At 29.6% G+C, this 57,671-nt stretch carries 50 protein-coding genes, 2 tRNA genes, 1 rRNA gene, 1 pseudogene and 1 other annotated feature (2 of these 55 cut by a window edge); of the genes and pseudogenes, 41 read left to right on the top strand and 13 right to left on the bottom strand.

Annotation, left to right across the window (positions count from 1 at the left end; genetic code table 11):
* From rrf to KPL44_RS16125, 4 genes are all read left to right on the top strand, one after another.
* Window positions 1–40 (top strand): 5S ribosomal RNA (rrf, locus tag KPL44_RS16140) (its annotated part extends 69 nt beyond the left edge of the window); the annotation flags it as partial.
* Between the two features lie 5 nt (window positions 41–45).
* Window positions 46–121: transfer RNA gene (locus KPL44_RS16135), tRNA-Phe, on the top strand.
* A gap of 6 nt (window positions 122–127) precedes the next feature.
* A tRNA-Cys gene (locus KPL44_RS16130) sits at window positions 128–202 on the top strand.
* A 341-nt stretch (window positions 203–543) separates the two neighbouring features.
* Complete coding sequence (locus tag KPL44_RS16125) at window positions 544–1,038, top strand: hypothetical protein (RefSeq protein ID WP_216252359.1); 495 nt, start codon at window positions 544–546, stop codon at window positions 1,036–1,038.
* 90 nt (window positions 1,039–1,128) lie between these two features.
* Here KPL44_RS16125 and KPL44_RS16120 read toward each other — a convergent pair whose 3' ends face one another.
* Complete coding sequence (locus tag KPL44_RS16120) at window positions 1,129–2,280, bottom strand: M20 family peptidase (protein ID WP_216252357.1); 1,152 nt, start codon at window positions 2,278–2,280, stop codon at window positions 1,129–1,131.
* Between the two features lie 379 nt (window positions 2,281–2,659).
* On the opposite strand from KPL44_RS16120, the gene KPL44_RS16115 reads away from it, so the two are divergent.
* From KPL44_RS16115 to KPL44_RS16075, 9 genes are all read left to right on the top strand, one after another.
* Complete coding sequence (locus tag KPL44_RS16115; protein WP_216105860.1) at window positions 2,660–2,872, top strand: sigma factor G inhibitor Gin; 213 nt, start codon at window positions 2,660–2,662, stop codon at window positions 2,870–2,872.
* The gene (locus tag KPL44_RS16110; protein WP_216252355.1) at window positions 2,851–4,299 is read left to right on the top strand and encodes an aminotransferase class I/II-fold pyridoxal phosphate-dependent enzyme; all 1,449 of its coding nucleotides are present in this window, start codon (window positions 2,851–2,853) and stop codon (window positions 4,297–4,299) included. The genes KPL44_RS16115 and KPL44_RS16110 overlap by 22 nt, the downstream gene beginning before the upstream one ends.
* A 39-nt stretch (window positions 4,300–4,338) precedes the next feature.
* A complete protein-coding gene (gene tmk, locus KPL44_RS16105) occupies window positions 4,339–4,959 on the top strand; it encodes a dTMP kinase (protein ID WP_216252353.1) in 621 nt (206 codons plus the stop codon).
* 15 nt (window positions 4,960–4,974) lie between these two features.
* A complete protein-coding gene (locus tag KPL44_RS16100; RefSeq protein ID WP_216147271.1) occupies window positions 4,975–5,304 on the top strand; it encodes a cyclic-di-AMP receptor in 330 nt (109 codons plus the stop codon).
* Window positions 5,305–5,361: 57 nt separating this feature from the next.
* Window positions 5,362–6,306: a DNA polymerase III subunit delta' gene (locus KPL44_RS16095; RefSeq protein ID WP_216252351.1), complete on the top strand. Its 945-nt coding sequence runs from the start codon at window positions 5,362–5,364 to the stop codon at window positions 6,304–6,306.
* A gap of 177 nt (window positions 6,307–6,483) precedes the next feature.
* Window positions 6,484–7,395 (top strand): PSP1 domain-containing protein, encoded by a 912-nt coding sequence (locus KPL44_RS16090; protein WP_216252350.1) that lies wholly within the window; start codon window positions 6,484–6,486, stop codon window positions 7,393–7,395.
* Window positions 7,396–7,406: 11 nt separating this feature from the next.
* A complete protein-coding gene (locus tag KPL44_RS16085) occupies window positions 7,407–7,610 on the top strand; it encodes a heavy-metal-associated domain-containing protein (protein ID WP_216252348.1) in 204 nt (67 codons plus the stop codon).
* Between the two features lie 138 nt (window positions 7,611–7,748).
* Window positions 7,749–8,009, top strand: coding sequence for a YkuS family protein (locus KPL44_RS16080; RefSeq protein WP_216252346.1), 261 nt, complete (start codon window positions 7,749–7,751; stop codon window positions 8,007–8,009).
* Window positions 8,010–8,227: 218 nt separating this feature from the next.
* Window positions 8,228–8,872 (top strand): LysM peptidoglycan-binding domain-containing protein, encoded by a 645-nt coding sequence (locus KPL44_RS16075; RefSeq protein ID WP_216252344.1) that lies wholly within the window; start codon window positions 8,228–8,230, stop codon window positions 8,870–8,872.
* A 98-nt stretch (window positions 8,873–8,970) separates the two neighbouring features.
* Here KPL44_RS16075 and KPL44_RS16070 read toward each other — a convergent pair whose 3' ends face one another.
* Entirely contained in the window at window positions 8,971–9,627 is a 657-nt protein-coding gene (locus tag KPL44_RS16070) for a type II toxin-antitoxin system VapC family toxin (protein ID WP_216252343.1), read from the bottom strand.
* Window positions 9,628–9,854: 227 nt separating this feature from the next.
* Here KPL44_RS16070 and KPL44_RS16065 point away from each other — a divergent pair, with 227 nt between their 5' ends.
* The 5 genes from KPL44_RS16065 to KPL44_RS16045 all read left to right on the top strand — a co-directional run bounded on the left by KPL44_RS16065 (window position 9,855) and on the right by KPL44_RS16045 (window position 14,752).
* A complete protein-coding gene (locus tag KPL44_RS16065; protein ID WP_216252341.1) occupies window positions 9,855–10,598 on the top strand; it encodes a tRNA1(Val) (adenine(37)-N6)-methyltransferase in 744 nt (247 codons plus the stop codon).
* A gap of 29 nt (window positions 10,599–10,627) precedes the next feature.
* Window positions 10,628–11,470, top strand: coding sequence for a 16S rRNA (cytidine(1402)-2'-O)-methyltransferase (rsmI, locus tag KPL44_RS16060; protein ID WP_216252339.1), 843 nt, complete (start codon window positions 10,628–10,630; stop codon window positions 11,468–11,470).
* A gap of 200 nt (window positions 11,471–11,670) precedes the next feature.
* Window positions 11,671–12,777, top strand: a complete 1,107-nt coding sequence (locus KPL44_RS16055; RefSeq protein ID WP_216252337.1) for a C40 family peptidase — start codon at window positions 11,671–11,673, stop codon at window positions 12,775–12,777.
* A gap of 607 nt (window positions 12,778–13,384) precedes the next feature.
* Entirely contained in the window at window positions 13,385–14,383 is a 999-nt protein-coding gene (argF, locus tag KPL44_RS16050; protein WP_253201809.1) for an ornithine carbamoyltransferase, read from the top strand.
* Window positions 14,384–14,545: 162 nt separating this feature from the next.
* Complete coding sequence (locus KPL44_RS16045; protein WP_216124677.1) at window positions 14,546–14,752, top strand: hypothetical protein; 207 nt, start codon at window positions 14,546–14,548, stop codon at window positions 14,750–14,752.
* 151 nt (window positions 14,753–14,903) lie between these two features.
* Here KPL44_RS16045 and ispF read toward each other — a convergent pair whose 3' ends face one another.
* The 3 genes from ispF to KPL44_RS16030 all read right to left on the bottom strand — a co-directional run bounded on the left by ispF (window position 14,904) and on the right by KPL44_RS16030 (window position 17,796).
* A complete protein-coding gene (ispF, locus tag KPL44_RS16040; RefSeq protein WP_216252335.1) occupies window positions 14,904–15,371 on the bottom strand; it encodes a 2-C-methyl-D-erythritol 2,4-cyclodiphosphate synthase in 468 nt (155 codons plus the stop codon).
* A 1,008-nt stretch (window positions 15,372–16,379) separates the two neighbouring features.
* Complete coding sequence (rluF, locus tag KPL44_RS16035) at window positions 16,380–17,165, bottom strand: 23S rRNA pseudouridine(2604) synthase RluF (protein ID WP_216252333.1); 786 nt, start codon at window positions 17,163–17,165, stop codon at window positions 16,380–16,382.
* 58 nt (window positions 17,166–17,223) lie between these two features.
* Window positions 17,224–17,796, bottom strand: coding sequence for an anti-sigma-I factor RsgI family protein (locus KPL44_RS16030; RefSeq protein ID WP_216252331.1), 573 nt, complete (start codon window positions 17,794–17,796; stop codon window positions 17,224–17,226).
* Between the two features lie 250 nt (window positions 17,797–18,046).
* Between KPL44_RS16030 and KPL44_RS16025 the strand changes: the two genes are divergently transcribed.
* Window positions 18,047–19,306 carry a GAF domain-containing sensor histidine kinase gene (locus tag KPL44_RS16025; RefSeq protein WP_216252329.1) on the top strand — a complete coding sequence of 420 codons (1,260 nt, stop codon included), beginning with the start codon at window positions 18,047–18,049 and terminating at the stop codon, window positions 19,304–19,306.
* An 88-nt stretch (window positions 19,307–19,394) separates the two neighbouring features.
* Here KPL44_RS16025 and cls read toward each other — a convergent pair whose 3' ends face one another.
* Window positions 19,395–20,849, bottom strand: a complete 1,455-nt coding sequence (cls, locus tag KPL44_RS16020) for a cardiolipin synthase (RefSeq protein ID WP_216252327.1) — start codon at window positions 20,847–20,849, stop codon at window positions 19,395–19,397.
* Window positions 20,850–21,164: 315 nt separating this feature from the next.
* Between cls and KPL44_RS16015 the strand changes: the two genes are divergently transcribed.
* On the top strand, window positions 21,165–22,703 hold the full coding sequence (locus tag KPL44_RS16015; protein WP_216252325.1) for a YiiX/YebB-like N1pC/P60 family cysteine hydrolase: 1,539 nt from the start codon (window positions 21,165–21,167) through the stop codon (window positions 22,701–22,703).
* A 135-nt stretch (window positions 22,704–22,838) separates the two neighbouring features.
* Window positions 22,839–23,576, top strand: coding sequence for a tRNA pseudouridine(38-40) synthase TruA (gene truA, locus KPL44_RS16010; RefSeq protein ID WP_216252324.1), 738 nt, complete (start codon window positions 22,839–22,841; stop codon window positions 23,574–23,576).
* A 93-nt stretch (window positions 23,577–23,669) separates the two neighbouring features.
* On the opposite strand, the gene KPL44_RS16005 is transcribed toward truA, so the two are convergent.
* Together KPL44_RS16005 and KPL44_RS16000 are read right to left on the bottom strand one after the other, a co-directional pair.
* Window positions 23,670–23,855: a hypothetical protein gene (locus KPL44_RS16005; protein ID WP_071610988.1), complete on the bottom strand. Its 186-nt coding sequence runs from the start codon at window positions 23,853–23,855 to the stop codon at window positions 23,670–23,672.
* Between the two features lie 109 nt (window positions 23,856–23,964).
* A complete protein-coding gene (locus tag KPL44_RS16000; RefSeq protein WP_216252315.1) occupies window positions 23,965–24,825 on the bottom strand; it encodes a putative ABC transporter permease in 861 nt (286 codons plus the stop codon).
* Window positions 24,826–24,995: 170 nt separating this feature from the next.
* On the opposite strand from KPL44_RS16000, the gene KPL44_RS15995 reads away from it, so the two are divergent.
* The 11 genes from KPL44_RS15995 (at window position 24,996) to KPL44_RS15945 (ending at window position 37,004) form a co-directional block, all read left to right on the top strand.
* Window positions 24,996–25,571: a nucleoside recognition domain-containing protein gene (locus tag KPL44_RS15995; RefSeq protein ID WP_216252314.1), complete on the top strand. Its 576-nt coding sequence runs from the start codon at window positions 24,996–24,998 to the stop codon at window positions 25,569–25,571.
* Window positions 25,572–25,642: 71 nt separating this feature from the next.
* The gene (locus KPL44_RS15990) at window positions 25,643–26,161 is read left to right on the top strand and encodes a spore maturation protein (RefSeq protein WP_216252371.1); all 519 of its coding nucleotides are present in this window, start codon (window positions 25,643–25,645) and stop codon (window positions 26,159–26,161) included.
* Window positions 26,162–26,659: 498 nt separating this feature from the next.
* Window positions 26,660–28,600, top strand: a complete 1,941-nt coding sequence (metG, locus tag KPL44_RS15985) for a methionine--tRNA ligase (protein ID WP_216252313.1) — start codon at window positions 26,660–26,662, stop codon at window positions 28,598–28,600.
* 47 nt (window positions 28,601–28,647) lie between these two features.
* Window positions 28,648–30,165 (top strand): DUF445 family protein, encoded by a 1,518-nt coding sequence (locus KPL44_RS15980; RefSeq protein WP_216252312.1) that lies wholly within the window; start codon window positions 28,648–28,650, stop codon window positions 30,163–30,165.
* A 207-nt stretch (window positions 30,166–30,372) separates the two neighbouring features.
* Window positions 30,373–31,140 carry a TatD family hydrolase gene (locus tag KPL44_RS15975; RefSeq protein WP_216252311.1) on the top strand — a complete coding sequence of 256 codons (768 nt, stop codon included), beginning with the start codon at window positions 30,373–30,375 and terminating at the stop codon, window positions 31,138–31,140.
* 281 nt (window positions 31,141–31,421) lie between these two features.
* Entirely contained in the window at window positions 31,422–32,462 is a 1,041-nt protein-coding gene (locus KPL44_RS15970; protein ID WP_216252310.1) for a 3D domain-containing protein, read from the top strand.
* A gap of 197 nt (window positions 32,463–32,659) precedes the next feature.
* Complete coding sequence (gene rnmV / locus KPL44_RS15965) at window positions 32,660–33,223, top strand: ribonuclease M5 (RefSeq protein WP_216252309.1); 564 nt, start codon at window positions 32,660–32,662, stop codon at window positions 33,221–33,223.
* Window positions 33,204–34,040, top strand: coding sequence for a 16S rRNA (adenine(1518)-N(6)/adenine(1519)-N(6))-dimethyltransferase RsmA (gene rsmA / locus KPL44_RS15960; RefSeq protein WP_216252308.1), 837 nt, complete (start codon window positions 33,204–33,206; stop codon window positions 34,038–34,040). Before rnmV ends, rsmA begins: the two co-directional genes overlap by 20 nt.
* A 77-nt stretch (window positions 34,041–34,117) precedes the next feature.
* A complete protein-coding gene (locus KPL44_RS15955) occupies window positions 34,118–35,383 on the top strand; it encodes a DUF7922 domain-containing protein (protein WP_216252304.1) in 1,266 nt (421 codons plus the stop codon).
* 109 nt (window positions 35,384–35,492) lie between these two features.
* The gene (locus KPL44_RS15950) at window positions 35,493–36,077 is read left to right on the top strand and encodes a PsbP-related protein (RefSeq protein WP_216252302.1); all 585 of its coding nucleotides are present in this window, start codon (window positions 35,493–35,495) and stop codon (window positions 36,075–36,077) included.
* 168 nt (window positions 36,078–36,245) lie between these two features.
* Window positions 36,246–37,004, top strand: coding sequence for a prolipoprotein diacylglyceryl transferase (locus KPL44_RS15945; RefSeq protein WP_216252300.1), 759 nt, complete (start codon window positions 36,246–36,248; stop codon window positions 37,002–37,004).
* Between the two features lie 61 nt (window positions 37,005–37,065).
* Here KPL44_RS15945 and KPL44_RS15940 read toward each other — a convergent pair whose 3' ends face one another.
* The 3 genes from KPL44_RS15940 to KPL44_RS15930 form a co-directional block, all read right to left on the bottom strand.
* Window positions 37,066–37,248 (bottom strand): hypothetical protein, encoded by a 183-nt coding sequence (locus tag KPL44_RS15940; RefSeq protein WP_253201808.1) that lies wholly within the window; start codon window positions 37,246–37,248, stop codon window positions 37,066–37,068.
* A 334-nt stretch (window positions 37,249–37,582) separates the two neighbouring features.
* A complete protein-coding gene (locus KPL44_RS15935; RefSeq protein WP_071611001.1) occupies window positions 37,583–37,783 on the bottom strand; it encodes a cold-shock protein in 201 nt (66 codons plus the stop codon).
* Between the two features lie 190 nt (window positions 37,784–37,973).
* The gene (locus KPL44_RS15930; RefSeq protein WP_216252298.1) at window positions 37,974–38,609 is read right to left on the bottom strand and encodes an MBL fold metallo-hydrolase; all 636 of its coding nucleotides are present in this window, start codon (window positions 38,607–38,609) and stop codon (window positions 37,974–37,976) included.
* Between the two features lie 244 nt (window positions 38,610–38,853).
* Between KPL44_RS15930 and KPL44_RS15925 the strand changes: the two genes are divergently transcribed.
* Complete coding sequence (locus KPL44_RS15925) at window positions 38,854–40,653, top strand: N-acetylmuramoyl-L-alanine amidase (RefSeq protein WP_216252297.1); 1,800 nt, start codon at window positions 38,854–38,856, stop codon at window positions 40,651–40,653.
* Between the two features lie 92 nt (window positions 40,654–40,745).
* Here KPL44_RS15925 and KPL44_RS15920 read toward each other — a convergent pair whose 3' ends face one another.
* Entirely contained in the window at window positions 40,746–42,644 is a 1,899-nt protein-coding gene (locus KPL44_RS15920) for a glutamine synthetase (protein ID WP_216252367.1), read from the bottom strand.
* Window positions 42,645–43,216: 572 nt separating this feature from the next.
* Window positions 43,217–43,435 (top strand) — a binding site (T-box leader).
* Window positions 43,436–43,566: 131 nt separating this feature from the next.
* On the opposite strand from KPL44_RS15920, the gene ileS reads away from it, so the two are divergent.
* From ileS to KPL44_RS15895, 5 genes are all read left to right on the top strand, one after another.
* The gene (gene ileS, locus KPL44_RS15915) at window positions 43,567–46,668 is read left to right on the top strand and encodes an isoleucine--tRNA ligase (protein WP_216252295.1); all 3,102 of its coding nucleotides are present in this window, start codon (window positions 43,567–43,569) and stop codon (window positions 46,666–46,668) included.
* A gap of 261 nt (window positions 46,669–46,929) precedes the next feature.
* Window positions 46,930–47,928: a LacI family DNA-binding transcriptional regulator gene (locus KPL44_RS15910; protein ID WP_071611006.1), complete on the top strand. Its 999-nt coding sequence runs from the start codon at window positions 46,930–46,932 to the stop codon at window positions 47,926–47,928.
* A 75-nt stretch (window positions 47,929–48,003) separates the two neighbouring features.
* Entirely contained in the window at window positions 48,004–52,083 is a 4,080-nt protein-coding gene (locus tag KPL44_RS15905) for an AAA domain-containing protein (RefSeq protein ID WP_216252294.1), read from the top strand.
* Between the two features lie 111 nt (window positions 52,084–52,194).
* On the top strand, window positions 52,195–52,629 hold the full coding sequence (locus tag KPL44_RS15900) for a HipA N-terminal domain-containing protein (protein ID WP_216252292.1): 435 nt from the start codon (window positions 52,195–52,197) through the stop codon (window positions 52,627–52,629).
* A 137-nt stretch (window positions 52,630–52,766) separates the two neighbouring features.
* Complete coding sequence (locus KPL44_RS15895) at window positions 52,767–53,834, top strand: mannose-1-phosphate guanylyltransferase (protein ID WP_216252290.1); 1,068 nt, start codon at window positions 52,767–52,769, stop codon at window positions 53,832–53,834.
* 177 nt (window positions 53,835–54,011) lie between these two features.
* Here the strand turns inward: KPL44_RS15895 and KPL44_RS15890 are convergent, their stop codons facing one another.
* Window positions 54,012–55,529, bottom strand: coding sequence for a lipopolysaccharide biosynthesis protein (locus KPL44_RS15890; protein WP_216252289.1), 1,518 nt, complete (start codon window positions 55,527–55,529; stop codon window positions 54,012–54,014).
* Window positions 55,530–55,955: 426 nt separating this feature from the next.
* On the opposite strand from KPL44_RS15890, the pseudogene KPL44_RS15885 reads away from it, so the two are divergent.
* The 3 genes and pseudogenes from KPL44_RS15885 to KPL44_RS15875 form a co-directional block, all read left to right on the top strand.
* A pseudogene (locus tag KPL44_RS15885) lies at window positions 55,956–56,222 on the top strand (hypothetical protein); the annotation flags it as partial.
* A 452-nt stretch (window positions 56,223–56,674) separates the two neighbouring features.
* Window positions 56,675–56,926, top strand: a complete 252-nt coding sequence (locus KPL44_RS15880) for a hypothetical protein (protein ID WP_216252285.1) — start codon at window positions 56,675–56,677, stop codon at window positions 56,924–56,926.
* A gap of 277 nt (window positions 56,927–57,203) precedes the next feature.
* A protein-coding gene (locus tag KPL44_RS15875) for a YfjL-like protein (RefSeq protein WP_216252283.1) crosses the window boundary here: on the top strand, window positions 57,204–57,671 show its 5' portion. 258 nt of this gene lie beyond the right edge of the window; 468 of the gene's 726 nt are visible here — the first part of the coding sequence; its start codon is at window positions 57,204–57,206; the stop codon falls past the right edge of the window.

Here is a 57,671-nt window from a genome sequence, read left to right as displayed (position 1 = left end):
TGCAGGGGTGACCTTGTGGAAGAGTAGGTTGTCGCCAGGTTACATGGCTAAATAGCTCAGTCGGTAGAGCAGAGGACTGAAAATCCTCGTGTCCCTGGTTCGATTCCGGGTTTAGCCACCAAGTTATGGCGCTATAGCCAAGCGGTAAGGTCAAGGTCTGCAAAACCTTTATTCCCCGGTTCAAATCCGGGTGGCGCCTCCAAAACACTTTGTATATAATACAAAGTGTTTTATTTATTTGTAACAATAAATGAAAGAAAGTTGTTTATTTTTTTAAGTATGGTCACGTAGCTTATTAAACATAAATAATAAAAAATATACATTTTAATTACTAAAAGCTAGTAATTAAGAGGAAGACTTAAAAATACCTATGTTGATGTGTATAAGTTGATATGAATTGTATAAATGCCTTTATATTGTGATATATACAGTATAGCGAACTTAGTACAAGTAGATTATTATATGAAATGCTAGTATAATCACATATGTTGGGAAGGAAACTGTATATGCCTGATTTTTTTAATAAATCTAGGGGGTCTGGGTTTGATGTATAAAGAAATGGTTCAGAGAAAGAAGTTGCCAGCGTTGGTATCGCTGTTTATTACATTAATTATATTTATATGCTTATCAGACTTATTACCTAAGGTGAGTATAGGAAGCATAAATATTAAAACATTTGTAACCTTGTTTTTTAATATGATAATGATCGCTCTTTGTTATATGGAGTTTTTAAAGTGCAAGGTTAGATATAAGTATTTAATTGTAGCAGATCAACTTATCATTCATAGAATAAGAGGTCAAGAGGTCATAATACGAGAAGATATTAAGTTAAAAGATATAGAGTACATTGGTAAGTGTAGTAACTATAGTTCAGATATCCATATAAGTAGTAGCAAAAAGTATATATGTTCTACATTTATTGGAAGTAAATTTTGTTGTGTATATAAAGCAGGAAACAAGTTCAAAAAGTTTTATTTTGAACCTAGTGATGGTCTTATGAACAAAATAAGATTACTAAAAGAAAAAGCAGTATTTTAATGATAAATATAATATACATAAAAAAGAAGTATAATTTGAAATTAATTATACTTCTTTTTTGTCGTGAGATATTTATAAAATGGTTTTATATTATTTCAACTCAATAGTAATTTCTTTTAATAAATCTTGTTTCTCAATGATATCAAGGCCTGTAATGGCAAGAGCGTTAGCTGCTTTTATGATATTATTTTTACAAAATTCGGTTTGTGTTTCTAAAGCAAAGGCAGGGGATGGGCAATTTATTAGTTTATTCTCTGTAATAGATATTGATGGGTATATACAGGGGGTTAGATGGCTTATAGCACCTATACCTAATCCATAGGAACTATTTTTGCAACAATCAATATTAATAATGCCAGACTCTTTTAGGTTGTGGGCAAGTAATCTTGATAAAGACTTATTAGTTAAAAGTTCCTGCGAAGGTAATTCAAATAGACTTATTTCTTCTGGCATATTCATTATTTGAGATAATGAATGAATAAGTTCTATAATTTTTTTCTCCAAGGTTTCAGCTTCATTTATGGTAGTAGCTTTAAGATAAAACTTGGCTTCAGATTGTAAAAAAGAATTATTAATGGGGGAGACGTTGTTTATAGATATATTGTCAATAAAACAGTTAGTACTTAATTCTTTTATCAAGTGGGTTAATGAATTAAATACAAATAAATATGATTCTAAGGATGAAAATATATTATTATTATTATTATTATTATTATTATTATTATTATTATTATATTTTATCTTAATTGGAATTATAGCCATAGATGTACCACTTTCTGCATTGGTTATATCACAATGAGGTGCAATTATAATATCTATGTCTTCAAAACATTTCTCTTTTGTTATAGTTAATTCTGCCCCATTAGAGTATTCACCAGGGCATCCTAGTACAATTACACTCCCACCACTTTTAGAAACCACTTTTGATAAGCCTAATGCTGAGGCGACGGAGATACTAGCATTAACGTTATTACCAAAAACATGACCTGACTTTTCAGCGGCTGTGTATTTACATATATAACATATTTTAGGATGACCAATGCCGCATTGTGCATAAAAAGCAGTAGGGATGTTACAGTAGTTTTCTTTAACATTAAAACCATGAGTTTTTAACATATTTATTATGTAAGCAGAACCTTTATATTCTTTATAATTTGTTTCTGGATTATTATAAAGGTAGTTTGACAAATTGTATATATCATCTTTTATACTATCTATATAACTTATAATTTCTTGTTTCATAGACTGTTCTCCTCTCAAAATCTTATGATTATTAATATGATTAGTATAACCAAGTTACATAAATATATTGATAATAACAAATAAAATTATTAAGGTAAATTAAAATAAGTATTAAATTAATTATGTAAAACAGATGAGTATACGGATTAATTATTCATTTTAAGGAACCTAAAGTCAGATAGTAAATTTAAATAGCTACTTATGGCATAAAATGTAGATAAATATATTTTAAATTATTATGTGGACAAAATAAGAAACTGTATCTACTTGAATAAAATATATTATAGAGGCCATACTTTAGGTAGTTTTAACGTCATTTAATAATGGTTTATATAATTTATATAAAATGATTTAAGATAGAGAGGTTAAGGAGGGAATTATGCAAAAAGAAAAGTGTATTATATGTAGAAAGCCTCTAAATGGTGGTATAATAATAAATGGAAGAGGAATTTGCAATAATTGCGAAGAAAGAATTATAAAAGCAAAAGCTAATACCGATTTCTATGAATATTACAAGAACTGTATAAGAAAGACTTTAGTACGGTTTATACCAAGAGGAGTGACTAAGGATTGTCAAGATTACCACTTGTAGATGGAGTGTTAACATATATAAAAGAAGAAAATGTTCCCTTTTCTATGCCAGGCCACAAAGGCGGCCTTGGTTTTTTAAAAACTGCGAAAGGTAGAGAACTTTATGAAAATTTTATTAAAGGAGATATTACTGAAGTTGATGGATTAGATAACCTTCATCATGCAGAAGGAATAATAAAAGAATCTCAACAATTATTGAGTAGTTATTATGGTAGTATAAAATCTTATTTTCTAGTTAATGGTAGTACTAGTGGAAATTTTGCTATGATTTTTTCGACATTCAATGAGGGTGATAAAATTATTGTAGAGAGAAATTGTCATAGATCAATATTTAACGCAATAATTATGAGAAAATTAAAACCAGTATATATTAAAAATAAAATTAATTCAAAATATGATGTTCCTTTTCCTTTTGATAAGGAATATTTTCTTTGTTTAATTCATGAAAACAAAGATGCCAAAGGAATCATCATCACATATCCAAATTATTATGGCATATGCCTTGATTTACCATATATTATTGCTACAGCTAAAAAATACAATATTAAAGTATTGGTAGACGCTGCTCATGGTGCACATTTTGGTGCTAATAAGTTATTACCTGAAAATCCTTTGAAGATGGGAGCTAATATGGTAGTTATGAGTGCACATAAAACTCTACCTAGTCTAACGCAAACAGCTTTTTTACATGTAGGTGCGGATATAGATATAAGTAAAGTCGATTTTTATGTAAGTGCATTTTTAAGTACAAGTCCATCTTACATGTTTTTATGCTCTATGGATTATGCAAGGTTTTATATTGAGGAGTATGGTGAAAATGATTATGAAGAGTTAATTAAAATATGTAAGTTGAATAGAGTTAAAATTAATAAATTGGATAAGTTCCACATACTAGGTCAGGAAGATTTAGAGGATGTATCAGGAAATTCAATTAAATATATTAATAAGTATACACTGGATTTAACTAGATATATATTAAATGTGCCTAAAGGGTATAGTGGTCATAAATTGCTAGAATATTTAAGGATAAATAAAATACAAGCTGAAATGAGTGACAGCAGGAATGTAGTTTTAATATTTTCACCTTTTACTAAGCAGCAAGATTTTGAAAAACTTTACTTAGCCCTTAAAAATTGTGATATGGAATCTCTAAAGGAGCAATACGTGCAGATAATAGATTATGATATCCCATCACAAAGCATGTTTCCCTATGAAGTAATGTATAGGGAGAAAACTATGGTAGAGTTAAAAAATTCAGAGGGAGAAATATGCGCAGAGGCAATAGTTCCATATCCACCAGGTATACCAATTGTAATGCCTGGGGAAAGATTAGACGAGTACAATATAGCGATGATAATATATTATTTGAAGTATAATGTAACGGTACTTGGAGTTAATGATGGTAAAGTTGCAATAGTAGTAAAATAAACTTTATTGTTATATATACATATTGATGGAGGAGATCGAATGGAAAGAGGGCGTATGATAGTACTAGAAGGCCCAGATGGTTCAGGAAAAACTACACAGATAGAGTTACTAGAAAAACATTTACAAGACTCTGGATATGAAGTAGTAAGAGTCAGGGAACCTGGAGGTACAGAAATTAGTGAAAAAATAAGAGAAATAATATTGGACAATGATAATTGCAAAATGAGTTATATGTGTGAAGCATTACTTTATGCCGCTTCTAGAGCACAATTAGTAAGTGAGGTTATAAAGCCAGCATTAGACAAGAGTAAAATAGTCATATGTGATCGTTTTGTTTATTCTTCAATGGTATATCAAGGCATTGGTAGAGGCCTTGGCATGGAGAGAATAAAGAGTATTAATGAGGTAGCGCTAGATGGTCTTAAGCCTGATTTAACATTTATGATTACAATTCCTTATGAGGAAGGGTTAAATAGGAAAAAAAAGCAAGGAAGCTTAGATCGCTTGGAGAATAGTGGAAAAGAATTTCATAAAAAAGTTTTTGAAGGTTACATGGATATTTGTATAAAATATGATAAAATAGAAGTACTAGATGGTAATAGAAGTGTAGAGGAAATACAAAAGGATATAATAAATACAATTAAAACAATAAAATTATAAAAGGGGTGGGATTATATGAAATTAGTTATTGCAATTGTACAAGATGATGATGCGAATGATTTAATTGAGGCAATAACAGATAAGGGTTTTAGAGTTACAAAACTCGCTACTACTGGAGGATTTCTAAAATCAGGAAATACGACATTGCTAATAGGTGTTGAAAAAGAAAAAGTGGATGAAGTTTTAGCTATTATCGAGGAAGTATGTAAGGAAAGAAAGCAAATAATATCATCACCATCACCTGTAGCAGGATCAACAGGAGTCTATATGCCATTTCCTATTGAAGTAGACGTAGGTGGAGCAAATGTATTTGTAGTTGATGTAGATAAGTATATAAAGGTATAACTAATTGGAAGCAAGTATATATAAATTTATACTTGCTTCTATGCATGGAGGACTAAAATGAGTTTTATGGATATAATAGGACATAGCAATATAAAAAATCAAATAACTAAAGCGATACAATTGGATAAATTATCGCATGCTCATATTTTAGTTGGAGAAGATGGTATAGGAAAAAGTATACTCGCAAAAAATATAGGGCTTATGATTTTAGGTAAAAATGAAGATAGGCAGTATGTTGATTTGGTGGAATGGCAAATTGATAAAAACAAAAGCACAATAGGTGTTGGTTCCATAAGAACCTTAATTGAAGAGATTAATAAAAAACCTTTTGAAGGAGATAAAAAAGTTATCATTATCTATAACGCTCACAAAATGACGGTGCAAGCGCAAAATGCTTTTTTAAAAACAATTGAAGAACCACCTAAAAATGTTACTATAATCTTATTGTGTGAAAATCTTGAAGTCATATTGGATACAATAAAATCAAGATGTCAGATACATAAACTAAAGAATTTGAATATAGATGAGATGAAAGAGTTTTTAAGTGAAAATTATTCTGATTTATCAACAGATCAAATAAAAGTGATTTTAGCTTTTAGCGATGGAATACCAGGAAAGGCTGAAAAGTTTATCAAAGATAATAATTTCAAGGATATAAGAGATATTACCTTGGAAATATTACTTAAGTTAAATAGCGCTAAAACTGAGGAACTGATTAAATATGAAAAGAAATTATCCAATCAAAAAGACGATTTTTACGAAATATTAACTGCATTTCTTTCGTATATTAGGGATACTATAATATATAAGGAAGTTGAAGAAGAAAATTTAATTATTAATATAGATAAACTATTAACTATAAAAGAGTTAGCTAATATATTTTCATTTAACAAATTAAATGGTATTATAAACATAATCAATGATACTAGAGAGACCTTAGATAGAAACGTTAACCCAGCGTTAGCGTTTGAAGTAATGTTACTTAAAATGCAGGAGGTTTAACGACATTTCAGAAGGGAAGTCTACCACTTATATAGGTGGGAGGATAATAATTGAGAATTGTTATCTACCTAAGAGGCATAATAGGGGATACCTACCTTAGCAAAATTAAATTTTGTGGTAGTTAAATCTCCTTTCTGAAGTCGTTAATATGCAGCTGCGAAAAGGAGATGATTTAACATGGTTACAGTAATAGGAGTACGATTTAAAAAAGCTGGTAAAATATATTATTTTAGTCCAAATGATATAGAGATTAAAAAGGAAGATAGAGTTATTGTAGAAACTGTAAGAGGAATAGAATTTGGAGAATGTGTTATTGGCATAAAAGAGATCAAGGAAGATGATATAGTATCTCCTCTTAAATGTGTTATTAGAAAAGCCACAGATGCAGATGCAGAAAAGGATTTGGATAATAAAAGAAAAGAAAAGGAAGCATATGAGATATGCTTAGAGAAGATACATAAACATGAACTTGATATGAAACTTATAGATGTAGAGTATACTTTTGATAATAATAAAGTTATATTTTACTTTACGGCAGATGGACGTGTGGACTTTCGTGAACTAGTAAAGGATTTAGCTGCAGTGTTTAGAACAAGGATAGAACTTAGACAAATAGGAGTTAGGGACGAAGCAAAAATGGTTGGCGGTCTTGGACCATGTGGTAGACCTATGTGTTGTTCGACTTTTCTTGGTGAATTTGCACCAGTATCAATAAAAATGGCTAAAGAACAAAATTTATCATTAAATCCTACAAAAATTTCAGGTATTTGTGGCAGGCTTATGTGTTGTTTAAATTATGAGCAGGATACTTATGAAAAAATAAGAAAAACTTTACCTACAGTAGGGTCTGTAGTGGATACGCCTTTTGGGAGAGCAGATGTTATCGGTAATAGTGTTGTAAAAGAATCAGTCAAAATTAAGATAAAACTTAATGGTAGTGATGAAGAAATTGTCGAGGTTAAAATTGAAGATTTAACATTAGTTACCGGGAGATACGAAGACGCTGTAAATGATGAGGATATTAAATTAGAACTTGCTAAAAACGGAGAAGATTCATATATAATAAAGGAATTAATTAAAGATAACTAGGAGGAGGGAAGATGAAGTCAATTATAAAAATTTATAATATGAATACTTCAGAAGATATTAGTAATATTAATTTAGCAATATCAAATAATCAAGGTGTAATTGCTTGTCAAATAAATAGCGAAAGCAAACAAGTAGAAATAATATATGATGATTATTTTATAACAGTGGATAATTTAATTGAGTCAATTGAAGAGGCTGGTTATGCGGTTGTATAAAAAAGCAGAGAGAAATAATTTTCTCTCTGCTTTTTTGTTGTTTTTTGATCATTAAAATATAAGTAAGGACATCTGAATATGCTTTTCAAAATTGGAGATAATAATTTAAGAAAAGAATTTCAAAGGGAGGCGTAAAACATGAAGAAAATAGCAGTACAGCAGGGATTGAATCCAATTAAAGAATATTTAAGTAATGAAGGTTATGTTGTCAAAGAATTTGATAATAGTAAAAAGAATGCAGGCCATTTCTTAGATAGATATGATGTTGTTATTGTAACGGGTGAGAATCAAGGGATAATGGGAGCACAGGAAACTATAACATCTACTCCAATTATTAATGCAAGCGGTATGACGGGTGAAGAAGTTAGGGAGCAAATAGATAAAAGTAGTAGAAAATAGAATTCAAAGTTGTAATATATAAAGGCTGTTAACTAAAAAGTTAACAGCCTAAAGTTTTGTACTACACCACATTTATAATATATTAGTAAATTTAAAAATAGTAATATTTTAACAATTATTAATAATAATAAGAGTTATAACATGTATGAAACCTTAAGATTATGTCAATGATTATGAATATAGTTAATTAACAAATAAATAGTAAAGGGGTTTTAAATATGAGAATGAAAAAAGGAATAATTAGCATATCTACCGTTGCTGTATTAATTTTAGTAGTATTTCTTGCAGTAAAATATGTAGGGGGGCGAGAACACGTTGCCAAGGTAAATGCAGCAGATGCGACTATGGTGCAGAATGATAATTCAACTTCTGTAGTCAATACTGATAAAACGACAAATGAAAATACTTTAGAAACAGATACTAATAAAATGGATGCTGCTTATATAAATGATAAAACTAATGTTGGAATTTATACTGTTAAAAAGAATGATACAGTGTTTAGTATTGCTAAAACGTATATGCCTAGTCAGGATAAAAGTAAAATCGTTGAATTTATTAGAAATAGAAATAGTATGGGTGAATCTTATAAAATTTCAGAGGGTCAGAAGATAGTAATCCCATATGAAATAAAAGCAGATTCATCAAAAGCACAAGCATCAAAAACAGAAGTATCAAAAGCTGTAGTTGCAGAAGGGAATACTACTGAATATATTGTTAAAAAGCAGGATACATTAACTTCAATTGCTAAAAATAATATGCCTTCTTATAGTGTGAAAAAAGCGATTGGAATGTTAAAGGAAACAAATAAAATTGTAGATGAGAATTCAATAAAAGATGGTACACATATTTATATTCCTAAATAACAAACATAAAGAAAGAAGTGTATTTTGAGATAATCAAATTTACACTTCTTTTTTTATAATAGTGTTAATTAAAAAGTTGATTTGAAAATTATTATTTATTAAATCTTAAGTATTTTAATTTCGCTACTTTCGGCAAAAATAAAATCACCATCCAAAGTAAGGAAGAAATCTATATTGTTGTGTTCAGCAGTGGCTATGTGAAAAGCATCATTTACTGACAATAAGCTATCACACATAAATTTTTTAACTAAAGAAATACATTCTTCAGAAATATTAAGATATTTTATATTTATAATTTTTTCTAATTCTGAAATTATTTCTACAGATTTACTGTAATAGATATTAAGTAAATTTCTTTTCATAGAATTTTTAGAAATATTATCAAAATATCTTTTATATGGAATATGAATAAGTCTATCTTTTTTCTTTTCTTTTAATATTTTTGTATCATGGCGGCTGAAGCTATTTGTAATAGATCTAATATTATCCATTGAGTTATAAGGTCTAATATTATTTATTTTGCATTGAATGTCACTAATAAACAATGTATAAAGTATTTTATTCATGACCTCAGCTGTTACAATACTAGTAGTGTAAAAAACGGACCCCCCCTCTGAAAGTTGTTTTAAGCATGATAAACAATCGCTATGCTTAATATCTTCATCATAAATTAAGCTGATCAAGAAAGATGCATCTAATAACACAGAGTTTTTATTGAAAACTATATTTTTAAATGGATATAATATTAATTGCATTTTTAACCTCATTAAAATCGATTATTCTATACTAATATATATATTCAACAATGATTACTAATAGTAGTTTAATAATTAATTACATTTTATTAAATGAAAATATACATTTAATAATCAAAAAAAATAATAAAGTGTGTGTTCTCTTGATTTAGCAATAAAAAGTGAGGTATACTTCTTTTGTTGTGATGTATAAAATAAACGCAAATTTTATAGAAAGGAGATACATAATGGAGTTTTTAAGAACGGATGAAACTTTAGATGATCTTCAACTAAAAGGCATTCACGTTATTCAAAAAAAACACGCTTTTCGATTTGGAGTGGATGCAGTACTGCTTGCCAATTTTGTGAAAGTAAGAAAAAATGCTAAAGTTGTTGATTTATGCACTGGTACGGGCATAATACCTTTTATATTAGCAGGTAAAACAACCGCAAGTAATATAATTGGAGTGGAAATTCAAGAAGAGTTTGTTGATATGGCAAATAGGTCCATAGAATATAACAATTTAGAGGATAAAATTAAATTTATAAATGGAGATTTAAAAGATATAGAACTTATTAAAACTCTTGATAAGGTAGATATTGTTACAGTTAATCCACCTTATAAACTTCAAAACTCTGGCTTAATAAGTTTAAATGATAAGGACGCTATAGCAAGACATGAAATTTGTTGCACATTAGAAGATGTAATTATTGCATGTAGAATTCTTCTAAAGGATAATGGAAGACTGTATATGGTACATAGACCAGATAGATTAGCTGATATTTTGTGTACTATGAGGAAGCATAGGATAGAGCCTAAACGTATAAGGATGGTGCACCCAAGCGTTGATAAGGCACCTAACATTGTCCTGATTGAGGGTCAGAGGGATGGGGGGGCATTTTTAAAATGGGACCCTCCTCTTTATGTTCATGTAGAAGATGGTGGATATACTCAGGAAATTAAAAATATGTATAATTCAGATGAAAATTAATGTAAATACTACAGAGAAGGGTGATAAGAATGGCAGGAAAATTATATTTAGTTCCAACTCCGATAGGAAATTTAAAGGATATTACGCTTAGAGCATTAGAAGTGCTTCAAAGTGTGGATATAATAGCAGCAGAAGATACAAGGCAAAGTTTAAAACTTCTAAATCATTTTAATATAAAAAAAATACTTATAAGTTATCATAAGTTTAATGAGTTAGGAAAAAGCGAGGATATAATTAGGCAAGTAAAAGAAGGTAAAAATATAGCTATTATTAGTGATGCAGGAACGCCTGGAATATCAGACCCTGGAAGTGTTATAGTTTCAAAGTGTATAGAGCAAAACATAGAATTTGTGGTATTACCTGGAGCTACCGCAATTACTACTGCACTTGTATATTCTGGACTTGACACTACAAAATTTATTTTTAGAGGATTTTTGCCTAGGGAGAATAAAGAAAGAAAACCTATTATTGATGATTTAATAAATAGGAGTGAGACTTTAATTTTTTATGAGGCTCCTCACAGGCTCTTAAGTACTTTAGAATTTTTATATGAAAATGTTGGAAATAGAAAGATATCAATGTGTAGGGAGCTTACAAAGCTGTATGAAGAGATAATAAGGCTAACACTGGAACAAGCAATAGAATATTATAAACAGAATTCTCCAAGAGGAGAATATGTATTGGTAGTTGAAGGTAAGAGTAAGGAAGCTATAGCTAAAGATGAAAGGGCTAAATGGGATTCGCTAACTATAGAAGAGCATATACAAAAATATATGGATGACGGAATAAATAAAAAAGATGCAATGAAGTTAGTTGCGAAGGATAGAAATTTGCCTAAGTCAGAAATATATAAACATTCTTTAAAATTATGAAAATGTGATACAAAATATGTAAATAAATGTATAATAACAGACATATAATTGAAAAATAAAATAAAATTTACAGTACAATCTATGTTTTCGTTGAAAATTATGATAAAATAATGGTACAATGTAATCGTTGATTTAAAAAAAATAATTTAAAAACCAATAAATTGTAAAAATACATAATATTACATATGAGGGGGATTAAGTTGCGTAAAAGAATAATATCATTGATAGTAACAATTGGCGTTGCAGCTACAATAAGCATGCAGGTAATGGCAAATCCATTATCAGATAAACTTAGTAATCAAAAAAGTCAGTTAGAAAGTCAAAAAAACGCATACAAGAAAGCTCAAAGTAACATTCAAAGCATAGAAGTATCAATTGAAAAATTAGATTCAGATATAGAAACGATGTATACACAAGTTGATAAAACAAAGGTTAAAGTAGGGGAAACCCAGAAACAAATAGTGAAGACAACAAAGGATATACAAGTTGCGCAGGATAATATTAAAAAAGAACAAGACTTATTTAATGAGAGAATGCGAAGCATGTATATGAATGGCGCCGGTAGCTATGTGGAAGTTTTATTAAATTCAGAGGGAATAGGGGATTTTATTTCAAGAGCTGAAACTGTTAAAAAAATTGTTGAGTATGATAATAATATTGTCACAGAGTTAACAGCTAAAAAAAATAAGGTTGAAAACCAAAAGAGAGCACTTGAAACTGAGAAAACAAAGCTACTATTGTTAAAAGCTGATAATGAGGCAAAACTCGCAAAGCTTAAAGATACTAAAAAAGATCAAAGTGTATTAATCTTGGAAGCTACAAAACAAGAAAAATTGTATTCTGGCAAGGTTAATGATGGACAAGCTACAGTAGATGCTACTATGAAACAAATACAACAAATGAAAGATAATCTTCCTAATTACACTGCATCTAGAGGAGGATCATCATCATCATTTAGTTCAAATGCTGTAGTTGCATATGCTAGTAATTTTTTAGGGACGCCATATGTTTGGGGCGCTAGTGGTCCTCAGTTTTTTGATTGCTCTGGATTTATGCAATATGTATATGCTCATTTCGGTGTTTCACTTAGTAGAACTACTTATACACAAATAAATGAAGGTTCATATGTAGCAAGAGGAGATTTGCAAGCAGGAGATTTAATTTTCTTTGGTACAGCGGCAGATCCACACCATGTAGGAATGTATGTAGGTAATAACTCATATATTGAAGCACCACGTACTGGTGATGTAATCAAAATAACAGAATTGACAAGAGGAGATTATGTTACTGCGAGAAGAGTTAGGTAAAGTTTTATTTAGACAGGCTACTTAAATAGCCTGTTTTTTTATTAGTAATAAAATTTTATAAAGCTTTAAAATAAGGAATCTTAGCATATTAAATTGAATTTGGTTAAAAATTTATTGAAATAGTATAGAAAGCAAATAGCAGAAAAAGATAAATATTGAATTAAAAAAGAAGAAGTGACACTACTTACTACACACAAAAACTAACAGATTATGAACAGGCATTGGTAGACAATGTGGATAAAAATATGTCAGAATAACTTTTAATATGTATAAGCACTGAAATAAGGCTTTCGCATATAAATATAACTATCCACAGCTTCTGTTGATTAAATGTTGAAAACTGTGGATAACTTATCCTAAATATTAAAAATATAGCTATTTGCAATATTATATTTAAAATAAATCATATTCTATAATGAAAATCTTGTAATAAGATAGGGTATAATGTTTTATGCTTTTACATAGGAAAAATTTAGTATAAATACAAAAATACATTGAAACTTTGGGAATAGTAGTACATTATAATAATAAACAACTTTTACGGGTCACTTAAAAATAATTTATTTGTGATGGTAAAGGTTCGTAAAGATAAGAGAGGAGAATTATTATGTTTAACTTAAGGAACAGAAATTTTTTAACACTTATGGATTTTTCACCAAAAGAGATTCATTATTTTCTTGAATTAGCTAGAGATTTAAAGAGGGCTAAATATGCAGGTACAGAAAGGCAAACATTAAAGGGTAAGAATATAGTATTATTATTTGAGAAAGATTCAACTAGAACGAGATGTTCATTTGAAGTTGGAGCACTTGATCAAGGAGCACATGTTACATATCTTGGACCGACAGGGAGCCAAATGGGTAAAAAGGAGTCGATCGCAGATACTGCAAGGGTTTTAGGCAGAATGTATGATGGGATTGAATATAGAGGGTATGGCCAAGACGTAGTTGAGGAACTAGCAAAATATGCAGGAGTGCCAGTATGGAATGGATTAACTACCGAGGATCACCCTACTCAAATTCTTGCTGACTTTTTAACCGTGCAAGAACATTTTTCAAAACCATTAAATGAAATTAAGTTTGTTTATGCAGGGGATGGAAGAAATAATATGGCAAATGCTCTTATGATAGGAGCGGCTAAGATGGGAATGGACTTTAGAATAATTGCACCAAATACATTATTTCCGCAGGAAGCACTAGTTAGTAAATGTAGAGAAGTAGCAAAGGAGACAGGAGCAAGCATTACGATTACTGACAATGTAGCAAAAGGAGTAAAGGATGCAGACGTTATATATACTGATGTTTGGGTTTCAATGGGAGAAGCAGATGAGGTTTGGGCTCAAAGAATTAATCTGTTAAAACCGTATCAAGTTAATAAAGAAATGATGGATTTAACCGGAAATAAGAATACTAAATTTATGCATTGTTTGCCAGCATTCCATAATTTGAAAACTAAAGTTGGTATGGATATATATGAAAAATTTGGGATGAATGGTGTAGAGGTTACGGATGAAGTATTTGAAAGTCCAGCTTCAATAGTATTTGATGAAGCGGAAAATAGAATGCATACTATAAAAGCAATTATGGTGGCGACCCTGGGGGATTAATTTATTAGTGTAATGGTGTAGGGTAACATACTGTAATATCTAATATATCCTACATTGGATATTACATAAAAACAAATAAAAAACAAATAAAAAATTTAGCATAAACGTCAGTATATTATAATATTTATTTATAGTTGATAAATATTAAGGGGGTAGATGTTTATGCTAAATAATATACCAAAATTTATTTATGACCTATGTGGGGAAAAAGTTGAGGTTATGGATTATTCAAAGGTCTTTTTTGAGAATAAGAATGAAGAGGGTTATGTACTACATGTAGAACAGCATGATAGAGTTACATCTATAAATGAATTTGAATTAGAAAGGAGAGAAGATAAGTATTATTGCACGAGAAAATTGTTTAGTTAATTAAATTTCTATAACATAGATTAAATGGGATTAACACATATAGATATGAAAGATAATAAAAATAAGGACAATTGTTATAAGAATTGTCCTTATTTTTATTTAATGACATTTCAGCGACCCAGGAGACGATTTAACACAAGATTATAAATAGCTATTTTAAAAGACAAATAGCATTAGAGGATATTCCCTCGCAGTGACCAGTGAAACCGAGTCCTTCCTCGGTAGTAGCTTTAATATTAACCTTATCTATAGGTAAATCAAGAGCGGTCGCAATATTTTTTACCATATAGGGTATATGTGGTGCCATTTTAGGTTCTTGTGCTATTATTGTAGCATCAATATTTTCAATTATATAATTTTTATTTTTTATTAGGTTACAAACATATTTAAGTAAGGAAATACTTGATATGCCTTTATATTTAATGTCAGTGTCAGGAAAATGTTTTCCAATATCACCAAGTGCAGCAGCACCTAAGAGTGCATCCATAATTGCATGAACTAGAACATCTGCATCTGAATGACCAAGTAAACCAGTCGTGTGAGGTATAGTTACTCCCCCGAGTATTAATTTTCTATCATTAACTAATCTATGAACATCATATCCCATTCCTATTCTCAAGCGAATTACCTCTTTTCAATTTAATTTATACTTATGTGCCTAATATACCATTTCACGAGATGGTAATCAAGAAAATTTATTAGGGAGATATATTGCAGCAACTCAGGAGATAATTTAACAGTTTAGACGTAGTAAATGCGAGTGATATTATAGATAATAAGTTATTAACATGTTATCAACAAAACTGTGGATAATGTGCATAACTTAACAATTAAATTTTGAATTATTTTATTTAACACACAAATATTTACATAATATATTCCAATATATACATAATAACGACAAATAACGAATCATTAACATCAACTCCACAAGTTATACACAGAAAAGATGTGGATAATGTGTATAACTATTAAATAGTTCGTAATTTTTAACATATAATTACATATGTTAAAAGAGATTGTGGATTAGTAAAACTTAATGTGTACAATCTGTGAGTCTAAATAAAAAAAATAATAAATTTAAAATAATTAGATAGATAAAAGAAAATAATGTAAATTAAATATAATATTACAATTTGAAAAGCTTATAATTAAATTGGTATAATATATAAATTATAAGATAAAATGTATTTATGAGTTTTATGGCAAAACGTGGCTATAACTAAAATACAATGCGTATAATATAAATTAAAAAAGGATTATAGGTGTGAAATAAACACCATAGGCCTGGAACGTGAAAATGATTACATAGTAGTCTATATTACAATTGTGATCATTAGAGTAGTAGACGGTGAGTAGTAGCGATTTGAGATAAAGTTAAGAGATCTTACATGAATTTAAAGAAAATAAACAAGTAGTTATTTATAAGTTAAAAGCATAATTTTAAACCAATTTACAACTTAAATATAATAGTTATTATTAACTAAGAGTAACAAGTTATCCACAAAATCTGTGTGCACAATGTTGATAACTTTTAAATAAAGCAAAAAACACACAAATTTGTGTGTTTTTCAAGTGTTTTTTAACATTAGAGGTAGCGATTTAATACAAAAACATATGGTGGTTTTTATTTAGAAGCATTTTCAGTTTTTATGGAGTCTGAAATTAGATTATTAATACCCATTAGTTCATTTTTAGATAGATATCTCCATCTGCCGGTAGGTAAATTATCTATAGAAACATTCATAATTCTAAGTCTCTCAAGTCTCATAACCGAGTAACCTAAATACTCACACATTCTTCGTATTTGACGGTTAAGTCCCTGAGTTAAAATTATTTTGAAAACATATTTGCTTTCTTTTTTTACCAAACATTTTTTGGTAGTAGTTTTGAGTATAGGGATACCATTTGCCATATTTTTTATGAAATCAGGAGATATTGGTTTATCTACAGTAACAATATACTCTTTTTCATGACTATTACCTGAACGTAAAATTTTATTTACAATGTCACCATCATTAGTTAAAAAGATAAGACCTTGAGAAGCTTTGTCGAGACGACCGATTGGGAAGATCCGTTTTGGGTAATTTATAAAATCTATGATATTTCCATTGATTTTATGCTCTGTAGTGCATGTTATTCCAACAGGTTTATTGAAAGCTAAATAAATGTGATCTTCTTTGTTTTTTAGTGGGTTACCATTTATTTTAATGTCATCAGTTTTACACACCTGGGTGCCCATTTCAGGTATTTTGCCATTTACGGTGACTTTACCTTTATCAATTAGCTTATCTGCTTCACGCCTAGAACAAAAACCTGTTTCACTTATGAATTTGTTTAATCTAGTTTTTGAATCATTAGTTTCATAGTGATTAATAATATTTTTCTCTTTAACGCCTTGTATGATTCTCATTTCGCACCGCCCTTAGAAGTTATAATGTAAATATAAGATAAGTATCTTTAATGTTCATCTAATTAATTATTGCTTGTCCATTATCATTTATTAGAACTTTGAAATTATGGGTCTCTGCATATTTTTCAAACTCAGTTAAGTTTATTGGAGTTTTATTTGTATTGCCATTAATAAATATAGAAATTTTAAAACCGTCGTCTGCATGTGCTTTAGTTAAATATTTTTGCTTAATAGATTCATCTAAAATTAAAATTAAGGACTGGTTAAGGGATGTATCTTTGAGATTTACAAGTTGTTTTATTTTATACCCGCCAGAACTAATCCCCTCAACATTCGTAACATTATTTGAAGCATTTACATCCATTTTTAGAGAACAATTCATGTTGACGATAACGGAGTAATTATATCTATTATTCATATATAATTGTCTTATTAAAAATACTATTAATAAAGAGCAAATAAGTGATAAAATGTATTTCCAAAGGGCAAAGGGTTTAACTTTTTCACCTACATATATTTCACCTAGTACAGGCTCAATTACATTTCTTTTGAGAGTTACAAATTCATTATTTTTGGTAACGACATACACCTTATTTTTTTCAATATTAATTATTTTACCTGATTTTTGCATAGAGGCACCTCTTTCCTAAGATAGTAAGTAGTTATATTAAATGTTTAATAATGCTTGACATAAAGAGAGAAAGTTGTTACGTTCATTGTAGTTATGTATTAAATCAAGTCATAAATATTGTGACCCCATAGCTATAATAAATAATAAATAGAGGTATATTATGATGGAAATATTATCAAACAAATTTTACTTATATATAGGAGTCATAATAATAAATATTATAATTATGCATATAGTAATAAAAACAATAATGTTTAAAAAATCAAAGGAATTTGACAAGAAAATCATTTCAAATATTGATATATTTAAATCTACAACAAACATTAATGATATATTTAATAAGTTATTAAATAATTTATATAAAAGTTCAGCTTATGATGCTGCTATAAGTATATTAAAAAATGATACTGAATTTAAAATTATGGCTATTCATGGTACTTGCGTGAAACTAAACACAAGTAGCTACATTCAGGATGAGAAATTTATTAATCTAATTAATAGAGTTACAGAGTCTGGCACAATGTATTATATTAAGGATTTAAATAAAGTAGATTATGCATTGTATAGTGCCAAATTACAATTATTATTATATCACATGAGAAGCCTATTAATGATTCCAATAATTTATAAAGATGAAATATATGGAGTTGTAATAATGGTTAATTATAAGAAGGCAGCATACAATGAAAGTTATAGAGGTAATGCTTATTCAATAGTTAGTCAAGTAGCTGTAGCAATAGAAAATGCTAAGCTTTTCAAAAAGCTAAAAGATATAGACAAGACGAAAACGGATTTCTTGTCCACAGTTTCTCATGAACTTCGAACTCCATTAACATCGATAATTGGTTTTACAGAAATGGTTAAGCGAAAATTCGAAGGGACTATAGTACCAACATTAGATCTTTCAATTGAAAAAAATCAAAATGCAGTAGTCAAAATAAAAAGAAATGTAAATATAATATTATCAGAAGGGGAGAGATTATCGAGTCTTATAAATGATCTGTTAGATATATCAAGAATGGAAGCAGGAAAAGTTTTGTTAAACATGAGAAAAATTGACATAGAAGAAATTATAACACAAGTAATAACATTAACTAATCCTATTATTAGAGATAAATCTCTTCAGGTTATACAAAGCATAAGTGAAACACTTCCTGAAATCATGGCAGATAAAGACAAATTGATGCAAGTAATAATCAATCTTATTTCTAATGCTATAAAATTTACGGAAAAAGGATGTATTGTGTGTAGCGCAAGAGTAGTTGCGCAGAATATAATAGTAAGTATTAGCGATACAGGGGTAGGTATTAGAGAGGAAGATAAAAAATATATCTTTGAAAAATTTAGTCAAGTAGGTGATACACTTACAGATAAACCCACAGGTACAGGGCTTGGGTTATCTATATGTAAGTATATTATTGAAGAACATGGTGGAGAAATATGGGTCGAAAGCGAAATAGGAAAAGGAACTGATTTTTCATTTAGTATACCTATAATAAAAAATAACTGATTAATTAGTATATGTAAATAAACATATATAAATGTATATAAATAAATAACACCCAACAAACATTAAAAGGTTTGTTGGGTGTTATTTATTATAGTATTGGAGAAAGTAATCGAGAAATAGATTCCTTGAATTTAACAATAAAACTTCTGTTAGTATATTTTTTTAGAGTTAGTTCATCACAAGATTTTAAATCATCAATAAAAAAACGATCTAAGTCAGAAGTGATCTCTTTATCATAAATAAAAGCATTAATTTCGAAGTTTAAAGTGAAGCTTCGGATATCTAGATTTGCTGTACCTACAGAGCTTATAGATTCATCAATAGAGAGAAATTTACTATGAAGAAAGCCCTTGGTATAGGTATAACATTTGACACCAGAATCGAGAAGATCTCCCATATAAGATGTAGAAGCCCAATATACAAAGGGATGGTCTGGTTTACTCGGTATAATTATACGGACATCTACCCCAGACAAGGATGCTATCCTTAAAGCCTCAAGTATACTGTCATCTGGAATAAAGTAAGGAGTTTCTATATAAATATTTTTTTCAGCTTTACTTATCATTTTTAAATAGCCATTTTTAATAGAATTCCAAGTGGAATCAGGACCACTTGAAACTATCTGGAGACCTGTTTTCCCAAGGTGAGGTCTATGAGGGAAATATTTATCATCGAAAACAGAATTTTCTTTTGAAGCAAATCGCCAATCCATTAGGAAGTGCAATTGTAGTGCATCAAGTGCATCTCCTTGTATGAATAAATGTGTATCTCGCCAAAATCCGAATTTTTTAGAAAGTCCTAAATATTCGTCTCCAATATTAAAACCACCGATATAACCATACTTACCATCAATAGTACATATTTTACGATGGTTTCTAAAATTTACACGAAGATTTATATATGGAAGAAAAGGTGGGAAAAAACATGAAACTTTTCCACCAGCTTCTATTAAAGGAGCAAAAAAATTCTTATGCACCTTAAGGCAGCCCATACCATCATAGAGTAATTTTACCTCTACTCCTTCTTTGGCTTTCCTACATAGAATTTCTAAAATAGTTCCTCCTAAATTATCATTTTGAAATATATAATACTCCATATGAATAAATATTTTTGCGTCTTCAAGGTTTTTTTTTAGTTGATCAAATTTTGATTTACCATCGGTAAATATAGTGACATTATTATTATTAGTGTAGAAGGAATTATCGCTACACAGATTGAGTTTCATCACATCAGAATATTTACTTAAAAAGGGATTAGTTTTAATTAGAGCATCGTTACTCAAAAATTCTTTTTGTTTATTTATAATTGAGGTGAGATTTTCCTTTTCTTCTTTCTTTAGTGAAAATAATTTCTTTCTTTTTAAATTTTGACCAAGAAATAGGTATAGAATAAAGCCTATGCTAGGCAAAAACAGTAATACCATAAGCCAAGTCCAAGTACTTGCAGGGTTTTTTCGCTCAAGGAATACAACTGCAAAGGCAAAAAGTATATTAATAATAAATAATAAATTTAAAAAACGTAATATTAGTTCATTTGTAAACATATGAGCCTCCAGAAAATCATTTTATCTTACAATTTGTCGTACAGTGATAGTATACATATAAATGAATAAAAAGAAACATTGAAAATTCGAAAAAGGTAAAAAAAATAGAAATATTTCAATTATATAATTTATATATTAAAGGAATAGTGAGTTCTATGGTATAATAATATTTAATTGACAAATTCAATTTATGGGCGGGGTATGTACTTAATTGAAATTTAGCTATATTAATAATATATGTCATTTTTTTATTTGTGCATGGAGATTTAAAATAAAATGTTGCTTTAAAATGAAAAAGGAATCGAGGATAATGATATGGGCTTAGTTCATCGAACAGTTGATGAGGAAATAAAAAAATCCTTAGAGCTTATAAAAGAATTAGAACATGTGATGAGTGAGATTCAAAGTAATGAAAGCCTATTTATTTCAAATATTCAAAATATGTCATTAGTCGATAAACAAAACATATTAGATAAATGGATTAGTTATGTAAGGTGTTATAATGAATTAAATGATATTAGAGAAAAATATAAAAATAAGCTTTTATTTAAGAATACTTCAGATTCTTATAATAAGTATAAAAATATATTATTAATTTATGCATCAACCATAGCAATACGTAAAAACTCTGTTTTGCTCGTAGGTGTCATAGAGAAAAACAAGTATTTGGTGTCAATGCTAAATGAACCTAGAGCTGAATACAACATTAATAAAAAACAATATTATTATATTACACAAGAAATTACGGAAATATCTTATATGATATCTCTGTATAGAAATAAGCATTATTTTGATTTTAAGGTTAATTACTATAAGGTTTATGAATTTGAAAGAGATGAGTGTGAAGCACAATTATTAGATTACGCAAGTTATAATTATTTGAATGTTATTAAACTTGTAAGGAACCATAGAAACATTGTTAAAAACAATATGATAGATTTTTTTGGAAAAAATGTTTTTGATTTTTGGTTTCCATTCCAAAAATGGGTTGCTATAAGTATTACTGGTGTTGATTATTCGAGTAGAAAAGAAAAATATATTAGTAATGAAGATATCAATATTTTTAAAGAGGAATTGGTACCGGGGGATGTTCTTTTAAAAAGGAATAATTATCAGCTAACGAACATAGGACTTCCGGGATTTTGGACTCATACAGGTATTTATATAGGTTGTTTGGAAAAATTAGATGAGTATTTTGGCGATATGTTATTGGGAGAGTGCTTGTGCGTATCAGAGTATATAAAGGTAATATATCCTAAAGTATATGATAGTTTATGGAGTGAAGAGGTAAATAATAGAGAATATATTATTGAAGTTATTGCTCCAGGTGTTGTAATAAGTCCTTTAGATGCCATTGCAAAGGTAGATTATTTTTCTGCTCTTCGCCCTAGACTATCAAAAGAAGATAAACTAAAGGCATTATTTACGGCTTTTGAATCTTTAGGAAAGGCATATGACTACAATTTTGACATTATGACAGATAATGCTTTGTTTTGTAGTGAACTAATTTACAAATCATATTTAAGTTCAAGTAATAAAAAAGGAATTACATTTGATCTTCAGCCTAAAGTTGGTAGATTATTACTTTCACCTAATAGTATTATTGAAAAATTTGATTCAGAATTTAATACTGAAAATGCTGAATTCGATTTTGTAGTGTTTTATGATGGTAATGCAAGGGAAGGAAAGGCTATAAGGAGAAATGCGACTGATTTAAAGAAAACTTGGAAGCTATCTAGGTGGAAGATGGTAAAAAGTAGAGTTGTTTTAGATGCAGAAACAAGGTATCCTATAGTAAAATTAAGTTCAGTATTGTCAAAACTTAAAATTATATTGTATGGTATGTTTTATTAATAAAGATATATGTCTATAATATAAGAAATGAATTAAAAGAGAATCAGAGATGTTGTAACATTAATGACTTAAGAAGGAAGTATCCTTTTTAAATGTCATTAAATTCTAAAATAGAAGGTAGGATAAATAATAAATATGAGAAATATAAAAATTGTAATTGAATATGATGGTACTAGGTATAAAGGATGGCAGAGACTTGGAGACAGTGATAATACAATTCAGCACAAAATAGAAGCAGTTTTAAGCAAGATGGCAGAAGAAAACATTGAAATAACTGCTTCTGGAAGAACTGATGCAGGAGTACATGCATCAAACCAAGTTGCTAATTTTAGAACGGACTGTACAATGCCTACACATAAAATGCGAAGTTATTGTTATGAATTTTTACCTGAAGATATTGTAATAAAAAGCGTTGAGGAAGTAGATCTTAATTTTCATGCTAGATATAATGCAAAGGTTAAAAAGTACATATATAATATATGTAATAATAAAGTACATGATGTATTTACCAGAAAATATGATTACCATGTACCATTACCATTAAATATTGAAAAAATGAGAAAAGCAGCAGAAATTTTAGTAGGGGAACATGATTTCCAAAGTTTTACTACACTTAAAACTAAGAAAAAATCTACTATAAGAACTATTTATACAATAAATATTATAAATGAAGATGGAAATATAGAAATTAGTGTTCAAGGAAATGGATTTATGAAGAATATGGTAAGAATAATAGTTGGGACACTTGTTGAAGTAGGACTTGGTGAGCGAGATGCAAACGAGATTAGTGATATATTAGATAAAAAAGAAAGAAAATATGCGGGACATATCGCACCAGCTAAAGGGTTGTTTTTAGAAGAAGTAGATTATTAAAAATTAATTTAACTTAATAAATATAAAACAAAAGCGGCACATAAGTTAATACTTATGTGCCGCTTTTGTTTTATATTATAAAGGCAACATTAACTAAAGGATACCTTCATTTTTTAAGATGTTTTCAATTTCATCAACTTTTTTAGAAAGCGTATAAAAACTTTCTTTTAATATGTTTTTTGAAATAGGAGTTTCTTTTATGCTTTTTTCTAGCGACTCTATAGTGTCGAGTGCATCATCAATGCCCTTTTGCGCAAGTTCAAGATTGTTTTCTTTCATTTTAGGTCTCCTTAACTTATCTTATTTTAATATATACTATCAAATCCTAACATTAGTAATTGTTAATTTCAAGCTGAAAATGATTTTTGACTTTTGTAATTTGATAAAATCAACCTTTTTTATCATTATGAATTATGTGTTTAACATCTTTGAAAATAGCTTCTAAAGCTTTGAATTTAAGGTCGGGGAATGCTTTTATAAGTCGTGAATAATCAGGATATTTTTTTATAAACAAAGAATCATATTTTATTTTAACTTCTTTTACAATATTCTCAATGTCGGATTTTTTCTTACACATTTTAGTTTCAGCAAGATCTATCAATTGATCCAATTTAATTCTTAACTCAGGTATACTTTTAGTATTACCTAAATTTGATTTAAAATCTAAAAACTTATCAGTTAATTCTGAATATGAAGTAATTAATTGGGTTAAAAGAGACTTTAGTTTGAGTATAGTAATTATGGTAATTATAAAATCTAAAATGAAATATACTAAAGTAATATAAAAAAGGAATACACCAGGATTTGGAGGTATTAAATTCACTATGTATTCAATATAGGGATGGATTACTTTAAGTATTAAAATTGAAATGAACCCCCATATTATAGAGAATTTTAAGCATATCCTTCCATGGAGATTGTATGGCTCATCGCTATAATCCCACCAAGTACTATCGAATGTAGTTTCTAAAATATAACCCGTTATATATTCAATGATTGAGGTTAAAAATATTGAACCTAAAAGGAGAAAAATATAATTATTTTCAATAGGTTTTAATAAAACGATTATAGATAAGATAGCAAAACCATAAATAGGACAAAATGGTCCAAGTAGGAAGCCTCTATTAACAAATTCTTTTTTACGAATTGTGGCATATACTGTTTCAAGACACCATCCCATGAAGGAATAGACAATAAAATAACAAAATAGTGAAAATACATTAAAATTTAGTAAAGTTATATCAATCATAAATTAACTCCTTCTGAAATGTCGTTAAACAAGAAAATGATAACATAAAATTTGCTTTTTTTATAGTGTATAAAATGAACAAAATATTAATATATGCAATTTTATAGAATTAGCTACATATATATTAATAAAACAATGATAAATCAATTTAATATCTAGGAGGAAAATACATGATAAATATCATATGGTTTTTAATTTTAACACTCGGAATAGTTATTGGAATGCTTACTGGAAAAGGAGAAATTGTGTCAAAGGCCCTTGTTTCATCTACAACTAGTTCTGTGGAACTAGTTGTAGGTCTTGTTGGAATGATGTGTCTTTGGTGTGGGATAATGGAGATTGCACAAAAAAGTGGATTGACTGATAAATTAGCAAAGGTACTTAGGCCGATTTTAAAAATGATGTTTAAGGAAACTTCCAAAAATAATAAGGTTATGTCTAGTATTACTATGAATTTAACAGCCAATATGATGGGGCTTTCTAATGCAGCCACGCCATTTGGAATAAAAGCCATGGAAGAGATGCAGAAAATGAATATAGAAAAAGATACAGCTAGCAATGACATGGCTTTATTCTTAGTTTTAAATGCTGCATGCATTCAGTTTTTACCTACTACAGTAATATCTATAAGAGCGGCATATAATTCACAAAATCCAGCAATTATTATAATACCAGCAATTATTACAACCGGTGTTGCTTCAGTATTAGGTGTAGTTTATTGCAGGATATTACAAAAATATTTTTAGAAAGATAACCTCTTTACAGGTATATGAATCTAAATGGAGAGTGAATAAATATGGTGATTATAGGGAGTTTAATGTCGTATATGTTGAAAGGAATAATTCCAATTATTATTGTTTTGGTGGTAACTTATGGAGTTATTAAAGGAGTGAAGGTTTATGAGTGTTTTGTGGAAGGTGCAAAGGATGGAATAACAATTTGTCTGAAAATTTTTCCTTACCTTTTGGCTATGATTATAGCTGTTAATGTTTTTAGAGCTTCAGGGGCTTTAGATTTTTTTGTTTGTTTAGTAACACCGGTTGTTAAGTTCATTGGGTTACCTCCGGAAGTTGTTCCTTTAGTTTTAATAAAACCGCTCTCAGGTAGTGGCGCTCTAGGAGTATTTACTGACATTGTAAGGCAATATGGAGCGGATAGTTACATAGGACGTGTGTCATCTATAATAATGGGGTCAACGGAAACTATTTTTTATACACTGACAGTATACTTTGGAGCTGTAAATATAAAAAAAATCAGGCATACGTTACTAGCAGCAATACTCGCAGATATAACAGCAGTTATAATGGCTGTTAACTTAGCTAAGTTTTTCTTCTAAAGATATTTCCGGAGCGACTTGCTTATTATAGTATAATTTTATATTTTTAGGATAAAATTATTGACATAGTGAATTATTTGCAATACAATTATTAGTGAATAAATGCAATGATGAGAAGAGTAATAAGCTGAAATGTTAAAAGAGAACTGCAGCTGGTGAAAAGCAGTAGCAAGGTAGTTTATGAATATGGACTCTAAGCAGATTATCCAAATAAAAATTATAAAAGATTATTGTGATGATAGGCTTTTTTATTTATTTATTAAGGTAATACGGTAGCAACCGTTATATTGACAGGTGATGTTAGTCACCCATTGAGATCTTTATAGTGATGTAGGGATGAATTAGAGTGGTAAAACGTTAAATACGTCTCTAAACAGAAGGCTTTTTCTGTTTAGAGATTTTTTTTATTTACCGGGAAATTAATAGTGTAGCTTCAAAGAGATTAACAGTTTCGAACATAATTGTAACTAATTTAAATATGAGAGGTAGGAGAAATTTATGAATAAAAAAACTTTTTACATTACTACACCAATTTATTATCCATCAGCAAAGTTACATATCGGTAATACATATACAACTGTAGCTGCAGATGCAATTGCTAGATTTAAAAGGCTTACAGGTTATGATGTAATGTTTTTAACAGGAACTGATGAGCATGGTCAAAAAATCCAAAGAATAGCTGAGGAAAAAGGAGTTACACCAAAACAGTATGTAGATAAAGTGGTAGCCGGAATACAAGAATTGTGGAGTATGATGGATATAAGTTACGATAAGTTTATAAGAACTACTGACGAATATCATAAAAAGGCTGTTCAAAAATTATTTAAGCAGTTATATGATCAAGGGGATATATATAAGGGTGCATATGAAGGTTGGTACTGTACTCCGTGCGAATCTTTCTGGACAGAAACCCAAGCAGTAGATGGGAAATGCCCTGATTGTGGAAGACCTGTGGAGAAAGCTAAGGAAGAGGCGTATTTCTTTAAAATGTCTAAGTATGCAGATAAACTTATAGAATACATTGAAACTCATCCGGATTTTATACAACCAGAATCAAGAAAAAATGAAATGATAAATAACTTTTTAAAACCTGGTCTTCAAGATTTATGTGTTTCAAGAACAACATTTAACTGGGGTATACCTGTAGAATTTGATCCAGGGCATGTTATATATGTATGGGTAGATGCTTTATCTAACTATATAACTGCGCTTGGATATAATGGTGAGGATACAACTCTATATGATAAATATTGGCCTTGCGATATACATTTAATAGGTAAAGATATATTAAGATTTCATACAATTTATTGGCCAATAATGCTTATGGCTCTAGGGCTACCTCTTCCGAAACAAGTATTTGGTCATGGATGGCTTCTTTTTGATGGCGGAGTAAAAATGTCAAAATCTAAAGGAAACGTAGTAGATCCTGTAATACTAGTTGATCATTTTGGAGTGGATGCTGTAAGATATTATTTGCTTCATGAAATACCATTTGGTTCTGATGGAATATTTACTAATGAAATATTCATAAAGAAAACAAATTCAGACCTAGCTAATGATTTAGGTAATTTATTATCTAGAACAGTAACAATGATAGAAAAATATTTTGATGGAGTTATACCAAAACCAGATGAAAAAGCTGATGTGGATAATGAACTTATAGAACTTGCTCTGTCAATTCCAGGTAAGGTAGAAAATGCAATAGATGACCTTAAAATTCCTGAAGCACTCGATCATGTTTGGACACTCATTAGGCGTACTAACAAGTATATAGATGAAACAACTCCATGGATCCTTGGAAAAGATGAAACGCAAAAGGGAAGACTAGGCACAGTACTTTACAATTTAGTAGAATCATTAAGAATGACATCAGTATTGATATCGGCATTTTTACCTACTACAAGCAAGAAGATAAATGCTCAAATAAATACCGATGTAATTACATGGGATAGTTTATCATCATTTGATGGAACTATAGCTGGAACAAAAGTTAACAAAGGTGACGTAATGTTCCCAAGAATAGATGTAGAAGCTAAAATAGAGGAACTTAATGTCCTTGTAGAAGAAGAAAGAAAACTAGCAACGAAACCTACAATGTTGCCAATAAAAGAAGAAATCACTATAGAAGATTTTGACAAAATAGATATGAGAGTTGTTAAAGTATTGGAATGCGTGCAAATGAAAAAAACAAAAAAACTTCTAAAGTTAAAAGTAGATTTAGGTGGGGAAGTAAGACAAGTAATTTCGGGAATAGCTATGAATTATAAACCAGAAGATCTGATTGGAAAGTATGTAGTATTAGTAGCTAATTTAAAGCCTGTTAATTTAAGAGGCGAATTATCACAGGGAATGATAATTGCAGCTTCAACAGATGACGATAGTAAGCTATTTGCAATATCTATACCTGGTGAGTTACCAACTGGAAGCACAGTAAGGTAGATTTATAAATGCTTATATATTACTGGAAATTATGAGGAGGAAATAACATGAAGTTTATTATAGGTTCCTTAATTGGAGCCATCATCGGGTATATAACTAATTGGTTAGCTATAAAGATGCTGTTTAGACCACATAAAGAAATTAGAATATTTAATATTAAAGTACCATTTACGCCAGGTCTTATTCCAAAGGAAAAGTCTAGAATTGCAAGGAGCGTAGGTGAATCTATAGGTCAGCATCTTTTAACAAAGGAAACAATTTTGAAATCTTTATGTAGTGAAGAGATGGATCATCAATTGGATAATTGGGTGCAAGGTAAAGTTAGCATTATGAAAAATAGCAATGCTACAGTAGAAAGTGAGCTAAAGGACATATTAGGTGATGAATATTGTAATATTACCCAAAGTACTATAAGTAATGTTTCAAAATCACTTATAAACTATATAAACGATGTGGAAGTTAGAGGTGCTATTGCTAAGTATGTATATGCACAGATAATGTCAGAATTAAAGGCAAAACCACAAGCTATTTGTGAAAGTGAATTATACAATTCAATAAAAAACAAAGTATTAACTTTAGCTATAGAGTATAAGGATTCACAAGATTTCTACAAAGGTATTCAAAATATGTTAAAATCTAAGGTCGCTAAATTAGTGGTTTTAGACAAAAAAATTGAAGATGTTATACCCGGTGAGATAACAAATAACTTAAAAGTATATGTTTATGGTAAAAGATATAATATTGCTATGGAAATAAAAAAAATGATTAAAGAAGAAAAAAACAGTGAAAAATTAAGACAAATTGTTGATGAAACAATATCGACTAAACTAAGTCCAATGATAGCAATGTTTATCAGTAAGGATAGCGTTTTTGAAAAAGTTGTAATTGGTATAGATGAGTACTTGGATAATGTAGAAAATCATAATGACATTGCTCTAATTATTAATGATATAATAGATAAATTGCTTAAAAATTCAATATCTAGTGTTATTTTTGATTTGCCAAAAGAGGGAATTGATAATGTTATTGAACCATTAATTAATTTGTTTACAACAAAAATTGTAGATAAAGAACTTATTCTAAGTACTTTTGAAAAACTTGAGAGTAAGTTCAATAGCTACATATCTGTTGCAGAATTGCTCGAAAAGACAGGTATAGAATACAAAAATGTAATAGAGGGACTTATAAAGAGTCGAATAAATAGTATTATTGAAAATGAGTCTACTAAATCGAAGATTAATGAAATAGTAGGTGTAATGATTAATAGATTATTACATACAGAGATGAAATCAATATTTAAAGGAGAGGGAGATAAGGTTACCCAATCCGTTTCTAAAGTGGTTAAAACAGTATATAATAAATTCATAGAGAATAAGGCGCCAGAAGTAATTGAAGTGTTAGATATAGCCAAAATAGTCGAAGAAAAAATCAATGAATTCGATGTAGCTTTTTCAGAGAGAATTATACTCGAAATAGCGAGTAAAGAGCTTAATGCTATAACTTGGCTTGGAGCATTACTTGGTGCAATTATGGGATTATTATCACCTATACTAGGTTCAATGTAGTATATTATTTATTATTAAGCAAAAGTCACTTCCGCTAGGAAGTGGCTTTTACTTATTTCAATGTTAGTGATATAATATCTAACATATATTTGGAGTATATTTTAAATCTATAAGTAAATAGAAGGGATGGTGAAAGCTGTTATTAAATTACACCCTAAAGTAGCTTATATTAAAGAGTTAAATTAGTGATTTAATGCAGTAGATATTATGATATTTGATTCACATGCACATTATGATGATGAAGCTTTTAATGAAGATAGAGAAAAGGTAATAATGGGGTTAAATGATAAAGGGGTAATAGGAGTATTAAACTGCGGGGCATCACTTGAGGGCGCAAGAATATCAGTACAATTATCCAATAAATATGATTTTATATATTCAGCAGTTGGAATACATCCTGAATATGCAAATATTGTTAATGATGAAGTTATTTGCGAATTAAGAGATTTAACGCATCAGCCAAAAGTTAGAGCTATTGGGGAAATAGGACTAGATTATCATACTGAAGAAAATCCGGATAGAGAAATACAAAAGAGAGCATTTAAACTTCAAATGGAACTTGCAAAAGAACTTAAATTACCGGTGGTTATACATGATAGGGATGCTCATAAAGATACTTTGGATATACTAAAAGAATTTCCAGAAGTGACAGGCGTAATTCATTGTTTCTCTGGAAGTGTTGAATTCGCGAGGGAGTGTTTGAAGCTCGGTTATTATATAGGATTTACTGGAGTTATAACTTTCAAAAATGCAAAAAAAACAGCTGAGGTTGCAAGAGAGGTACCAATGAATAGAATACTCGTAGAAACAGACTGTCCATACATGGCACCGGTTCCTCTAAGAGGGAAAAGGAATGAATCTGATTATATTAAATATATAATAGAAAAAATATCAGAGGTTAAGGAGAAAACTATCAAAGAAATTGAGGATGCAACAATTTATAATATAAAACATTTGCTAAAAATATTAAAATAGAGTAGAATAAGTAATACTTAATAAATGGAATATTTTTACATTGATATATTTGTAATTAAAATTAGATCTAAGACATATAATTTTAATGGCAAATATTGTTTTGCTGGTTTACCCTCAGGACTGGGTTAATTAATTTATTCTGTAATTATAATTAAATATTATAATTGTATGCATAATGATGCATTATCAGTCAAAACTTAGAGCAATGGGTCGTAAATTTGACATATTTGTTGCTTCAAGGTATAATACCCAAGTGCTCTTGACTAAGGGAGGGAATTTTTATGATGAAAAACGCGAAGAATAACATCAAGAACTATTTTTCGAACGGACCCAAGACAGTTTTTGTAGTAATGCTATTAGTAATGTGCGTTACGGTGACTATATTTAACATGAAAAAAGCTATATCTGTTATTGTTGATGGTAAGGCTATACAAGTTGTTACTTTAAAAAGTAATGTTACACAAATACTAAAAAGTAATAATATAGCATTAGGGGCAAAGGATCAAATAACAGTTAGTTTAGACAGTAAAGTAAAAGACGGAGATAAAATATATATAAAAAAGGCTGTAAATGTTAAAGTAGAAGTTGATGGAAAAAAATACAATATTCTAACTGCTGAAAATACAGTAGAAGATATGCTTAAAGCAGAAAAAATTGTATTGAGTGGAGCAGACAAAGTTAGTCCATCAAAAAGCAAGGATTTAACATCTGGGTTACAAGTGGTAATAACAAGAGTAAATACCAAGACACTTGATGAGACAAAAGCAGTAAACTTTGCAACCGAAATCAAAAATAGTGATGAGCTAGATAAGGGTGTAAAGAAAGTCATTCAAAAGGGCAAAGCAGGTCAGAAGGTTATTACTTCATCTGTTGTCTATGAAAATGGAAAAGAGATATCAAGAAAATTAGTTAGTGAAAAACTTAAATCAGAGCCTGTTAAACAAATAATTGCATTAGGAACTACTAACGTTTATACCGCATCTCGTGGAGGAAACGTTCGTTACTCGAGGAAACTAAATGTAAGGGCAACAGCATATACTGCTGATTATAGTTGTACGGGCAAAGGTCCGGATGACCCTGCATTAGGTATAACATCCACTGGGGCACGAGCAAAAAGAAACGCTGATGGATATAGTACTATAGCTGTTGATCCTACTGTTATCCCTCTAGGTACTAAAGTTTATGTAGATGGATATGGATATGCCATTGCAGAAGACATAGGCGGGGCTATAAAGGGTAATCACATAGATTTGTATTTCGATTCCAGTGATGAGATGTGGGGTTGGGGAGCAAAAAATGTTAGTATCTATATTATGGAATAGGAGCATAAGCTCCTTTTTTTTGTCTTATAGTTTATTATTAATAAGTAAAATGGTATTATAGATACAGTATTAGAAGGAAATACTAAGAGAGTTCTTATTATAATTATATAATAGTGGATATGTTCTTAGTTTGGTATAGCACTTGAGATTACAGTTATTATTTGGAATCTCTCGCGTTAAATAGCAAGGGGGATAATATGATTAAAGAAGTTATAGTAGTTGAAGGAAGAGATGATGTTACAGCGGTTAAAAGAGCAGTAGAGGCTGAACTCATTTCCGTAGGCGGATTTGGAATTAACGAAAAGGTGATTAACAAAATAAGAGAAGCTCAAAAGAGAAAAGGCGTAATAATCTTTACTGATCCAGACTTTGCTGGAGAAAAAATAAGAAGAATTATTACTAAGAGGGTAGCGAATGTAAAACATGCGTATATATCTCAAAAAGAAGGAACTAAGGATGGAGATATAGGCGTTGAAAATGCATCACCTGAAACAATATTAAGAGCACTTGAAGCTGCAAAATTTGAATTGCAAGAAAAAAGAAAAGAATTTGATGTTCATGATATGATATTTTTCAAATTAACAGCGGATAGCAAGGCAAGGGAAAGAAGAGATTCTCTAGGGAATGAATTAGGTATAGGGTACGGAAATGCGTCACAATTTTTGACTAGGTTAAATAACTACGGAATCATAAAAGAAGAGTTTATAGAGGCTTTAGAAAAAATAAACAAGGAGATGAATTATGGCAGATTTGACGATTAGTGAAGTTAGTAAAAAATATGAGTTTAGGTTTAAAAAAGGGTTAGGTCAGAATTTCTTAATAGATGATTCTGTGCTCGATGATGTTGTAGATGGTGCAGAAGTTAATAGCGATGATTTCGTTATAGAAATAGGACCAGGATTTGGTACATTAACTAGAGCTCTTTTAAGGAGAGCTAAAAGAGTTTGTGCTATAGAACTAGATGATAAACTTTTGCCGATACTAGAAGACGAGCTAAAAGAGTTCGATAATTTTGAACTTATACATAATGATGCTTTAAAAGTAGATTTTGATGAATTAATTGGGGATGAAAAGTCCGTAAAATTAGTTGCTAATTTACCATATTATTTAACGACTCCAATAATTGTTAAATTACTTACTGGAGGTTATAATTTTAAATCTTTAACTATAATGATACAAAAGGAAGTTGCGCAGAGGATAGATTCAGAGCCTAATTGCAAAGCTTACGGAGCCTTTTCAATATTAGTTCAGTACTATTGTGATACGAAAATACTTCGTCTTGTGCCACCAACAGCATTTTTGCCTGAACCTAAGGTAGAATCTATGGTTATAAGATTAGATAGATTAAAAGAGCCTAAAGTTAAGGTTAATGATGAAGCTTTATTTTTTTCTATAGTAAGAAAATCTTTTAATATGAGAAGAAAAATTTTATGGAATTCTGTTAAGGATATAGGGATTCCTAAAGAAGAGTTACTAAAATGTTTTGAAAAAGCAAATATTGATCCTAAAAGAAGAGGAGAGACTTTATCTCTTGCGGAATTTGCATTGCTTTCTGATGAAATAGGATTTATAAAATAAATTTCAATATGTTGTTCATTTTTGATTACATACTTCATATATTATAATGAATAAGTTTTATATGGAGGTAAAAGAAGGTGACACCTAAAAAAAATTATAGTAGGTATTTCATTATATTACAAGAAGATGAAAAAGGCTATTCATTAGAAGCTGATAAAATTCCTTCTGGTTATGCAAAGCTTGAAATGAAAAACAATAAATGTAAAATTTCATACTATGTACAAAACCTAAGGAAAGAAAAACAACCTTATTACATGATTTTAATATGTGGTAAAAAAGATGTAAACAAGATTATAAAAGTTGGTAAATTGAACATAGACGATCATGGTAGGGTAGACATTTTTCATGAATATGATATGGATAATATAGCGGACACAGGTATTAACGCTGAAAAAATTATTGGAGCCGCAATTGTAAAATTTCTTGATAACAATGTGATTTCAATAATGAGTGGATTTTCAACAACTGAAAAACCAAATGAATGGAAAAGTTATAAACTAGCGGATTCTAATAAGGAAACTAAAGAAACTAGAACAAATGAAGTGAAAAATGAGTTTGATGAATATGAACAAAGTATCGAAATAATTAAGGTTAAGAGCGACGAAGCACTTAAACATTTAGAGGTTCAAGAGAATATAGGTAAAAAAGCAGAAGAAAAGAAATCGGATGTTGTTGAAGAAACAAAAGTGGATACTGAGCAAAGGATTAAAGCTAATGATATTTTACATTTAGAAGGGCAGAATAATGTAGATGAAGAGTTAGATGCTGAAAGTCCAATACATGTAGAAGAAAGAGTTGAAGCGGGGAATCCTGAATCTGATTTTGAGGATATAAATAGAAATAAGGATAAAAAGAACTGTAAAGAAGATAAAAAACAAAAGGACTGTGAGTGTAAGGATAATAATGCTTATAAAGCTGAATATCCTAAAGGTGCCATGGGCAATTTCTTTAAGGCAGTAGCGAAAGATTTCACCCAAGTACCTGATTTCACTAAGGAAATCAAGTGGTGTAAATGGTATAAGGTACCTGTGCATAACTTAGAGAATATGTATGATTTGAGTGACTATAATAAATATACCATAGCATATTACCCTATGATTTGTTATTACCCATATATTAGAAATTGTAAATCATTTATGCTAGGATACAAATGTGATTCAAGTGGAGAAATGAAATATATAGTTTATGGTATACCTGGAAGTAGAAATAAAGCCCATCAGCCCTATGGAGGCAAAACTGGTTTTGTGACTTGGATCGCAGATAAGGGAAATGATGAAATGGGACATTGGTTAATGTTTTATGATTTCAAAAATTCTACAGTTGTTGTCCCTATAAAAAAGTAATATAGAAAGAATAAAATGTGTGGCTATTATTTAGTCACACATTTTATTTTTTAATATTCTTATACTATTTATCATATAGTATATTAATATTAATATTTGGGGGGAACCATTGAAGATTATATTTATAAACAGAAAAAAAGTTGGCATTATAGTAATAGTTCTTGGGCTTATGATTACCTTACTCGGGATATCAAAACAATTTGATCAAAAGTTAAAAATGACTATTCTTGTAGAAAACAATATTAAGTTATTGGATGATTATGTAGTTATAAATGGGAAAGCAAGTTATAAATTGCCTAAGGGATGGACAACAAAGGAAAAGAAATTTTCAGGAGATGAGATTCTATACCACAACGATTTTCAATCATCCGATGCTGTAATTCATGGATTCGTAGAAGTATGGAAGGGGAGAAAGGACTTAAAATCATTTTTAGATAATAGTAAAAACATATCAGAGGTACAAAATAAAATTAAAAGTTATAAAATGAATGAAATTACTATTAATGGCAAGAAAACATATGTAATACAATACTTAATTAATGTATCGGACAATAATTGGTATAAGTCCTATGAATATTTTATTGATGATGGTGAAGAGTTTTATAGATTTTCATTTTTCATAAGGAATGTTAATTTTAAAGAAACCTACGGCGCTATTTTTGAAAGCATAGTTGAAACGTTAAAAATTCGATGAAATTAATTATATTTGCTTTAAATTTTTTAGTGTATTATAATTTATCTAATAAGATTTGGGGAAATAGAATTATAGGAGAAGTGTTATGCTTCTCTTAGTGTTTTGTTGTAATAAGTGGATAGAGTGAATCGAATAAAAGCACAAGTTTGATTAGTAGGGGGGGTACAAATGAAACCGATATTATTTGAGTTTTCTTTTGTGAAAATTTATGGATATGGATTAATGATAATGATAGGAATTCTTTCAGCACTTTGTTTATTATCTTACAGAAGTAAGAAAGAACAATATAATGAGGACAATGTTTGGGATATGGCTATACTCACAATAATATGTGGAGTAATAGGCGGAAAAGTAATGTATATAATTACAGACATTAAAGAAGTATTACAAAATCCTTCAGTATTAAAAAATATTGGAAATGGTTTTGTTATTTATGGAGCTATTTTGGGGGGCATATTAGGGATTTATATCTATAGCAAAAAAAAGGCTTGGAATACACTTAGTGTGCTTGATTTATTAGTTCCAAGTTTACCTTTGGCACAGGGATTTGGTAGGATAGGATGTTTTCTAGCTGGATGTTGTTATGGCAAGGTGACTTCACTACCAATAGGCGTAGAGTTTAAGAATTCACCATTTGCACCTGCAAATGTGTTTTTAATACCAACGCAAATTTTTTCTTCAATATTTGATTTTATGTTAGCGTTATTTTTACTTTGGTATGATAGACGAGAAAGAAAAAAAGGAAGATTATTTTCTCTTTATCTTATTATATATAGTGTAGGAAGATTTTTAATTGAGTTTTTAAGAGGTGACCCTAGAGGAAGTGTATCTATACTTTCTACATCTCAGTTTATTAGTTTGTTTGTTTTAATCATTGGAATCTTATTATTTAATTTTCAAAGAATAAAAGAAACTATACGTAAGTAATACAAGAACTGTATTTATAAAAATAAGTACAGTTCGTTTTATTGAGATTCTATTAAAAAGACTAAAAAAGATTAAACATATCATTCTTAAATATATTAGTGAAATTAGAAGTATCTAAGTCGATAGTATCCCCTGTTTTCGAATTTCTAGGTAACCGAGTTATGCTTACATCTATAGTAGTCCCATCTTGAAAATTTATAAAAGCGTCTGTACTGTTCATATCTATTATTTTTCCAAACATCATAAAAACATCCTTTCATAAATAGCTTTACTATAGTTTTAGCAAAAGAAACTATTATATTCAAGAAAGTGATAATATTATTTTCATGTCCCTTATATACTTAGATGCCTTAAACTATTAATAAGTATATGTATGGGCTTATTTCGCATTGTGTTTAATTTTAAATGCGATAAGGTATCTAACAAAGATAAAATACGATCTGATGCAGGAGGCACGATACTGCTTCATATAAGCCTTGCTGCTTGTTTTTTGTAACTAAATTAAAAAATACCTATCACAAAGTGATAGGTATTTTTTTCTATAATTAATTTATATTATAGATTAATTAGGTTTTGAATTATAATCTAGTAACGTTTGAAGCTTGAGGTCCTCTAGCGCCAGTAGTTATTTCAAATTGGACTTGTTGTCCTTCTTCTAAAGATTTGTATCCGTCTCCTTGAATAGCTGAGAAATGTACGAATACATCCTCTTCTCCTTCTACTGATAAAAATCCAAATCCTTTTTCTGAATTAAACCATTTAACTGTACCTGTTTTCATATAACTTTCCTCCTGAATAAAAAAATTTGTAACATTTATAATATAATTATAATGATACTACACTTTAGTATATTTTTAAAGAGATTTTAGAAAAAAATAAATATATTTATCATATTTATACTGTTTTATATTAAATGTGGATATTTTGTAATTAATAAATATAAATGTAAAATTATAGAGGAAGTATTCTCTAAATAAAATTCAATATTTTAACGGCTAGAGAGTCGGTTATTTCATCATCAATTACTAAGGTATTACTACCTGTTTTCGTGGCATTTTTCATATACATAAGAAATGTTTCGATACCATCTAAAGGGAGAGACACCTGTGATGTTTTGTAGTGCATAGGTATAACTATTTTAGGATTTATTTTTTTAGTAACTTGTGAGGCTTCTTTTCCGTCTATTGTGTAGTTACCGCCTACAGGAACAAAAAGTATATCTATACAGCCTATAGCGAGAAGATCATCATTTGAAAGAGAGTGACCTAAATCACCTAAATGACACACTGAGTACCCATCCATTGTAAAGGTGAATATTATGTTTTCACCACGTTTTGCACCTTTGTTTTTGTCATGATGAGAAGGAATACCTTTTATAGGTATATCATAAATAGTCGACATACCAATCTTATCTACAATTTTATAATTGCTAGTAAGATCTCTAGTGTAATTGTGATCGAAATGCTGATGGCTTATAGTTACAATATCTGGGCTACCTTTATAAATTTCATAACCTAAAGTAGCATCAAATGGATCAGTTAAAAGCTTAGTACCTTTTGAATCTTCTAAAAGAAAACATGAATGGCCTAGCCAAGTGATTTTCATGTATTTTCCTCCTTCTTTAAAAAAAATGTATTTATTTACATAAACTGAAACCATTATTTAAATGGAACGTATCTTATAGTGAATGAATATTTTATAATACTATTTATAATTAAATTATGCCACTATTTATAGAGTAATAAACTATAAAAATTTAAAGAAGCAGATTTTTAATGAATAGTTAAGATATATTGCCAATTATTTTAATGATTTTGTTTAGCAATTATGAAGATTTAGGAGGGGTTATATGAAAAAGATTTTTAAAACGTTTATAATTATGATTTTAGTTTTAATTGTGTGTATACCTATGCAAACAATAGCAAAGGCTAGTACAGTAACAAATATGGACTCTAAAAAAGATGTAGTAGTTAGTAAGCCTTGGACAGTAAGTTTTAATAAGGTACTTAGTACAACTACGGTGAACACCACAAATATTAAGGTGCTTTCCCAAGATGGTAATTACATAGATATTAAAGTTAGTTTAGGAAATAATAATAAAAATGTAGTGGTCCAACCAGTGAAAGATTATGAATATAATAAGACATATACTTTAATAGTTACAGATCAGGTTAAATCTTCTGATGGAAAATTTCTTCCAAGTGAAGTTAGAATGAATTTTACTACTAAAAGTGAACCTGCTAAAAGCGAACCTACAAAACCAAGTGAATTTACTGTATGTATTGATCCTGGTCAATACTATAGCGTAATTAAAGGCTCAAGTGGAATTAAGGCTAAGGATATAAATTTAAGTACAGCGTTAAAATTGGGTAGTATACTAAAAGCAAGAGGATTTAATGTGGTGTATACAAGAACTACAGATTCAGTAGCTTGGACTCAGAGTGGTGAAGATGACGCAAAAGCGTTGATAGCTAAGAATGCTAATGCGAACGTGTTTTTAAGCATAAACACCAATGATTCAGATGTAAATACTGCCAATGGAATTGAAACATATTATACAACGGGTCTTAGTAATAATAAGACGCTTGCGACCTTCGTGCAAGCCGAATTAATAAAAGCAACACAGGCTAAAGATAGAGGGATACAAGTAGGAAGTACTACAATATTAAATAAGACAAGCTGTCCTTCAATAGTCACATATTTGGGTTTCTTATCAAATCCAGCTGAAGAGGCATTATTAAGTAGTGCACAGTATCAAAATAATGCTGCAAAAGCTATAGCTAATGGATTAATGAATTATGCTGGCTTTGCAAATACTGATACTACTTATGACAATACTTTAAGAATATCTTCAATACCAGATATAACAGGGAGTGTAGTAGTTGGAGGTACATATTCATTGCCGGGAACTGTAACGGCTATTATGAGTAATGGTTCAAAGCAAACGGTTAGTGTAAAATGGCTTAAATCAGTTGCTACAAGTGTTGTAGGATCCACTACCTATTATGGAACTGTGGTTGGAGCAGTTATTAATGCAAAAGCTGATATTACTGTAAAAGCACCACCTACTACGTCAAAGTACAAGGTAGTTTTAGATCCAGGTCATGGAGGATATGATTCTGGAGCAGTAGGACCGACGGGAGTTATGGAAAAAACCGTAAATCTTGCCATTGCTTTAAAGGTGGGAGCAGTATTAACGAAAAACGATGTTGAGACAATATACACTAGAAAAAGTGACACAGTAAGCTGGACAAGTAATGTAACACAGAACCTTCAAGCAATATGTGATATTTCTAATAATGCTAAACCAGATTATTTTGTAAGTATTCATGCGAATAGTGCTGATGCTGTATCAGCTAGCGGCACTGAAACTTATACTTATGTTGGGGGCGCAGCTGCAGTGAAACTTGCAAAGGCAATTCAGACTAATATAGTAAATGCAACTGGATCAACAGATAGGGGAATTAGAACTGCAAATTATTATGTTATAAAAAATACGGATGCTACAGCTGTCCTTGTAGAAACTGGATTTATAAGTAATCCAACACAAGAAAAACTATTAAATAGTGTTGCATACCAAACTAAAGTAGCTAATGCAATAGCAAAGGGTATTCTTAATACTTTAGGAATAACAGATATAACTTATTAATTATTTAAAGGCCTAAAGTAAAATCATAAAAAACAACCTCAATAGTTAAAATACTATTGAGGTTGTTTTTTATGACTCATGCTGTATAAATTTTAAATATCTAATAAATTCTTTTTGTAGTTAGAATAACAAAATCTAAGTTCTTCGATTTGTGCATCTAATTGTATTTGCAATGTAGAAAGTTCCTCGTAATTTTCAATGTTTGAAGCTTCGTTTATCTTAGTAAATAGGCTAGTTTTAGAATAAGTATCTTTCATAAGAGAATGTCTTAGATCATTAACTTTTTGCCAATTTGCTAAATCTAAATCTAAAGCTTTTTCAGCAGTGTGAATCATTTTACACTTTCTAATTTCTTCTGCATAATTGTTTAACAATCTATTGTTTATTTCAGTAACCCATCTAGATGTTATTGCCATTCTAAAACTATTTATTATGCTAGTAGTAAATACATCTCCAGTTTTAAGAATTTCAAGTTTAGTTGGGAATTCGTCTAGGGAACTAACATTTTCATAAACAGTTTTAGGTGCTTTACCAAAGTAATCTGCACGCTGCGCTTCAGTATAGTATTCAAATACATCTTCTTCACTTCTGTAAGCTCTATCTTTTTCTAAATAATCTGCGTCGTCTCCTGGTGCTTTAGATAATTCTTTCAAAAGATCATCTTCTGATTTATTATTTTTGATTGCGTATACTATACCATCAAGCATGCCCATATATAAAGTAGATAAAGCGAGGTAAGTATTAGTATGTGGGCATGGAGCGCGAAGTTCAAATCTTGTAGCAAGTGGATTATCAAGATCTCTTATTAATGCGAGTAATATAGATCTATTTCTAGATGGAACATCAACACTGTGACCAAGTGATGTTACTATACATATAGGAGCCTCAAAACCAACTTTTAATCTTCTTAAAGAATCATTTGTTGAAGAAACAAATGGGTTTATTACTTCATAATTTTTAAGTACGCCCATTACTGAAGCATAACCTAAAGTACTTAGGAAGTGGTTGTTATCTGAATTGAATAAGTTAACTCTTTTTCCACTCTTTAATTTTACAGCGATTCCAATATGAGTATGTTCACCACTTCCGGCTACATCATGAACAGGTTTTGCTAAAAAGTTAACATCTAAACCGTTAAGCCTAAAGGTTTCCTTTACTAAATTTCTAATGAATAACTCATTATCTGCACATTGAAGAGCATCAGAATATTTCCAATCTATTTCAAGTTGTTCCATAATATGTGTAAGAGAACCAGCTTCGCCTATTTGAGCTTTTACTCCACCAACTTCTTTATGTCCCATCTCAGGCTCGAAACCATACTCCTGCATTAATAGAAGAGTTTGTTCAAGAGCTGTTCTAACATTTCCTTTAGTTTTACTCCAATATTGTTCTTTTAGTACTTGAGATGTAGAAAGTTCTTCTATATCAGCCTTATCATTAGGAGTTTTTACCCAAAATTCTAACTCGGTAGCAGATGTGAGCATTAAATTATCAATATCTTTATATTCAAAATCAAAAGAACTTAAAGCAGATGGATTTTCTTTAAGTAAATCAAGAAGAGTTGTTTTGAAAGTTTCAACAGATCTCTTTAGGATTGATCTTGAATCTACTGGAATTTTATCATGTAATAATGTACATGGAATTTTTAAGGTACCTATTGGCAGTTGTGTTTCAGCGTCAATATTTTCATAATTGTAATCAATGTACCAATTACAGTCAGCATCTGCAAGCATATCTAATTTAGCGTTGTTTAGAGTTGCGATACCTGGCAATACTACAGATGAACCATCAGTTTGAATAACACCATTTGAGAAACCGCTTATATCATCTAAAAATATTTTCATTGGAATTCTCTCATCAGTGTCATTACCTGATAAGTCAATACCAACAAGGGAAACGAATTTCACCTCAGAGTGTGCAAGTAGGATGTCTTTAATGTCCTTTTCAGAATGTTTTTCTTTAGGAATTACATAAATTAATTTTTTCAAAATAATAGTCCTCCTTTAAATATATATTTAATTGACATTTTAATAAATAGAATTTTTAATAAAATGTTTAAATTGTTTGTGATAATTTGAATACACATAGGTATGTAAAATTCATTAATACATAACTAAATTATAGTAGTAAATAAAATGATTTTATTACAAAAATGAATTTGTGTCAATACAAAACATCAAGAATTTTAATTAATTAGGAAATAATGATAGTATTTTGCAAGTTGATGAAAATGCAAATTCATTAAATAAACAAATTTTAAAAGAATTTATATTTTTGTATTACAATAATGTTCATTTTTAACTAATATTATATCACATATATCTAGGAAAATGTGCTAAATGAATGATCATAGCAGTTATTGCAAGCATTGTATAATAATACTTAACAAATAGTGAGGCTTTTATTTTTTAATATGGATCAAAAGCTTTAAATAAATAGTTTTTGAGCATATTAATTGTAAGAAAATTCAAAAACAAATTGACAACAAAAATCCATTATAATATAATGGTAAGAAGTTATATTAATTTATAATATATTTATATTAATTATTAATTATGACTAATTAAAAGCTTTGATTAGGAAAAGTATTTAAGCAAGTAACTTAAAGAGAGTGGGGAAAGGTGAAAACCCATAGTGAAGGTTTAAAGAAAATCACCTATGAGCTGAGAGCTGAAAGTTTAGTAAGCTTATCCGTATTTCTGCGTTAAAGAATAAGGTATAATTGTACTTGATTTTATATTTATGTTATAGGTGGTTTAGCGAATTTAACTTCGCCCTATTAAATAGGGCGGAGTTTTTATATTTAAAAATGTAGTTTCAATTAATATCTAATAAAGGTAAAAACAATTAAGATGAGAAGTGCTACGTGTCTAATTGCTTATTATCAAATAAAATTGAAAAAGGAGTTTTATTATGTATAAAAAAATTGATCCTTCTAAAAGCTTTATGGACATAGAAAATGATGTACTTAAGTTTTGGAAAGAAAAAGATATCATTCAAAAGAATTTTGACTTAAATAAAGAGGGAGAGACCTTTACTTTCTATGATGGTCCACCAACAGCAAATGGTAAACCACATATAGGTCATGTTTTAACTAGAGTTATGAAGGATTTAATACCAAGATATAAGGTAATGAAGGGATATAATGTTCCAAGAAAAGCTGGATGGGATACTCATGGATTACCAGTAGAACTTGAAATAGAAAAGAAACTTGGAATTAATGGCAAGCCTGGCATAGAAGCATACGGAGTAGAAAAATTCGTTGAAGAATGTAAGGCTAGTGTTTTTAGTTACGTTAATATGTGGAAAGAAATGTCTGAGAGAGTAGGATACTGGGTTGATATGGATAACCCTTATGTAACTTATCATAATGATTATATTGAATCAGTTTGGTGGGCATTAAAACAAATGTGGGATAAAGATCTATTATACAAAGGTCATAAGGTAATGCCTTATTGCCCAAGATGTGGAACTTCTTTATCTTCTCATGAAGTAGCTCAAGGATATAAAGATGTAAAAGAAATGTCGGCATACGTAAAATTCAAAGTAAAAAATGAAGATAAATACATACTTGTATGGACTACGACGCCTTGGACACTTCCAAGTAATGTAGCACTTGCAGTTAATAAAAAATATGATTATGTTGAAGCTGTCCAAGAAGGTGAAACTTTAATACTCTCAAGAGATTTATTAGGTAAACTCGAGGGAGAGTACGAAGTAGTACGTGAATTTAAAGGAGAAGCTTTACTGGGCCTTGAATATGAGCAAATGTTTGATTTCTATACACCAAAAGAAAAAGCTTTCTATGTAGTTCATGGAGATTTTGTAACTCTTTCTGACGGTACAGGGATAGTTCATATTGCCCCAGCATATGGTGAAGACGATAACTTGCTTGGTAAGAAATATGATTTGCCACTTATTAACTTAGTTGACGTAGAAGGTAAGTTTGTTGACTGCGTTACTCCATGGAAAGGCATTTTTGTTAAAGATGCAGATGCTAAGATACTAGAATATTTAAAAGAAAATAATGTTTTATATAAAGCAGAGAAATTTGAACATTCATATCCACATTGTTGGAGATGTGATACACCACTTTTATATTATCCAAGAGAAAGCTGGTTTGTAAGAATGTCTTCTATGAGAGACAAACTTATAGAAAATAACAATAAGGTCAATTGGATGCCAGACAACGTTAGAACAGGTAGAATGGGTAAATTCCTTGAAGGCGTTATAGATTGGAGTATAAGTAGAACAAGGTATTGGGGAACTCCACTTCCAATATGGGAATGCGAATGCGGACATCGAGAACTTATAGGAAGCATAGCAGAACTTAATGAAAAAGGAATAGATGTACCGGATGGAATAGAACTTCATAAACCATATATAGATAATGTACACTTAAAGTGTCCTAAATGCGGAAAAACTATGACTAGGGTGGAAGAAGTTATAGATTGTTGGTTTGATTCAGGATCAATGCCATTTGCGCAACATCATTATCCATTTGAAAACAAAGAAGTATTTGAGGCTAATTTCCCAGCTCAATTTATTTCAGAGGCAGTGGATCAAACAAGAGGATGGTTCTATACATTACTTGCAATATCTACTACCGTATTTGATACAAACCCATTTGAAAACTGTATAGTACTAGGTCATGTATTAGATAAAAACGGACTTAAAATGTCTAAACATAAAGGTAATGTGTTAAGTCCATTTACGATTCTCGAAAATCAAGGAGCAGATGCTCTTAGATGGTATTTCTATACAGCTAGTGCACCATGGTTACCATCAAGATTTTATGAGGGTGCAGTTATAGATGCACAAAGAAAGTTCATAGGAACACTTTGGAATGTATACTCATTCTACGTTTTATATGCTGATATTGACAATTTTGACCCAACTAAATATGAAAGCTTTGAAGCAGTTAATATCATGGACAAATGGATGATGTCAAAATTAAATTCATTAGTTAAAGATATAGATCAGCATCTAACTAACTATAGAATAACTCAAGGAGCACTTGAACTAGAAGACTTTATTGAGGAACTTTCTAACTGGTATGTAAGACGTAACAGATCAAGATACTGGGTAGAGTCACTTACAGAGGATAAGATAGGCGCTTATATGACGCTATATAGAGTTATCACAACTTTTGCAAAAATATCTGCACCATTTATACCGTTTGTAACAGAAGAACTATATCAGAATTTAGTAGTTGCTTTTGACAAAAATGCGCCAGAAAGTATCCATTTATGTGCTTGGCCTGAATATAGAGAAGATCAAGTAGATAAGGCACTAGAAGAAGAAATGGATGTGGCTTATAGAACTGTTAAATTAGGAAGAAGTGCACGAAATGCTGCCAATATAAAAAATAGACAGCCGCTTTCTAAGATGCTTGTTAGTTCTAAATCTCTTCCAGAATACTATGGACAGATAGTTAAAGAAGAACTTAACATTAAGGAAGTAGAGCTAGGAGCTGATATTTCTAAATATGTTAAATTTGAAATTAAACCTAATTTACCAGTACTTGGAAAGCCGTATGGCAGATTAATACCTGGTATAAAAAAAGCTATTGGCGCTATGAACCAAATGGAACTTGCTCAAACTATAAATAAGGGTAATGTAGTTACTATCAATGTAAATGGAACTGAAATAGAATTAGATAGTGAAAAATTACTTGTTACAATGCAAGGACTTGAAGGTTACGCTTTTGCTGGCGAAGGCGAAATGGGAGTAGTATTAATAACTCACATAACTGATGAGCTTAAAGAAGAAGGAAACGTACGTGAAATCTTAAGTAAAATTCAAAATATGAGAAAAGAAAGTGGTTTTGAAGTTGCTGATAAGATTAGAACGTACGTATCTGGAAATGAAATGCTTCAAAATGTAATAGCTAAATTTGAAGATCAAATTAAAAAAGATACTTTATCTGTCGAAATTGTATATAATATCGATAGAGAATACAAGACAGTAAAGATAAATGGTGAGGACTTACAATTAGATTTAGTTAAGTTATAATTAATAATAGCAAAAGGGAGTATGTGGCAATTGTCACATACTTTCTTTTTAATAGCTATAAAATTTGGATATGATCTGTAAAATTAGGAAATAAATAAGATAAGGTAACGATTAAGGAATATATTAACTGGCAATAATAAAAAGTATAGGTTAAGATTACTGTATTGGGACATACTTTAGTGTAAGTTCGTATTATAGCTTGAAATGAAAGGGTTTTATAAGTATAATGGTAAGATAAGAAAATAGTAGGAGTTGAGGAATATGGCTGCTTCAATAAAAGATGTTGCAAGAGAGGCGGGAGTTTCTATTGCCACAGTATCAAGAGTATTAAATGACATAGATGTTGTAAATGAAGACACCAAGAAAAAGGTAAAAGATGCTATAAAAAAATTATCATATAGGCCGAACATAGTTGCAAGAAGCTTAAAAACACAAAAATCTAGTACAATAGGAATAATTATACCGGATATATCCAATCAGTTTTATCCTGAAATAGTTAGGGGTTGCGAGGATGTAGCTAATATTTATAATTATAATATTATGCTTTGTAATGCAGATTTAGACGTAGAAAAAGAAATGGAATCTTTAAGAATACTTAAGGAGAAAATGATAGATGGAGTTATATATATGAGTAATTCCATAGGAAATAATGTAATAGAATTAATAAAAGAATTAGAAATGCCCGTGGTTCTTGTAGAGACAGCAGATGAACAAGGTATATTCCCTAGTGTTGCTATTGATAATGTAATGGCAGCAGCGGATGCAGTGAAATATTTGGCAAATAAGGGAAATAAAAATATTGCATATGTAGGGACTTCTATAGAAAAAGTAAATGCATTATCTCAAAGATATACAGGCTATACAAAAGGACTTTCAGATATGGGAATAACTCTTAATAAAGATTTAGTCTATCATGGTGGAGTTAAGGCTAGAGACGGATATACAGGAATTAATGTTATATTAGATACAGGTGCCCAGGTGGATGCCGTATTCTGTGCAAGTGATGAAATAGCTATGGGAGTAGTAAATGCATTAAGAGATAAATCTATTAATGTCCCAGAAAAGATAGATGTCATGGGTTTTGATGATATTTATTCAGCTTCAACATTTTATCCGAAGCTTACCACAGTATCTCAACCAATGTATGATATGGGTTCTGTTGGTATGAGAATGCTTATAAAATCTATAAACAATTTAGTAGTTGAGGAAAAACATTTTGTATTGCCTTATAGAATAGTGGAGAGAGATTCTTGTAAATAAATATAAGTCTTATTAAAACTACTTTAGTTTTAATAAGACTTTTTACATTTTTAATAAATTGGAGGTAATAAAGCTTTGAATATTAATGATAAAGTAGAAAAAATATTCTCATATTTACTCAGTATTAAAAATATGAATCAAAAAACTATAAGAAATATAAATGAATATGAAAAAGTATATTGGGAAAAAGAACTCCAAGATATTAGTGGATGTACTTTTAATATTGATGATAATAAAGATTACTGGTTAAGCATAGATGAGAGGGCAGAAAAATTATATCATCAGTTTCAAAAAACATATTTACAATTAGAAAAAAACAGTGAAGACCTAGAGATAATTTGGTCAAATGGATTACTGAGTTGGGAAAAAGAGGATAAAAAAATAATTCATCCTATCTTTACTACTAAAATGGAGATAAAATTTGATTCAAAGAAAAAGAGATTCACTTTAAAACCATATAATAATCAAACAAATGTGGAACTTGAATTTTTAAATGAGTATTTGGAGGTAAACCTAGATAGCTTACTAAAAATTAGAAATAAAGCAAAAGATATGGCTTTGGATGTAAGAAATATTAAAATGGCTTCAAAAATATTTGAAGAGTTAGCTATGCTTTTAAATTCTTATACGAAGGATGTCTATATTGATGATCTAAGTAGTGATTCTGATATATTATCTAAAACTAATATACAATTTTATAATGCACCTTGCATAATACTTCGAAAGGTTGATACAAGACTTTGGAATATGGAATTAAATGATGTGTTATCACAAGTAAGAGCAGGATTCCATATTCCTAAAACTGTAGAGGCGCTTGTCTCGGAAGAAGAAATAACGCAAGATGTTCAGACTTCTAATGAATGGAAGGAAGTAGGAGAAGACGTATTGTTTCCGCTACCTGCAAATGAAGAGCAAATGGAAATAACTAAAAAACTTTCTGAAAATTTTGGCGTAGTTATACAGGGGCCACCAGGTACTGGTAAAAGCCACTCTATTGCTAATTTAATATGTCATCTTTTGGCTCATGGCAAAAGGGTATTAGTGACAAGTCAAACAGATAGGGCATTAAGGGTTTTGTCTAATAAAATACCAGAAGAGGTTAGAGCATTATGCATTAGCATACTAGGAAATGATACTAAGTCTCTGGAAGAATTGGATGAGTCTGTTAGAAAAATAACAGAAAGTTTATCAATGGACACTAAAGAATTGCGTAAGGAAATAAAACTTTTAAAATATAAACACAATAATTGTGTTGATACACAGAAAAGGCTATATAAAGAGCTAAAATGTATTGATGACAGAGAGAATGAAAAGGTAGAATACGCGGGTCAAAAGTATACACTAATGCACATGGCTAAATGGGTTAAAGATAATGAAGTTAATCATTCGTGGATAGTAGACAAGCTTGATTTTAATAAAGAAAACCTCTTAACTTCTGAAGAATTTAAAAGGCTAGTTACATTGTCATCTGTGATTACAAAACAGCAAATAGATGAAATAGATAACATAGATAAATACGTAGCGATACTTCCAAGAGAAGAAGAGTTATGTGATGATATCGAGGAACTAATTAAACTAGGGCAGCAAAAACATATTTATGAAGATGATATTAAGGACTTAAATAGTGTAAGTTCTATAGATTATGGAAATAGAAGATTACTTAAACTGGTAGATGATGCAATAGAAAAATTCGAAGCTTTTGATAATAGCTGGCTAGGTAATGTTATGAAATGTTATTACTCTAACAGTGAGCAGCAAGGTTTGTGGCAACAACTAGCACATAAAGGCAATGAATATATAAAAGAGATAAGTAAATTAAAACAAGAATTAAATAATCATAAATTGGAATTACCATCAGGCATTGATATAAACACATTTAAAAATGATTTTGGTATTATAGCAAAAACAATTAGCGAAAAAGGTAAACTAGGAGGTCTCTTTAAAATACTTCATGGGAATCTTAAATATATATTCGAGGGCTGCAAGGTAGATTATGAGTGTATAAATACAAGCGAGCAAATAATTGTGGTTGATTTATATATAAAACTGCAGCTAGTAGAGAGAGAACTTAAAAATATTTGGAATAACACAGTAAAAGAATATGGTGGAAAACTTATCGATGATACAAATTTAAATTATGTAAGTGAAATAGTAGATGATATTAAGGGCATTTGCGAAATTATTAATTGGGACAAAACCTTTAAAAACAACATAATTAATTTTTTACCAGATAAAAACCTGAATGGAAGAAATCTGCCAAGTGATTCGTATTGGTATGATAAAGAAACGTATATTCATCTCAAAAATGGATTTGAGAGTCTAAAGCACATAAATAGATATAATAAATTAAACCTAAAAATGGAAGAAATAAAGACAACCTTTAATAAGGATGGTTGCTTAGGAAAATTACAAGATGCTATAAATATAAGAAGTTTAAAGGGTGTACAAGCTGTTTATATAGAGATCAGAGAACTAATGCAGATAGCTCATAATGCGTTAGAGTTAAAAGAATTATGTTATAAATTGAAAATGTGCTGCCCCCTATTACTTGAAAATATTATAAATGATGAAGATAAAACCATAGAAGATTTAGAGAGTTTAAGTTTTGAAAAGGCATGGACATGGAGAAAATGGAATGATTATTTACAAAAATTAGAAGAGGCTGATATAGAAGCCCTAGAGAAAGATATTGCCCGGGAAAAAAGTAAAGAAAAGCAAATTGTAAGAGATCTTGTGTCTAAAAGAAGTTGGCTTAATCAAATAGAGAGGACTACAGAGGCGCAGAAACGAAGTCTATTTACGTGGATGGAAGCTATAAAAAGGATAGGAAAAGGTACGGGTACTCAGGCAGTAAAGTATAGAAAAATTGCACAAAAGGAAATGGATAATTGTAAGGATGTAATTCCTGTATGGATAATGCCAATAAATAGAGTTATGGAGAATTTGAAGCTAACAGATAATTTGTTTGACGTGGTAATCGTAGATGAGAGTAGTCAAAGTGACATATCGGCTATAACTGTTTTAATGAGAGCTAAAAAGGCGATTATTGTAGGGGACGAAAAGCAAATAAGTCCTGAAGCAATTGGAAAAGATCATGCAATTGTTGAAACACTTATAAGTACTTATTTAGAGGATATTCCACATGCGGAGTGGTTTGATTTAAAGACAAGTTTGTATAATACTGCCCTAAGAGTATTTCCGAGCAGGTTATTATTAAAGGAACACTTTAGATGCGTACCAGAGATAATTGGATTTAGTAATAAACTCTGCTACTCCAATGAAATAATACCTTTAAGGCGAATAGAAGAAAAAGAAAAAGTCGGACCATTTATAGTAACTTCAAAAGTGATAGGCGGATACAAGGACAAAACCAAGGCTTTAAATGTATTAGAAGCAGAGAGCATCGTAGCACAGATATTAGAGTGCTGTAGTAATGAAAGGTATAAAGACATGAGTATGGGAGTAATATCGCTTCTAGGAGACGCACAAGCTGAATTAATACTAAGCATGTTAGTGGATAAACTTGGTATGGAGGAAATCTTGAAGCGAAGGCTTATATGTGGAGATGCATATTCATTCCAAGGTGATGAGAGAGATGTAATGTTCTTATCTATGGTTATTGCAAACAATGCCAAATTTGCAGCTTTAACTAAAGACTCTGATATAAGAAGGTTTAATGTAGCGGCTAGCCGTGCTAGAAATCAAATGTGGTTATTTCACTCAGTAGATTTAGAGGACCTTAATGATAAGTGTGTTAGATATGCTTTATTAAAATATTGTATAGATGAGAATGAACCAAAGAAAGAGGATAAATCTGAAAAACATTTATTATTAAATGATTTTGAAGAAAATATAGGAAGACATATAAAGGAAAATGGGTATAAGATTACACCGAAAGTTAAAGTAGGAAAATATATTATAGATTTCGTTGTAGAAACAGACTTGTCTATACCTTCTAGCGATGATTTTTATAAAAAAATAGCAGTGAAATGTATTGGAATGACTGGCGACGAAGATTATGACTGGCAAAAACAGTATGAAATGCAGATGTGCCTCGAGAGAGTTGGATGGGAGTTTTATAAAATACGTGCTAGTGAATTTTATAGAAATCCTAAATTAGTTATGGAGAAGTTGATTGAAAAATTAAAAAATTAAAGTAGATAAGAATTTTAGCATTGATTGAATTTTTATACTAATATTTGTTATATAGTTATAATCATAACAATATAATAATACTATAATTTTTTTAATAAGAGGGTGAGAGGAATGGCTTGCAAAGTGGATAGCATAATATATATGATGTGGAAAAACAAAGAAGGTCAATCATTTAAAGTAGGAGAATTAAGTAAAAAAACTGGAAAGTATTATTTTAAATATGACATTAATGGTGTGGAAAATGCTAAAGAGTCTGGATTTTGTCCATTGCCGTATTTCCCTAAAGTAGACTCAAAGTATTTTAGAGAAGAATTATTTAGAACATTCTCGAAGTATATACCAGGTCATGATAAAAAGGATAAAACATCTATTTTAAAAGAGTATGGCCTTGAAAAATATGATGACTTCGAATTATTAAAAAAAATCGGAGACAAAATGCTAGATGACAACATTGAATTTATTTCGCCTCTTGGTGAAGAAAAAACTATTTTGGATGAAGAACACAACATTCGGGAGGAAGAACATAGTGCTTTGGATGAAAAATAAATAAAAACTTTAAAAGCGTGTAAAATGAAAATATATTTTCCATTTTACATGCTTTTATTTTTTTGACATAAAAATTGTTCTCACAACATAGACATGTAATTCATAAAATAAAATGAGTAATAATTTGGGGTGGTATTTTGTTATACGTACTAATCTTAGCAGGTGGAAAAGGAACAAGACTTTACCCTCTATCTCGTGCCCAAAATCCAAAGCAGTTTTTAAATATTATTAATAATAAGAGCTTTTTAAGAAGCACTGTGGATAGAATAAAATGTTTGGTTAGCAATGAAAACATCTATGTAGTTACTAATGAAGAGTACTTTGATAAAATTTGTGATGAACTTCCAGAGATTAAAAAAGAAAATATATTTGTAGAACCAAGTAATAAAGAGACCGCTACATGTATTGGTCTATCTGCTGCAAAACTATTAAAACTAGACAAGGAAGCAACAATGATAGTGCTACCTTCTGATCACTATATAGAAAATGAAAGGGAGTTTAAAGAAACAGTACTACAAGGAGTTGAAATTGCAAACAAAAAAAGAGGTCTAGTAACCATAGGGGTACAGCCCACAAGACCAGAGACTGGTTACGGTTATATAGAAATGGGCGATAGGATAAATGCAGATATGCCTACATTCAGAGTAGAGCGATTTTTAGAAAAACCTAACTCAGAAGTAGCAAAAGATTTGCTTATAAAAGGTAATTTTCTTTGGAATAGTGGTATGTTTGTATGGAGGGCAGATGTGTATTTACGTGAAATGGAAAAATATTTACCTAAGATGTATAAAAGATTAATGACCATATATCAATCGTTAGAGACTGATGAGGAAAGTAATGTAATAAAAGAACAATATAATGAGATAGATGGAATATCTGTTGATTTTGGTATAATGCAGAAAACCAGAAAGGCATTTGTTATAAAATGTGATTTTGTATGGGATGATATAGGGACGTTTGCAGCACTTTCAAGATTCCTAAACAATTTACGTGGTAACAATGTTTTGGGTAATACATTTATGGAAGAGAGCGAAAACTGTTCAGTATTTGGTAAAGATAGATTGATAATTGGATTTGGGATAAAGGATCTTATAATTGTTGATGCGGGAGATGTAATACTTGTAATGGACAAAAATAAGGATCAGGAGATTAAACATTTAGTTAATGAACTTAAAGAAAGTAGTGAAACGGAGAAATATATATAGAAAGGTTTTAATAAGCTCCACTTGGGTGTTATGACTTGAGTGGAGCTTTTTTGTATCTATATAAAGTTCATTTATCAATGATTTACCGCTTTATACATGCCATAATGGTTTTATAACAAAAAGCTATTATAGATAAACTTAGAATTATTAAATACCTTCACATTGCTAATTTTATGGTTATCTATCTGGAAGCGTTTTTATTTTATTTAATAATAACTTAAATCCGCTAGTTCGATAATAAAACGGAATAATTATTGCTAGTGTAACCAATGCTACTAGGATTGTTTTAGTTATAAGTTTCAACCATGAATCTATTATAATATGATTCGTAAATACGTTTATTATTGCAATAATAAATATGGTAAGAACTGCATTAATTATCAGTGTAATATAATACTTTTTAACTGGTTCGTAGAAATACGTTTTAAACAGTAAATTTGGTTCATACCAAAAATAAGTAGTCAACCTTGCAATTAAAGAAGCAAACAATATTCCAGACATTCCCATTAAATTGCCCATTATAATTGACAATATTAAATTTTCAATAGCTGCAATTATCATAATATATTTAGTTTGCATATAAAGCCCAGTTGCTTCTCGATAAGACCAAATTGGATGTATAACACTTCCAAAATAAAAATTTGCTATAATTGCAGCTAATATATAATTATTTAAAATAAATTTTGTTCCAAGCCAAACATAAATTAAATTATTAAATAGTATATAAAGACATACTGTTGAAAATGTACTAATGATAAAACTAATTGCTTGCATAGATTGAAATATTTCAAAACGTTTCTTAGGCTTTTCATTTACAATTAGATTACCAATACTTGCCGTTGCCGATGAATATATTATGTTAACAAAATTATTTAGTGCAATTATAACTAAATTGTAATTTGAGTAAACTCCGACCCAAATAGTACCTACAAGGATTGAAATAAGAGTATTATCTGTGCCGTTAAGTAGTACACCAGATATTTTATATAGAAAAATAGATTTCATATTTGCATATATACTTTTTTTTTCTGCCTGATCTAATGTATGATTAGATTTCTTTATATACGGATATAACTCATCCGCTTTTTTTGAGGCTATTAAATTATTTATTAAACTTGAAAAAACTTGGATTATCAAATATATAAAATAGTTCTTTAGTATCAATAGAGTAATTGATTGAAGCACTACCCTACAGATATTAACTAGCATTTGATACTTTGTAACTACATAGTTCTTCTGATCAGCATCAATAATTGAGGTCTTATAAACGAATAAATATGATATTACTGTATTTGACAAGAAGAATAAATAATACACTTTAATAAACGGAATAGCTTTATCTAAATGAATTATATATCCTAAAAATGGTATCAAGGAAAGCCCAATAATAGCTACTGCTAATGCAATAAAATTATATATTTTTCTATAAAATGCTATTAATGCTGTGATTTTATCATGATCATTTTCTGCTAATGGTTTATAAAAGCTATAAACCATTGCAGTTCCAAGCCCTAGATCAGCCATTGAAAGCATCATTAGAAGGTCAGAAAAAAGTCCGTTAATTCCTAGATACCCTGCCCCTAATATTTTAATAAATATCGTTCTACTAATAAAACTTAATGCTAATGACGTAACTTGATTTGCCGTACCAAATATTATATTTCGCACTGTGTTTTTTGTTCTGCTATTACTCATGTAATTTACCCTCATTTGAAGTCATATTAATCCTCATTTGTTTTTTATTCATTAATAGCTCCTAACTGATTTTTAATAAATCAAAATACTTTTATTTAAACGAAGTTCTGTCTAGGTTTCTTATTTAATTTAAGCAAAATTTTACAATGAAACATATGTCGACTTTTATACACTATAACATAAATATGTCGTAAACTGTATAACTGCGCATATTAAATAAATAATTAAGTAACCATATTAATATGGTCAATACCGGTATTCCAGCGGACTTAATATAATATTTAATAATTTAAAAAAATATGCCCTAAATACCTTCAATGGGTATTCTATCTGTTTGATTTTTAGTATGAGGTTAATTCTTTTTATGTGTAAAAAATAGCAAGCTCAGGCAAGCCTTTGCAAAGACCCCAGGGGTGTTTATTTTGATGGGATGATATAGGAACGTTTGCAGCACTTTCAAGATTTCTAAGTAACTTACGTGGTAACAATGTTTTGGGTAATACATTTATGGAAGAGAGCGAAAACTGCGCAGTATTTGGTAAAGATAGATTGATAATTGGATTTGGTATAAAGGATCTTATAATTGTTGATGCAGGAGATGTAATACTTGTAATGGATAAAAATAAGGATCAGGAGATTAAGCATTTAGTTAATGAACTTAAAGAAAGTAAAGAAACGGAGAAATATATATAAAAAGGTTTTAAAAAGCTCCACTTGGGTGTTTTGGCCTAGGTGGAGCTTTTTAAGGTAGATAAAAATGATTGTTGAGAAAAGGTAAGAGAAATAATTGAAGAGGTAAAAGTATTTAGAGGTAAATTTGAAAACATAAAATCTGCAAAAATTGAATTAGTGAGAGGTATTTAATAATTAATATTAATAGAGAATTGACTTCACTTGATTTAGTTGTTATCTATTCTTTTATATATAACAGATTTAAATTTAAATCTAATTATTTAATTTAGTATATTTAAGAAAGTAGTATTAATATAAAATACAATCAATATTAAGAACTAATTGAAAGGTGATGCATTTATGACAAGGATTGAATTTATAAAAAAACACTAGTGCAAGCGGAAAAAGAAAGAAGTAGTTTGGGGTGGACCGTTGCGATTGCAGTATGAGTTATTTTTAGAGATAGCGAGATATTGGAATTAACTTTTGGAGGAGAGGTTGAAGACATTATTCATTCATTATCATTTCCCAATAACGATAAAAAATATATTCCAACACTTGGTGGGAGAATATGGTGGAAAGATATAGAAATTAAAAATGGTTTCACAGTTCAACAAAATATGCTATCAAAGCATTACAGAATTTTGGCTAACAATCATAGAAGAACATGTTTTTCTTTTGAACTTGAATATATAAATAAAAGGCTTAAGGAGCTTACCGACTAATATTAATAAGACTACTAAATTATTTAATTGAATTTTATAAATATAAAAAATTGAAGGAGTAAAAGATGAAAAAGCAAAGTTTATTTAAGAGGGAGAAAAAATGGAAAACAAGAGAACCTTAATAACTATTTTATCTGTTGTAATTACAATTATATCTTTAGTGATGTTAATTATTACTGTTATATCTGTTAAAGGCACTAAATTGGAATAATCACATGAAGCACTTTATAATATGGTATATTTGTATTGAGGTTAAAAGGACGTATGGGGGGTATTTATGATGGATAAGGATTCAAAGTGCAACAATATAATAACAATTATATTAGTTGTTATATCTGTATTTGTAGTAATATTTGGTTATTCAATTTTCAATGGAATACCTTTTGGAAAATATATTGCTAAAGCAAAAATAGAAAATTATGTGAAGCAAGTGTATAACATAACGGATGTCTCAATACCAAAATATAATATTGAAAACTCCGACTATTACGCAATAATACAAAAAAATAGTAACTTTGAGATAACATACAATCTTAGAAATAATACGATTGATGATGAGAGAGTACAAAATGCATATAGTAAACAGCTTGTAAATGAATACGATAAACTTAAAAAGTCATACAATGTAAAAATTAGATTGCCATTTACAGTTGAAATTTATACTACAATTATAGCAAAGGGGAATTATTCACGTAATTTTTTAAAAATCCCATGCTATCAAAAGATTGATTTTATGGAACTTGCA

Origin of the sequence: Clostridium sp. DSM 17811, assembly GCF_018861905.1 — a bacterium.
In the GTDB taxonomy this organism is placed as follows: domain Bacteria; phylum Bacillota; class Clostridia; order Clostridiales; family Clostridiaceae; genus Clostridium_AD; species Clostridium_AD frigoriphilum.
This window is presented reverse-complemented; position numbering and strand designations above follow the sequence as displayed.

Bases quoted from the DNA above. Each gene is read 5' to 3' on its own strand.
- KPL44_RS16120 (WP_216252357.1), bottom strand. From the start codon at position 2,280: ATGAAACAAGAAATTATAAGTTATATAGATAGTATAAAAGATGATATA.
- KPL44_RS16115 (WP_216105860.1), top strand. From the start codon at position 2,660: ATGCAAAAAGAAAAGTGTATTATATGTAGAAAGCCTCTAAATGGTGGT.
- tmk (WP_216252353.1), top strand. From the start codon at position 4,339: ATGGAAAGAGGGCGTATGATAGTACTAGAAGGCCCAGATGGTTCAGGA.
- KPL44_RS16100 (WP_216147271.1), top strand. From the start codon at position 4,975: ATGAAATTAGTTATTGCAATTGTACAAGATGATGATGCGAATGATTTA.
- KPL44_RS16095 (WP_216252351.1), top strand. From the start codon at position 5,362: ATGAGTTTTATGGATATAATAGGACATAGCAATATAAAAAATCAAATA.
- KPL44_RS16090 (WP_216252350.1), top strand. From the start codon at position 6,484: ATGGTTACAGTAATAGGAGTACGATTTAAAAAAGCTGGTAAAATATAT.
- KPL44_RS16085 (WP_216252348.1), top strand. From the start codon at position 7,407: ATGAAGTCAATTATAAAAATTTATAATATGAATACTTCAGAAGATATT.
- KPL44_RS16080 (WP_216252346.1), top strand. From the start codon at position 7,749: ATGAAGAAAATAGCAGTACAGCAGGGATTGAATCCAATTAAAGAATAT.
- KPL44_RS16075 (WP_216252344.1), top strand. From the start codon at position 8,228: ATGAGAATGAAAAAAGGAATAATTAGCATATCTACCGTTGCTGTATTA.
- KPL44_RS16070 (WP_216252343.1), bottom strand. From the start codon at position 9,627: ATGCAATTAATATTATATCCATTTAAAAATATAGTTTTCAATAAAAAC.
- KPL44_RS16065 (WP_216252341.1), top strand. From the start codon at position 9,855: ATGGAGTTTTTAAGAACGGATGAAACTTTAGATGATCTTCAACTAAAA.
- rsmI (WP_216252339.1), top strand. From the start codon at position 10,628: ATGGCAGGAAAATTATATTTAGTTCCAACTCCGATAGGAAATTTAAAG.
- argF (WP_253201809.1), top strand. From the start codon at position 13,385: ATGTTTAACTTAAGGAACAGAAATTTTTTAACACTTATGGATTTTTCA.
- KPL44_RS16045 (WP_216124677.1), top strand. From the start codon at position 14,546: ATGCTAAATAATATACCAAAATTTATTTATGACCTATGTGGGGAAAAA.
- rluF (WP_216252333.1), bottom strand. From the start codon at position 17,165: ATGAGAATCATACAAGGCGTTAAAGAGAAAAATATTATTAATCACTAT.
- KPL44_RS16030 (WP_216252331.1), bottom strand. From the start codon at position 17,796: ATGCAAAAATCAGGTAAAATAATTAATATTGAAAAAAATAAGGTGTAT.
- KPL44_RS16025 (WP_216252329.1), top strand. From the start codon at position 18,047: ATGTTTAAAAAATCAAAGGAATTTGACAAGAAAATCATTTCAAATATT.
- cls (WP_216252327.1), bottom strand. From the start codon at position 20,849: ATGTTTACAAATGAACTAATATTACGTTTTTTAAATTTATTATTTATT.
- KPL44_RS16015 (WP_216252325.1), top strand. From the start codon at position 21,165: ATGGGCTTAGTTCATCGAACAGTTGATGAGGAAATAAAAAAATCCTTA.
- truA (WP_216252324.1), top strand. From the start codon at position 22,839: ATGAGAAATATAAAAATTGTAATTGAATATGATGGTACTAGGTATAAA.
- KPL44_RS16005 (WP_071610988.1), bottom strand. From the start codon at position 23,855: ATGAAAGAAAACAATCTTGAACTTGCGCAAAAGGGCATTGATGATGCA.
- KPL44_RS16000 (WP_216252315.1), bottom strand. From the start codon at position 24,825: ATGATTGATATAACTTTACTAAATTTTAATGTATTTTCACTATTTTGT.
- KPL44_RS15995 (WP_216252314.1), top strand. From the start codon at position 24,996: ATGATAAATATCATATGGTTTTTAATTTTAACACTCGGAATAGTTATT.
- KPL44_RS15990 (WP_216252371.1), top strand. From the start codon at position 25,643: ATGTCGTATATGTTGAAAGGAATAATTCCAATTATTATTGTTTTGGTG.
- metG (WP_216252313.1), top strand. From the start codon at position 26,660: ATGAATAAAAAAACTTTTTACATTACTACACCAATTTATTATCCATCA.
- KPL44_RS15980 (WP_216252312.1), top strand. From the start codon at position 28,648: ATGAAGTTTATTATAGGTTCCTTAATTGGAGCCATCATCGGGTATATA.
- KPL44_RS15975 (WP_216252311.1), top strand. From the start codon at position 30,373: ATGATATTTGATTCACATGCACATTATGATGATGAAGCTTTTAATGAA.
- KPL44_RS15970 (WP_216252310.1), top strand. From the start codon at position 31,422: ATGATGAAAAACGCGAAGAATAACATCAAGAACTATTTTTCGAACGGA.
- rnmV (WP_216252309.1), top strand. From the start codon at position 32,660: ATGATTAAAGAAGTTATAGTAGTTGAAGGAAGAGATGATGTTACAGCG.
- rsmA (WP_216252308.1), top strand. From the start codon at position 33,204: ATGGCAGATTTGACGATTAGTGAAGTTAGTAAAAAATATGAGTTTAGG.
- KPL44_RS15945 (WP_216252300.1), top strand. From the start codon at position 36,246: ATGAAACCGATATTATTTGAGTTTTCTTTTGTGAAAATTTATGGATAT.
- KPL44_RS15940 (WP_253201808.1), bottom strand. From the start codon at position 37,248: ATGATGTTTGGAAAAATAATAGATATGAACAGTACAGACGCTTTTATA.
- KPL44_RS15935 (WP_071611001.1), bottom strand. From the start codon at position 37,783: ATGAAAACAGGTACAGTTAAATGGTTTAATTCAGAAAAAGGATTTGGA.
- KPL44_RS15930 (WP_216252298.1), bottom strand. From the start codon at position 38,609: ATGAAAATCACTTGGCTAGGCCATTCATGTTTTCTTTTAGAAGATTCA.
- KPL44_RS15925 (WP_216252297.1), top strand. From the start codon at position 38,854: ATGAAAAAGATTTTTAAAACGTTTATAATTATGATTTTAGTTTTAATT.
- ileS (WP_216252295.1), top strand. From the start codon at position 43,567: ATGTATAAAAAAATTGATCCTTCTAAAAGCTTTATGGACATAGAAAAT.
- KPL44_RS15910 (WP_071611006.1), top strand. From the start codon at position 46,930: ATGGCTGCTTCAATAAAAGATGTTGCAAGAGAGGCGGGAGTTTCTATT.
- KPL44_RS15900 (WP_216252292.1), top strand. From the start codon at position 52,195: ATGGCTTGCAAAGTGGATAGCATAATATATATGATGTGGAAAAACAAA.
- KPL44_RS15890 (WP_216252289.1), bottom strand. From the start codon at position 55,529: ATGAGTAATAGCAGAACAAAAAACACAGTGCGAAATATAATATTTGGT.